The following is a 46,491-nucleotide window of genomic DNA, read 5'->3' as shown; positions in this document are numbered from 1 at the left end:
GTCGAGAGCAGGATGAAGATGAAATAAAGCAGCGGCGGCCAGAAGCCGAACACGACGTGCGGGTCCATGTGGAAGCTCAGCGCCGCGATGATGACGCCGGGCAGGCTGGTCTCGATCAAGGCATTGGCGAAGCGGGCGGGCCGCGGAAAGTCCTTGTCCCGGGCAAGGCGCCAGCGAAGGAACGTCAGTGCCGCCAGCTCGTAGAGCAGGAAAGGGCCGATGCCGACCAGCGGCAGCCAGCCCGCGATGCCCTTGCGGAACATGCGCTGGTTGAGCTCGGGGAACAGGTTGGCGGCGATCAGGGTCACCGCCAGCAGGATCGCCAGAATGATGGCCAGCGCGCGCATGCGCTGCAGCTCGCTGCGCAGGATCTCGCGCCGAAGCGCGTCGTCATAGGAGTCGGTCACAGCCATGGACATCTCAGGGGCCACGCTAGCCAGCCGGCGCGGCCTCCACAACGGCGGGCGGGAGTGCTAGGAACGGGACCATGCCGATAAGGGAGACCGTCCGCGAACTGCAGGGCAAGGCCGCCAATCTGGCGCTGCGCATGCCGATCTCCTGGGTCAACATCCTGGCCGGGCCGCCGGTGACGCTCGACGGGCGCACGCTTGACGGCCGCAGCCAATGGTTCCTCCGGTTGCTGGCACGCAGCGGCCATCCGCCGATGCACAAGATGAGCGTGGCCGATGCACGCGCCGACATCGACGCCTTCCTGCCCCTGCTGAGCGGACGCCCCGCACCGGTCGGCGAGATCATCGATCGCACCATCGAGGGACCGGTCGGGCGGCTGCGCGTCAGGCTCTACCGGCCCGCCGGCGCGGTGGCGCGGCTGCTGCCGGCCATCCTCTATTTCCACGGTGGCGGCTGGGTGATCGGCAGCCTCGAGGCCTACGATCTCGTCTGCCGCTACCTCTGCGCGCGCACCGGCTGCGCCGTTGTCGCCGTCGACTACCGGCTGGCGCCGGAGCACAAGTTTCCGGCCGCCATCGACGATGCGGTCGCCGCCTTCCGCTGGCTGTCGGCGGGCGCCGTGGGCCTCGGCATCGACCCGGCACGCGTCATCGTGGCGGGCGATTCGGCGGGCGCCACGATCGCCACCGTGCTGGCCCGTCTGGTCCGCGGCGACGGCCGGCCGCCCTGCCTGCAATGGCTGTTCTATCCCGCCACTGATCTCGGCCTCGACAGCGGCTCCTACGATTCCTGCGGCGAACGCTTCATGATCGGCCGCGCCGACGTGGAATGGGTGCGCGGCCACTATCTCAACAGCCTCGACGAGGTGGCGGACCCGCGCGTCTCGCCGCTCCGCGCCGACGACCTCGCTGGCGTGGCCCCGGCGCTGATCTACACTGCGGGCTTCGATCCGCTGCGCGACGAGGGCAAGGCCTACGCCGACAAGTTGACCGCAGCCGGCGTGAAGACGATCTACCGTGAATTCGATTCTCTGATCCACGGCTTCATCGGCATGCGCGGTGCCATCCAGGCAGCGGCACGGGCGATGGACGACATGGTAGCCGGCCTGCGCCACGAGCTGGCCCAGCTCGGACGATGAGGGCTCGGACGATGAGACGGGAAAACGCCGAATGACCGACGATACTCCCCCTGACCTCGCTTCCACCGACCCGCGCGGCGAGCGCTCGGGACGGCGCGAGCAGAACAAGGCGGAGAACCGCACCGCCCTGCTCAAGGCCGCGCGCGCGGTGTTTGCCGAAATGGGCTCGGGGGCGGCCAGCGTGCGCGACATCGTGCGCCGCACCGATCTCGCCTCGGGCACCTTCTACAACTACTTCAAGGACAAGGACGAGATCTTCGAAGCCGTGGTCGGCGAGCTCACCGGTGAACTCCTGAAGCGTCATCGCGAAGGCCGCTCCAGGGCTCACACCGCCGAGGAGTTCTTCCGCAAGCACTATGCCGTCTATTTCGACTTCATCGTCGAGGATCCCGAGCTACTGGCGCTGGCGCAGAAGAATTTCACCGCCATCCGCACGCTGCTCGACAAACCCGACGTGCGGGCGCTGGCGCTGGCGCTGAACGAGGACATCCGCGCCGCCATCGCGCGCGGCGTGCTGCCCAACATCGACGTCTCCTATCTCGCGGCCTCCCTGGCCGGCGTGGCGTTCGAAGTCTCGATGGTGATGGTGGCACGCGATCCCGTCGATCCCGTCGGGGCGACGGAGTTCGCGACGCGGCTGATGCTGGGCGGGCTGGACCGGCTGCCCGTCAGGGATTCCGGAAAATCGGCTTGAACATCGCCGCGTCTTCCCAGGCGATCGCGGGATCGCTGCCGCTGTCCCACTGCTTCCACGCCATGTTTTCCTTGAGGCGAAACGGCGCGCGCATCGCCTCCAGGCTCTCATCCAGGCCGTGGAGGTCGGCCGCCTCGTAGATCGCGTGGTGGCGCGCCGGCGTGCGTCCGACGCTGCTGTAGCGCCGGCATCCGACCCAGCCCGGCACATCCGCGACGTTGCGTGGCAGATATTCGGTCTCGTACCAGTCATGGAAGGCCTGCTCGCGGCCGGGCCGCAATTCGACCGACACCATGAAGAACGGCCGGCTGCCGAAGATGCCGTCGAGGGGCGTGCGCGGATGCGCCCAGCGTTCGACGTAGAGACGCGGCGGCTCCGCCTCGACGATCTACCCGGCCCAGACGCCCATCGCGCCATCGGCGGTACGCTGCCGCAGGATCTCGATCAGGGCCTCGGCGTCGGCCCGTGCATCGCATTCGTGGATCGTGAAGAACTGCTTCCGGTAGTAGCGGAGCGAGCCCGTCACCTGGTGCTCCTGATAGCGCCAGGTGTCCCTCACCCCGCCGGCGTCGCCGAGGACGGCCGGCAGGAATTCATGATGGTAGAAGGCGCTGAAGGGAGTTTCCTGCTCGACATCGAGCCGGAAGGACTCCACGACCAAGGGGCGACCGGACATGCCGCGCCGTGCAGGCTCCGCGCTAGCCGCCCTGCGCGATCGGGTTGCGCAGCACGCCGATCTTCTCGATCTCGATCTCGCAGACATCGCCCGGCTTCAGCCACGGCTGCGGGTTGCGCGCCATGGCGACGCCCGACGGCGTGCCGGTAATGATGACATCGCCCGGATCGAGCGTCATGACCTTGCTGAGCTCGTGCACCAGGGTCGGCACGTCGAAGATCAGGTCGTCGGTGTTGCTGTCCTGCATGACCTCGCCGTTGACACGGGTCATGATCCGCAGAGGCGCGCCGCCCTTGGGCAGCTCGTCGGAGGTCACGATGTCGGGGCCGAAGCCGCCGGTGCCGTCGAAGTTCTTGCCGAGCGTGAACTGGCCACCCGACTTGCGCTGCCAGTCGCGGATCGAGCCGTCATTGAAGCAGGCATAGCCACCGATCACCGTGAGCGCCTTCTCCTTCGGCACGTTGCGGCACTTCTTGGCGATGATGACGGCAAGCTCGGCCTCCCAGTCGTACTGTTCGGAGTGGGTGGTCGACAGCATCTTGCCGTTGTGCGGCACCAGCGTGTTGTTGAAGCGCGTGAAGACGACCGGGTACTGCGGGATCGGGCTGCCGGTCTCCTCGGCGTGCTTGCGGTAGTTGAGGCCGATGCAGAGGATCTTGCCGGGGCTGGGGATCGGCGTCAGGTACTTCGCCGACTTCTCCGACACCGTGGCGCCGGCCTTGGGCTTGGCGCAGGCCTTGGCGACCGCGGCCTGGACCGCCTTGCCGCCGGCCAGAATCTCGACCACCGACTTCGGTCCACGCGGCATCTGCTTGCTGAGATCGACGATCTTGCCGTCGCCCATTTTTACGCCGACGGCGGCTTTTCCGCCGCTCATGATGGTGCACAGACGCATGGCATTTCCCCTTCGAATGTCGCCCGATTGTGGCCGGGGCGTAAACTCCTACCTCCAGCCCGGGTGGTCAAGCGCAGCGGTCAAGCGCGGCGCGATTTGCTAGGATGCGGCATGCGTTTCACGTTCTTCGTTCCGCTTTTGCTCGCCTCGGTTCTCCTCACGACGCCAGCCTCGGCCCAGTTCTTCGTGCCGCTCACGACACCCGACGGCCGCATCGCCTGCACCCAGGGCATGACCGGCATCGGCCGGCCCCCTGCCTGGCAGGCACTGGCCGATCCCGACGGCCCCAGCGGCTGGGTCGTGGCCGAGACCGCCGCCGACCCTGCCGATCTCCGGTTTCCGTTCTGCATCAACGAGCAGGCCGTCCTGCGCGACCTCGACGCCACGCTCCGCTTCAAGCCGGTGTCGGGTGTCCGCGCGCGCGTGGCCGGCTTCATCTTCAGGGCGCAGAGCGCCAACGACTACTACGTCGTCCGCGCCAGTGCGCTCGAGGGTTCGGTGCGGCTCTACCGCATGGAGAAGGGCAAGCGGCGGCAGGTCGGCGGCAAGGAGGTCCCGGTCGAGAGCGGCACCTGGCATTCGCTCCGCGTGGTCGCGGTCAACGACCGCTTCGAGGTGATGCTGGACGGCACTTCCCTGTTCAGCGCCACCGACCGCACGCTGATCCAGGCCGGCCCCATGGGCGTGTGGAGCCAGGCCGACAGCCTGACGTACTACGGCTCACTGCTGGTCAATCCGCCGGCGCGCTAGCGCCGCGCCTCAATCAGCGCCCGGGCGAGTTCGACGAAGCCGGCGCCCGAGCGCGCCGCAGTCACCCAGCGCGGCTGGTGGTCGAGGCGGCCGGTGAAGTCGCCCACGTTGGCCATGCCGACGGCATTGGGAAAGTAGCCGAACATCGGCGAATCGTTGGGCGAATCGCCCGCGAACACATAGTGCTGCCGCTGCGCATCGAGATCGACGCCGTACAGCTCGCGCATCATCAACTTGCTGGTGGTGAGCTTGTCGTAGTCGCCGAACCAGCCGTTGACGTGGATCGAGCTCACCTTGGCATGGGCGCCCTGGCGCTCGAAGATCGCCACGATGCGCTGGATGTCGGCCGGTGCGAGCGGCGTCACGTCCTCGCGGAAATCGACGGCGAGGTCGGCGACGCGATAGGGCTGGTCCGAGGCGATCCCCGCACCGGGGACCTCGCGCAGCACCTGGGCGCGGATCAACTCCAGACGGCGGCGGCCTTCCGCCCGCTCGGCCTCGGACTGGATGAAGCGCGTCCGAAGCTTTCCCTCGGACGGCTCGTGCCACATCCAGAAGGCGCCATTCTCGCCCACCACCGCATCGACCGGCCAGAAACGGGCGATATGGTCGCACCAGCCGGCCGGCCGGCCGGTCACCGGAATGACCAGGAATCCCGCCTCTTTCAGCGCCTCGAGGGCGGCATAGGCGGCAGCGGTGAGCCGGCCCTCGGTGGAAACGGTCTCATCGATGTCGGTCAGGACGCCCCGGATCGAGGCAAGAGCGGCACGGGGACATTCGTTCAAAGGCTTCATGGTGGGACACTTCTTAACATGGCAATCTGGACCGTTCGGGACTAAAAGCCGGGCCATGCGATACCAGGTTGCCACGGTAAATTCAGAGCAATAGCAGACGACCATGCGCCTCGAGCCACTCACCGCCGTAAGTCCCATCGATGGCCGCTATCGCGCGACCTCCCAAGCGCTTGCTGAATATTTCAGCGAATATGCGCTCATGAGAATGCGCGTTACCGTCGAGTGTGAATATCTCGCGGCGCTTTCGGAGACAAAGGGCGTCGGCATGCGGCCGCTTACGTCCAGCGAGAAGGCGATGCTTCGGGCGCTGCCGCACATTGATATCGACGATGCGCAGATCATCCAGAAGATCGAGCGTGAGGGCTATGACGGTATCCCTGCAACGAATCACGACGTGAAGGCGGTCGAATATTTCATCAAGCTCAAGCTCAGAGGCTCGAGCCTTACGGACGTGCTCGAGTGGGTGCACTTCGCTCTCACGTCTGAGGACGTCAACAGCACCGCCCATGCCCTCGCGCTTCGCGGGGCGCTTGAAGAAGTCATGCTTCCGGCGCTCGAGAAGATGAAAAGCGAGATCGTCAGCCTTGCCCGGGCGCATGCCGATACTGCCATGCTCGCGCGCACCCATGGCCAGAGCGCGACGCCCACGACCTTCGGCAAGGAGATGAACGTCTTCGCGAGGCGGCTCGAAAAGCAGGTCGAGGCGCTGAAGAATCGCTCCGTCTTCATGAAATGGGGAGGACCTTCAGGCAACTACAACGCCCAGATGGTGGCGCTGCCGAAGATCGATTGGCTGGACTTTGCGCGTTCTTTTGCGGAAAGCCTGAATGCGGACGGCGCCGGCAAGGCGCATGTCGTACGCCTCGAGCTCAATGAAGTGACGACCCAGATAGAGCCGCACGACACGTTCGCCGAGATGTTCGACAATCTGCGCCGCATCAACACGATCCTCCTCGATCTGTCGCAGGACATGTGGCGGTACATCTCGGACGGGTGGGTCACGCAGAAGCCGAAAGAAGGCGAGGTCGGCTCGTCGGCCATGCCTCACAAGGTGAATCCGATCGATTTCGAGAATGCGGAGGGCAACTTCGGCGTCGCCAATGCGCTCTTCGAACATCTCTCGAGAAAGTTGCCGATTTCGCGCCTGCAGCGCGATCTCTCGGATTCTACCGTGGCACGCACCTTCGGCACCGCCTTCGCACACTCGCTGATCGGCTATCGCGCGCTCGGGCGCGGCTTCGGCAAGGTCAGCGTGAATCAGGCGGCGCTTCGCGATGCGCTCCTGGCGCATCCGGAAGTGCTCGCCGAAGCGATACAGACGGTGCTGCGCGTCGCCGACGTGGAGATGCCGTATGAGAAGCTGAAAGCGCTCACCCGCGGCAAGCAGGTAACGATGGAGGATCTCGCCGCCTTCGTTGACGGCCTTGATATAAGCCCCGAGATGAAGGTGCGGCTCAGGGCGCTTCGTCCCGAGAACTACACGGGCCTCGCCGGCGTGCTTGCCAGGAAGTGACGGCCCTTGGCTGTCATCCCGGCATTGCGCCGGATTTCTCCGGCTCCCCAAGATCCTTCGCTGCGGTCAGGATGACAGCGAAGCCAACGCGCGTTCGGCAGACGCCTAATTCGTCTCCGTCATGACCTGCTTCTTGGCATCCTCGATCAGCCGCTCGGCCTGCTTGCGGATGGTGTGTTCCTCGGTCGGCTTGCCCGCCGCGGCGAGGTCCTTCACCAGCTTGGCCATGACATCGGAATCGCCGGGCTTCTCGAAGTCGGCCAGGACCACTTCCTTGGCATAGGCCTCGGCATCGGCGCCACTCTTGCCCATCAGGCCGGCGGCCCACAGGCCCAAAAGCTTGTTCCGGCGGGCGTTGACCTTGAACTGGAGTTCCTGGTCCTTTTCGAACTTCTTTTCGAAGGATTTCTCGCGATCGTTGAACGTGGTCATGGCCGCTCCGGGTTGGGCTGGTCGCGCCGGTATATAGCGACGACGACGCGGTCTTTCCACCCCGTGTTGGCGGTGGCAAAGTCCCGCGCCCCATGGAGGATGCCAAGAGATGTCGCTGGAAAAGCTGAAGGACTGGGTCGGCCGCACCCAGGCCATGGAGGATCTCGCCGCCCCCTTCCCCGTGCGCGCGCTGGCCGCCACCTTCGACGAGAAGGATCCCGACCCGCGAAACGGCGATCCCCTGCCGCCGCTCTGGCATTGGCTCTATTTCCTGGACGCCGCGCCGCAGTCCAAGATCGGTTCCGACGGCCACGCCGAACGGGGCGATTTCCTGCCGCCGGTTCCCCTGCCGCGGCGCATGTGGGCGGGCAGCCGGTTCAGCTTCGACGGCGAGCCGGTGCGCGTCGGCGAGACGATCGGCAGGCTGTCGGAGATCAAGTCGGTCGAACCCAAGAGCGGATCGACCGGCGCGATGGTCTTCGTCACGGTGAAGCACACGATCTCCGGACCGCGGGGCGTATCGTTCGTCGAGGAGCACGACATCGTCTACCGCGAGGCGGCCAGGCCCGGCGAACAGCCGAAGGCCCCCAGGCCGGCGCCAGCCGACGCCACGTGGACCAGGAAAATCGTGCCCGACCCGGTCCTGCTGTTCCGCTTCTCCGCGCTCACCTTCAACGGCCATCGCATCCACTACGACCAGCCCTACGTCACCGGCACCGAGGGCTATCCCGGGCTGATTGTCCACGGGCCGCTCCTCGGCATGCTGCAGATCGAACTGGCGCGCCGGGCCCACCCGGGTAGAGTCGTGAAGAATTTCGAGTTCCGGGCGCTCTCGCCGGTGTTCTCGGGTCCTGCCTTCTCGGTGCAGGCCCGCCGCGAAGCCGACGGTTCGGTGACGACCTGGATCGCCGACCCCAACGGCGGCCTGGCACAGCAGGGAAAGGCGGCATTCCGATGAACGAGCGTCTCCACCATCGCGGCTGCGGCTGCCTGCAGGCGCTCTCCCGTCGCGGCGTCATGGGGCTGGGGTTGGGTGCCGCCGCCGCGGCGGCCGCGTCGCCGGTCCTGGCCGCGGACGACGCTGTCTATGAAGCGATGCTGATGAAGTGCATCGACCCGCGCTTCACGACCTTCACCTGGTCCTTCATGGCCAGCGCCGGCCTGCAGAACGACTACAGCCAGTTCAACATCGCCGGCGGGCCGATCGCCGCCGTGGCGCCGGCGTTCGCCGACTGGCGCAAGGCCTGGTGGGACAACCTCGACATCTCCGTCAAGCTGCACAGCATCAAGGGCGTGGTCGGCATCGTTCACCGCGACTGCGGCGCCGCGGCGGTGGCTTACGGCGACCGGATCAAGACCGACCGGGTGTTCGAGACCGCCAGGCTCACCGAGGCGCTCCGGGCCTTCCGGACGGAGGTCGGACAGCGCTACCCCCGGCTCCGCGTCGACATCGGAATCATGGGCCTGAACGGCGCCGTCACTGCCGTGACCTGACGCAAAGCTTGCGGAACCTTCCTTCGTGCCCGACTCATCCCTCCCTGCTCCACGACTTGCCGGCGCCGCCCTCGAGCATCAGCTCGCCCTGCAGCGGTCCAGGCGGCCCGCCGACCCGCTGCTGTCGCTGGTGGTGCCGGTCTTCGACGAAGACGAATCGATCGATCTCTTCATCGACACGGTCGTGCCGATCCTCGAGCGCGACCGGTTGCGCTTCGAGATCGTGTTCGTGAACGACGGCTCGCGTGACGACACCCTCTCCCGCCTGCTCGGTCGCAGCACCGGCGACCGGCGCATCAGGGTCGTCAACCTGTCGCGCAACTTCGGCAAGGAGGCCGCCCTCACCGCCGGCATCGACCACGCCAAAGGCGATGTCCTGATCCCGATCGACATCGACCTGCAGGATCCGCCCGACCTGATCGCGGCGTTCCTGGCGCGCTGGCGCGAGGGCTACGACATCGTCTACGGCGTGCGCCGCACCCGCCATGCCGACACGGCGGCCAAGCGCATGTCGGCCGGCTGGTTCTACTGGGTGTTCAATTCGCTCTCGCCGGTGCGCATTCCGCCGAACGTCGGCGACTTCCGGCTGGTCGATCGCCGTGCCGTCGAGGTGCTGCGCCAGCTGCCGGAACGCAACCGCTTCATGAAGGGGTTGTTCGCCTGGGTCGGCTTCAACTCGATCGGCGTGCCCTACGAGCGGCCACAGCGCGCCGCCGGAACCACCAAGTTCAATTTCTGGCGGCTGTGGAACTTCGCGCTCGACGGCGTGGTGAGCTTTTCGACCGCACCGCTGCGCGCCTGGTTCTATGTCGGCGTGGTGATCGCGGCCGTGGCCGTTCTCTATGCCCTGTTCATCGTCACCCGCGTGCTGATCCTGGGCATCGACACGCCGGGCTACGCCTCGCTGCTGATCGCGGTCCTGCTGATGGGCGCCATCCAGCTGCTGTCGCTCGGCATCATCGGCGAATACCTCGGCAGGCTCTTCCTCGAGGTCAAGGGGCGGCCGATCTACGTCGTCGAGGGCGTCTACGGGGACGGGGCCGACGCACAGCGGGCCGACGCGCCGCCGAAGAACTGACGGCGGGCGATGGATCTCAAGGAAGAGGACATCCTCGGCGCCGACATCGGCCGGCACTGGTACTATCGCTCGAAGGCAGCGGCGCTCCGCCGAGCCGTGGCCGGGCTGCGGCCGCGGCGCCTGCTCGACGTCGGCGCCGGATCGGGCTTCTTCTCCCGCCACCTGCTGGCCGAGACGCCGGCGGAAAGCGCGCTCTGCGTCGACATCGGCTACCCCCGCGACCGCGACGACAGCGTCGCCGGCAAGCCGGTGCACTATCGCCGCGACACCGGCCGGACCGACTGCGACCTGGTGCTGATGATGGACGTGCTGGAGCATGTCGACGACGACCGTCGCCTCGTGCGCCACTATGCGTCGAAGGTGCCTTCAGGCGCGCATTTCCTGGTGACGGTGCCGGCCTTCGCCTTCCTGTGGAGCGGCCACGACGTCTTCCTCGAGCACAAGCGGCGCTATCGCCTGCCCGAGATCGAGGCGGCGCTCGGCGACGGAGGCCTTGAGATCGTGCGCGGCGCCTACTATTTCGGGCTGATCTTTCCGCTGGCGGTGGCAGTGCGGCTCGCCCGCCGCAACACGACCGAGCCCGGCAGCAGCCTCAAGAAGCACAGCGCCTTCACGAACGGCATCCTGACGGCAGCCTGCGCCGCCGAGCTGCCGCTGTTTCCCTACAACCGCCTGGCCGGCCTGTCGGCCTTCGTGCTGGCCAAAAAGCCCTAAAAAGGGCGCAGACGTAGCATTTCATTCTCCTCTCCCCCTAGCGGGGGAGAGGAACATGAAAGTCAGGAAGCGGCGGCGGCCACGTCTTTCGAGCCGATGCGGCGGCGCTTGGCGTTGATCTCGCGCAGGACCACCAGCATCTCCTCGGCGACGATGTCGCCCGGGATGCCGTCGCCCTCGGCCTCGAGCTCCTTCATGTCGACCCACACCGCGTAGAGTGGCGCGGTGCGCGAGGTGATGATGCCGGCGTGCAGCAGCGTCTTGATCAGCACGCGGAAGATGTTGGTGCTTTCCTTGAGCTGGTCGCGGCGGTCGTCGTCGGTGAAGGTCTCCTTCATCGCATCGCGCACCCACTGCCAGTCGAGCCCGTACTTGGCGTAGATCCCCTGCTTCTGCTCGGCGTTGATCAGGTTGAACAGCAGCATCTGGAAGATCTGCGCCGACCAGTCCTCGACCTTCTTGTGCTCGTCCGGACTCAGGTGCCGGATCGTCTTGGCCGCCCAGATGCGGCCAAAGCGGTGATGGAAGGCCTCGTCGCTCATCACCAGCTGGACCAGGCGGCGCAGGACGGGATCGTTGGTCTTGGCATTGAGCGTCGCGAACGAGCCCATGGCGATGCCCTCGATCAGCATCTGCATGCCGACGATCTTCTTGTAGACCTCCTGGGTGCCGACGAGGTCGTTCAGCACGGTGGCGATGGTCGGGCCGACCGGCAGCGGATCGCCCCAGCGCTTGGCGATGTAGCGGGTGAAGCCGGCGACGTGGCGCGCCTCCTCGCGCGCCTGGTTGGCGGCATATTCCTGGGCGCCCGGGTCGAGCAGGATGTGGCAGAGGCTGGCCGACAGCGACAGCGCCCCCTGCTCGCCATGCAGCAGGTTGGAGACAGACCAATGCATGACGTCGTTGGCGAGGCCGATCTTCTGCCGGTCGTCCAGCCGGTCGGCCACCGCACTCTTCAGCTCGACCACCATGTCCAGGGGCACGATCGGCGTCTTGGACATGTCGAACGGCAGGTCGTAGTCGATATAGCTCTTGTCGAACGGGTCCCAGAAATGGTCGTGGGTGGCCGAAATGATGCCGTCGAAGGCGTTGGTCCGACGGCCGTAGCGCGGCACCTCGAGCATTGCCGGGAAATCTTCCGGGGCGACGGTGTCGTAGGCCTTGTCGTAGGTGATTTGCTGGGCCATTTGAGGGCCTCCCATGAAGGGCTCAATATGACGGCTGCGTCACCTTTTTCAATGGATTTTTCCCCAGTACCGGCGCATGGGACTTCCGCCATATTCCGGCCGCCAACCATGCCGCCGATCGGCGGGCGATCCGCATCGTCCGTGCAGGAGTAAAGAATGTCCCGCCGCCGCCGAATCTACGAGGGCAAGGCCAAGACCTTGTTCGAGGGGCCCGAGCCCGGGACGATCGTCCAGTACTTCAAGGACGACGCCACCGCGTTCAACAACCAGAAGAAGGGCACGATCACCGGAAAGGGCGTGATCAACAACCGCATCTCCGAGTTCCTGATGACCAAGCTCGGCGAGATCGGCGTGCCCACCCATTTCATCCGCCGCCTCAACATGCGCGAGCAGCTGATCCGGCAGGTCGAGATCATCCCGCTCGAGATCGTGGTGCGCAATGTCGCCGCCGGCTCCTTCGCCAAGCGCTTCGGCGTCGAGGAGGGCACCCAGCTGCCGCGCTCGATCATGGAGTTCTTTCACAAGAACGACAAACTCGGCGATCCCATGGTCACCGAGGAGCACATCACGGCATTCGGCTGGGCGACGCCCCAGGACCTCGACGACATCGTGGCGCTGACACTCCGCGTCAACGACTTCCTGTTCGGCCTGTTCCTCGGCTGCGGCATCAAGCTGATCGATTTCAAGGTCGAGTTCGGCCGCCTCTACGAGGACGACATGGTCCGCATCGTGCTTGCCGACGAGATCAGCCCCGACTCGTGCCGGCTGTGGGATCTGCGCACCAACGAGAAGATGGACAAGGACCGCTTCCGCCGCGACCTCGGCAAGGTCGAGGAGGCCTACCAGGAAGTCGCGCGGCGGCTCGGCATCCTGATCGACCAGGGACCGGGCGACGTGCGCGGCCCCACGACACTCCAATAGCCACGCTGCAATGAAGAGGCGACATTGAAAGCCAGAGTTCACGTGACCTTGAAGAACGGCGTGCTCGACCCCCAGGGCAAGGCCATCGGACATTCGCTCAATCGCCTGGGTTTCCCCGAAGTGGGCGACGTCCGCCAGGGCAAGTACATCGAGCTCGAGATCGCCGAGACCGACAAGACCAAGGCCAAGGCGCGGCTCGAAGACATGTGCAAGAAGCTGCTCGCCAACACGGTGATCGAAAACTACTCGATCGAACTGGTCGGCTGATGAAGGCAGCGGTTCTCGTCTTCCCGGGCTCCAATCGCGAAGGCGATGTGGCCCAGGCGATCGAACTGGTCACCGGCCGCCGTCCCGCCATGGTGTGGCACGGCGACGGTGACTTCGAGAAGACCGACCTGATCGTGGTCCCCGGCGGCTTCTCCTACGGCGACTACCTGCGCTGCGGTGCGATGGCGGCGCAATCGCCGGTGATGGCCGAGGTCAAACGCCGCGCGGCGCAGGGCGTGCCGGTACTTGGCATCTGCAACGGCTTCCAGATCGTGACCGAAGCGGGCCTGCTGCCGGGTGTGCTGATGCGCAACGCCCATTTGAAATTCGTCTGCGCCGACGTCCACCTCAAGGTCGAGACCAGCCAGAGCCTGTTCACCAACCGCTACCAGGCCGGCCAGGTGATCAAGGTCCCGGTGGCGCATGCCGAGGGCAACTACTTCGCCGACGCCGAGACCCTGAAGCGGCTGGAGGATCGCGGCCAGATCGCCTTCCGCTACTGCGCGCCCGACGGCACGGTCGACGGCAGCGGCAATCCCAACGGCTCGATCAACAACATCGCCGGCATCTTCAACGAGACCAAGACGGTGATGGGCCTGATGCCGCATCCGGAAAACGCCACCGAGCCGATGTTCGGCGGTACCGACGGCAAGGCACTGTTCGAGGGCATGGTCGAGGCATTGTCATGAGCAAGTCCGGCACGAGCGCCGCGCCCGTCAAGCTGCCGAACGAACCCGTCATCACGCCGCAGATCGTGGCCGAGCATGGGCTGGCGCCGGACGAGTATCAGCGTGTCCTCGCCATCATGGGCCGCACGCCCACGATGGTGGAACTCGGCATCTTCTCGGCGATGTGGAGCGAGCACTGCTCGTACAAGTCTTCGAAGGTGTGGTTGAAGAAGCTGCCGACCAGCGCGCCCTGGGTGATCCAGGGGCCGGGCGAGAACGCCGGCGTGATCGACATCGGCGACGGCCAGGCCGCCATCTTCAAGATGGAGAGCCACAACCACCCGTCCTACATCGAACCTTATCAGGGCGCGGCGACGGGCGTCGGCGGCATCCTGCGCGACGTCTTCACCATGGGCGCGCGGCCGGTGGCCAACCTCAATGCGCTGCGCTTCGGCGATCCTTCGCATCCAAAAACACGGCACCTGGTGTCGGGCGTGGTCGCGGGCATCGGTGGCTATGGCAACTGCATGGGCATCCCGACCGTGGGCGGCGAGACCAACTTCCACGCCGCCTACAACGGCAACATCCTGGTCAACGCCATGACCGTGGGCATCGCGCCGACCGATCGCATTTTCTATGCGGCGGCCGCGGGCATCGGCAATCCGCTGGTCTATGTCGGCTCCAAGACCGGCCGCGACGGCATCCATGGCGCCACCATGTCGTCGACCGAGTTCAACGAGGACAGCGAGAGCAAGCGGCCGACGGTGCAGGTCGGCGATCCCTTCGTCGAAAAGCTGCTGCTCGAAGCCTGCCTGGAACTGATGGCGACCGATGCCATCGTGGCCATCCAGGACATGGGCGCGGCCGGCCTCACCTCGTCGTCGTTCGAGATGGCGGCCAAGGGCGGCCTCGGCGTGATCGTCGAGCTCGACAAGGTGCCGATGCGCGAGACCGGCATGAATCCCTACGAGCTCATGCTCTCCGAAAGCCAGGAGCGCATGCTGATCGTGCTAAAACCCGGCCGCGAGGAGCTGGCGCGCAAGATCTTCGAAAAGTGGGAGCTCGACTTCGCGGTGATCGGCCATCTCACCGACACCGAGCGCATGGTGCTTTCCTGGCACGGCGACATCGTGGGCAACATCCCGATCCCGCCGCTGGTCACCGAAGCGCCGATGTACGAACGGCCGTGGACGCTGACGCCGCTGCCGGCCGTGCTCGACGCCGCCAAGGTGCCGGCACCCAAGGATTACAAGGCCTCTCTGCTCACGCTGATGAGCTGCCCGGATCTCGCCAGCAAGGCGTGGATCTGGCACCAGTACGACCACCTCATCATGGGCAACACCGCCATCCGTCCGCAGGACGGCGACGCCGCCCTCGTCCGCGTGCCGGGCGGACACAAGGGCCTCGCCATGACGTCCGACTGCACGCCGCGCTATGTGCAGGCCCATCCCGAGACCGGCGGCCGCCAGGCCGTGGCCGAGGCGTGGCGCAACATCACCGCCGTGGGCGCGCGGCCGCTTGCCGTCACCGACAACATGAATTTCGGCAACCCGACCAAGCCCGAGATCATGGGCCAGTTCGCCGGCGCCATCATGGGCATGGTCGAAGCCTGCACGGTGCTCGACTTCCCCGTCGTGTCGGGCAACGTCTCGCTCTACAACGAGACCGAGGGCCGGCCGATCCTGCCGACGCCCACCATCGGCGCGGTCGGCGTGATCGAGGACATCGCCAAGGCGGTCGGTTCGCGCCTGACCAAGGCCGGCCTCGCCCTGGTGCTGATCGGCGAGACCAGGGGCTGGCTCGGCCAGTCGCTCTACCTGCGCGAACTCTGCGGCCGCGAGGAGGGAGCGCCGCCGCCGGTCGATCTTGCCGTCGAGCGCCGCAACGGCGATTTCGTGCGCGGCCAGATCGTGGGCGGGCGCATCGCCGCCTGCCACGACCTTTCCGACGGCGGCCTGCTGGTGGGCCTGGCCGAGATGTGCCTGGCCGGCGGCACGGGCGTCACCATGAAGTTGCCGGCCGGCGCCGGTGCACCGCACGGCTTCCTCTACGGTGAAGACCAGGGCCGCTACCTGGCGGCTGCCGACGATGGCATTGCCCTTCTGGCGGCGGCGGCTGCCGCCGGCGTTCCGGCGAGCCTTCTGGGATATGCCGGCGGTCAGGCCCTCGTCGTCGAGGGGCTGGTCAATCTGCCGCTGGCCGAGCTGCGCGCCGTTCACGAGGCGTGGCTGCCGACCTACATGAACAGCGCCGCCTGACAGGAGAGCGCCATGCCGATGGAAGCCAACGACATCATCCGCCTGATCAAGGAAGGCATCCCCGATGCCGAGGTCGAGATTCAGGACCTGGCCGGCGACGGAGACCACTATGCGGCTACGGTTATTTCACCGGCCTTCACCGGCAAATCGAAGATCCAGCAGCATCAGATGGTCTATGGCGCGCTGGGCGGCCGGATGGGCGGCGTGCTGCATGCCCTCAAGTTGACCACCATGGCGCAAAGGCCCTGACCGCCCTATATTGCCTTCATATCCGCGTCCCCAGGGGCGCTTCCTTGGATCCCTCCAGGAGATCGACATGAGCGAACCCGAAGTGTTCGAGCGCATCCGCGACGAGATCGGCAAGAACGACGTACTGCTGTTCATGAAGGGCACGCCGGTGTTCCCGCAGTGCGGCTTCTCCGCCGCCACCGTCGATGCCCTGAGCCAGCTCGGCGTAAAATTCCACGGCATCAATATCCTGGTCGACCCGGACCTGCGCGAGGGCATCAAGGAATTCAGCCAGTGGCCGACAATTCCCCAGCTCTACGTGAAGGGCGAGTTCATCGGCGGCTGCGACATCGTCCGCGAGATGTTCGAGACCGGCGAGCTGGAGCAGCTGTTCAAGGACAAGGGCATCTCGCTGGCCAACGCGGCTTAGCGCGCTGCAAAGCAGCGCGTCGGCAGGCGGCAGCGCTTCGCAACGCGAAGCGCGAGAGCCTGCTGTGTGGAGGCTTGCAAGCAGTCTTCGATCAGTCTGAATTCATACCTTTTCTGAAACGTGCGGGCTCTCGCGCTTGATTACAAGCGCTGCCGCCCGCCGGCGCGTCTGAACGCGCCTTAGCCAAACGCATACGACGCCATCGAAAGATTCCCCAGCGTGAAGCTGCGGTGCAGCGCCCGTCCGCGGGCGCCTTCGCCCGCCGCGCCATAGGCCACATGCAGCGGCAGGAAGTGCTCATCCGTGGGGTGGGCATCGACGGCATTGGGCGCCCGGGCGCGATAGTCGGCGAGCGCCGCCTCGTCGCCCTTCTCCACGGTGTCCACCAGCCAGTCGTCGAATTCCCGCGCCCACGGTTCGGGTTCGGAGGCAGCCCCGCCGCGCACCAGGGCGCGCAGGTTGTGCGTGGCGCTGCCGCTGCCCATCACCAGGATGTCTTCTTCGCGTAAGGCACTCAGCTTGCGGCCGAGCGCAATGTGGTGCGCCGGGTCTTGCTCCGGCTGCACCGAAAGCTGGAAGATCGGGATGTCGGCCTCGGGCCAGCCCAGCATCGCCGGCACCCAGGCGCCGTGGTCCAGCCCCCGATGAGCGTCGTGCGCCGCCCCGGTGAGCCTGGCCACGCGCTCGGCCAGTTCCGGCGCACCGGGTGCGGCATAGCGCAGGCGATAGAGCGCATCGGGGAAGCCGTAGAAATCGTGGATGGTGTCGGGCCTGCGCGCCAGAGAGACGGCGGGCACGTCGGTGTCCCAATGGGCCGATACCGCCACGATCGCCTTGGGGCGCGGCAGCAGCTGGCCGAGCGAGGCCAGGAAGGTCCGCGCTGGCGACTCCTGCAGGATCAGCGTCGGTGCGCCGTGTGACACGAAGACAGTAGGCATCGACATCGCTTTATTCCTCACGCGGCTCGTGGCAGCCTGTGTGCAATCGGGATCCGGGACAAGGGAAGGACGATACTATGCACATGTTGCGGAGATGGGGTCAGATTGCGGCCTGCCTGTGGGTGATCCTGGCGGCGCCGGCCGCGATGGCCCAGACGACGCTCCGGATGGTGGCCCATTCCGACCTCAAGGTGCTGGACCCGATCTGGACCACCGCTTTCATCACCCGCAACCACGGCTACCTGGTCTACGACACGCTGTTCGCCAAGGACGCCCAGCTGCGCATCCAGCCGCAGATGGTCGACAAGCGGACCGTCTCGCCCGACAAGCTCACCTGGACCTTCACGCTGCGCGACGGCCTGGAATGGCACGACGGCCAGCCGGTGACGGCCGAGGACTGCGTCGCCTCGATCAAGCGCTGGGGCGCCCGCGACGCGCTCGGCCAGCAGCTGATGGCGGTCACCGCCGACGTCAAGCCGATCGACGCCAAGACCTTCACCATCGTGCTCAAGGAGCCGTTCGGCCTGCTGCTCGACGCGCTCGGCAAGCCCAGCTCGACCGTGCCCTTCATGATGCCCAAGCGGGTCGCCGAGACCGACCCGTTCAAGCAGATTTCCGACTACACCGGCTCCGGCCCTTTCATCTTCAAGAAGGAGGAGTGGAAGCCCGGCGAGAAGATCGTCTATGCCAAGAACACCAAGTACAAGCCGCGCCCCGAGCCGCCCTCGATGCTGGCCGGCGGCAAGGTCGCCAAGGTCGACCGCATCGAATGGCTGGCCATCGGCGACCCGATGACGGCGGTCAACGCCCTGGTCCAGGGCGAGATCGACATGATCGAGGTGCCGATCCCCGACCACTTCCCGCTGCTCAAGGCCGACAAGAACATCGCCCTGTTCGGCTGGAACCAGCTCGGCAGCCAGATCATCATGCGGCTGAACCACCTCCATCCGCCGTTCAACAATGTGAAGGCGCGCCAGGCCGCGATGCTGGCCATCGCCCAGGAGGACTTCCTGCGCGCCCAGGTGGGCGATCCCGAGATCTACAAGGTCTGCAACGCGCCGCTGGTCTGCGGCTCGCCGTTCGAGAAGAGCTACGGCGACCTCCTGATCAAGCCCAACCTCGAGAAGGCGCGCGAGCTCCTGAAGGAGAGCGGCTACGACGGCACGCCCATCGTCATGCTGCACCAGACCGACCTGCAATCGTCCAACCAGCTGCCGCCGGTCGGCAAGCAGGCGCTGGAGCGGGCCGGCTTCAAGGTCGACCTGCAGGCGATGGACTGGCAGACCGTGGTCGCCCGCCGCGCCCGCAAGGAGGCGCCGGACAAGGGTGGCTGGAACGTCTTCTACACCACCACCGTCACCGTCGATGCCGACAACCCGGCCGGCAACTCCTTCACCAGCGGCGGCTGCGACAAGGCGTGGTTCGGCTGGCCGTGCGATCCCGAGATGGAGAAGCTGCGCCAGGCCTTCGCCAAGGAGACCGACCCCGAGCGCCAGAAGGCGGTGGCGCTGGCCGTCTCCGACCGCGTCATGGAGCAGGCCGTCTACCTCGTGCTCGGCCAGTACAAGGCGTTCGGCGCCTACCGCAAGGACCGGCTGGAAGGCTGGATCCCGGCGCCGGTACCGATCCTCTGGAACATCAGCAAGAAGTGACAGCGAAGTTGTCATCCCGAACGAAGTGAGAGAACTTTCCAGTATCGGCAAAGATCCCTCGCCTTCGGTTCGGGATGACACCACGTCCCTTACGCAGCCTTCGCCAGCAGCTCTTCCTTCCACCGCCCGGCCGCCTCGGCGACACGGCGGCCCAGCGCCTCGAAGGTCCTGAAGTCGCTCGGGGCGATGCCTTCGACGCCCTGGTCGGCGTTGGACTGCGCCATGGCGCCGATCGAGGCGCCGAGGCGGTTGAGATCCTCGATCGAGCTCTTGGAGTGGTTAAAACCCGGCGCCAGGCCGAGGCCGACCCAGACCATGCCGTGCTGCATGGCGAGCGTCATGAGCTGGACCAGCGTGTTCTGCTTGTCGCCATTCCAGGACGCCGAGTTGGTGAAGCCGGAGGCGAGCTTGTTCTGCCACGCCCGCGCCATCCAGCGCTTCGACGTCCATTCCTCGAACCTGGCGAAGTCGGCCGAGACGCTGCCCATGTAGGTCGGGCTGCCGAAGACGATGGCGTCGGCGGCGTCGAGCTCGGCCTCGCGGGCCTCCGCTTCGGCGACCGGCACGAGGCTCACCTTAGTGCCCGAGACGGCCTGGGCACCGGCGGCAACGGCTTCGGCCAGGGCCTGGGTGTGGCCGAAGCCGGAGTGATAGACGATGGCAATGTTGCTCATGAGGTTCTCCAATCCTTTGATTTTGCTTGGAAAATGACCAAATCGTTTCCCAAGCGCAGTCGATTACACAAAGTGACTGGAAACATCTAAGGTGAGGACTATATATTTACCAGTAGGTACCGATTCGTAACCTGGAGACCACGCCGATGATCACGACTGCCGAACTCCGCAAGGAGAGCGTCTCCTGCCCGATGGACTTCATCCTGCGCATGCTGATGGGGCCGTGGACGACCTACATCCTCTACAACCTCAAGACCCACGGGCCGCAGCGCTTCGGCGAACTGAAGCGCCGCGTATCGGGCGTCTCGGCCAAGATGCTGACGGAGCGGCTGCGCACGCTCGAGGGCGCGGGACTGGTGCGGCGCGACTACGAGCCGACGATCCCGCCCAAGGTCACCTATTCGTTGACCAAGCGCGGCCACGAACTCGACGACGTGATGGGCCGCCTGGCCGAGATCGGCATGCGCTGGGAAGTGGAAGACGCCGCGCTGCGCGCGGTGCGGGCGGCGGAACTGAAGGCGGCGGAATAGGTTCGAACCCGGCTCTCCCGCTACTTCCGACTATTTGACGACAAACCCCGTGGTCTTCTGAAAGCGGCGGCGGTTGGCATCCGTTAGGCCGTAATATGCCCCTGGAGTCAGACGCCGCACCGCAGCCGCGACCTTCTGAACATCACTCTTCCGTACACCTCGGACCCGCTCGATCCTGGCGTCGTCGGTACAGAGGATGATCAATTGCTCGGCTTCAATGTCGATGCCCAGAACGTTCGTGCGCAACGCCGTCGGGAAAGTCCACAGCACTCGGCCGGGCTGATCTCGCAGAAGCCGAAAGACGGCAGACTCCTCGATGGCGGAGCGGCGTTGCAGGAGAAGGCCGAGCTTGACCGCTATGACCAGCAGCGATCCGACCAGGACAGCGCCGAAAAGCCGCCCCCCTTGGCCCGCTCCGAGAAGGCCGGCATTCCACAGCCAAGCCGCACCGGTGATGGCGAGCAGCGCTCCCCCGAAAAGACTAGCGATCATAAGCCGGGCGCGACGCAGGCATCCGGCGACGATCGCCAAATCCTCCTCCCTGACGTCGCGCGTCTTCATTGGAAGAACACCACGGTCACCAGCACGAAAAGGGGAACCAGGATCGCGCATGACCACGCCATGTAACCGAAGAAGCTCGGCATGCGGATGCCGGACTCCTCGACCACGGCCTTGACCATGAAGTTTGGGGCGTTGCCGATGTAGGTGTTGGCGCCCATGAACACCGCGCCGCAGGAGATCGCCGCCAGGGTGCTGGCGAGCGCGCCCATCAGGACATTGGCATCGCCGCCCGCGAGATTGAAGAACACCAGATAGGTCGGTGCATTGTCGAGGAAGCTAGACAGGATGCCGGTGAGCCAGAAATACCAGATGTCGTTGGGCTGGCCGTCCGGATTGGTGACCAGCGCGACCAACGGCGCCATGGCGCCGTCCTTGCCGACCTTCAGGATGGCGATCGCCGGCGCGATGGTGATGAAGATGCCGGCGAACAGCTTGGCGACCTCGGCCATCGGGCCCCAGCTGAAGGAATTCTCGGACCGCAACCTGCTCGAGGTGAGCTTGAGCGAGAGCGCACAGATCGCCACCAGGCAGAGGTCGCGCGCCACGTGCTGCAGTTCGAGCGTGACGTGGAAAACGGTGAAGTGAACGCCCGGGTTCCAGGTGCCGCTCGCCAGCACCACGCCGACGATCGCCGCCAGCAGGATGATGTTGACGCCACCCTCGACCCGCACCGGCGATTCCGGCGTCGGATCGCGCTTGAGGTGACCTTCCTTGCGGTACCAGTAGCTGTCGATCGCATAGAAGAGGCCGAGCAGCACGATGGCGCAGAGCAGCATTTCGCCGAACAGGTTCGTGGTGGTCCAGAAGAAGCTGACACCCTTCAGGAAGCCGAGAAACAGCGGCGGATCACCGAGCGGTGTCAGCGCGCCGCCGATGTTCGACACCAGGAAGATGAAGAAGACGAAGACGTGGATCTTGTGCTTCCGGTCGTCGTTGGCCCGGATGACGGGCCGGATCAGCAGCATCGAGGCCCCGGTGGTGCCCATCCAGCCGGCCAGCACCGTGCCGACGGCGAGCAGGGCCGTGTTCATCGACGGCGAGCCGTGCATGTTACCCTTGATGTGGATGCCACCGGTCACAGTGAACAGCGCCAGCAGCAGCACGATGAAGGGAATGTAGTCGAGCAGCAGCAGATGGATGATCTCGTAGGCGGCGGTCGGCACGCCGTAAATCACCGCAAAGGGCACGATGACCATCAGGGCCCACGCCGCCGACACCTTGCCGAAATGGTGATGCCAGAACCGGGGCAGCGCGAGCGGCATGACTGCGATCGACAGCAGGATGCCGGCGAACGGCACGATCCACAGCAAACTGAGGCCACGTCCGTCGATCGCCGGCGCGTCAGGACCGGCGGCCAGCGCCGGCAGGGCGAACATCGCGGCGGCAAGAGCGAGGATCGTCAACAAGGTCTGTCGCTTCATTCGGCGTGCCTCTGCCATCCGTGTCGGGAGTCCGTGCTGAGGGAGACGTGACGCTATTTGGGCACGTTGAAGTGGCCGGCCACGAAGCTCAGGTCGACGAACGACTTGGCGTCGGCGTCCTTGGCGACCTGGCCCGAGGCCTGCCAGAAGGCGACCTGCTTGTAAATGTCGCCGACGTCGAGCCGGCCCTCGGGATCGATGAAGGGCAGGCCCTGCGCCACCCGCTCCGGCGGCTGCTTCAGCGCCACCGACAGCAGCGCGATCATCTCGTCGTAGTTCGGGCCCGGTACCAGTTTGCCGTTCTCGCGCTTGCCGAAGGCCTGGTTGTAGGCCGCGGCGCCGCGCCGGTAGCCCACCAGGAATTTCTCCACCAGCGGCCGGCGCTCGGCGATGGTCTTGGGCGAGGTGAAGACGGCGCCGAGTTGCCACGGCTCCTCGTCGCCGACATAGGCGATGATATGGCCGCCCGCCTCCGACTCGACCTGGCGGTATGTGGTGATGGGAAAGCTGGCGGCATCGACCTGGCCGCCCTTGAAGGCCGCCGCCATGTTGGGCAATGACTGCAGCGGCACCATGATGATGGTCTTGGCGTCGACGCCATATTTGCGCGCCAGGATCTCAATCGAATAGTGCATCGAGGACCCCGCCGTGGTCATGGCGACGCGCTTGCCGGCGAGGTCCTTGATCGAGCGCACGCCGGCGTCCCACGCCTGCTTCGTCACGGCGATGACGTTGAGCTGAAATCCCGGCCGCTCCGCGCTTTGCGCCGCGATCACCTTCAGCCCGCCCTTGGCCGCCAGATTGTAGAAACCGGCGGTGAAGGCCGTAGTCCCGAAATCGGCGTCGCCGGAGACGATGGCGAGCGGCACCTGGGCCGCGGCGGTGAAATCCTTGAGCGTGAGGTCGACCCCCGCTTCCCTGAACCAGCCCTTCTCCTGGGCGATGAAGACCGGCCCGGACGAGGACAGCCGCAGGAGCGCGATCGAGGCCTTGGTGAGCTCCTGCGCGCGGGCGGCAGGCGCCAGCGTTGCGGCCATGGCGCCGCCCAGCGCCACGCGGCGTGTCAGACGATGATTCAACAAACTTGCCTCCCATTCCCTCTTGTCCTCTCCCCCTTCAGGGGGAGAGGAGTACGAGTGGCAAGTATGGCGGCGCCCTACTTCTTCGTCACGCCCCAGAAGGTCGTGATCGGAGGTGGCACCGGGCGGGTGCCGACGTTGGCACGCACCGCACCGACACCGAACCATTCGCCCAGGGGCACATGGGTGACGATCTGGAGCGCATAGCGCTGCGCCTCCTCGGCGACCGCCTTCTTCTCGGCGTCGGTCGCGGCCTTGACGTACTTGTCGCGCAGCTTCTCCATGGCCTCGTCGCACGGCCAGCCGGCGCGGGCCTTGTCGCAGTTCGCGGCCAGGAAGGGCGTCATCAGCGGGTCGAGGATGTCGACCTGCGACCAGCTCGTGGAAAAGGCGTTCCAGCCGCCTTCCGACACCGGCACCTTCTTCTGCAGCCGCACGATCATGCTCTGCCAGTCGAGCGGCTGCAGATCGACCTTGAAGCCGGCCTTCTCGAGGGCCGCCTTGGCGACGGGACCGAGCTGCTTGATGACGCCGAGGTCGGTCGGATAGAGCAGCGTGACGGGCGTGCCGTCGTAGCCCGATGCCGCCAGCATCTCCTTGGCCTTGGCCGAATTGCCCTCGACCAGCCCTTCCATGCCGGCGTCGGTGGCGAGCGGCGTGTCGCAGGTGAACATCGCCTTGCAGGTCCGGTAGAAGCGGCTGTCGCCGATGTTGGCCTGCAGGAAATCGATCTGGTTCAGGGCCATGGCCGCGGCCTGGCGGACCTTGACGTTGTTGAAGGGCGGCAGCAGCCAGTTCATGCGGAACACGTACTGGTTGGAGGTCGTGTTCTTGATGATGCGGATGTTCTTGTTCTTCTCGAGCAGCGGCAGGTGATCAGAGCTCACCGACTCCAGCATGTCGATCTCGCCGTTCAGCAGCGCGTTCACCTGCGTCTCGGCGTCGGGAATCCACACCCATTCGACCCTGTCGAGGCCCACGACCTTGCCGCCCGCCAGGCCCGACATCGGCTCGGCGCGCGGCTTGTACTTGGCGAACTTGGTGTAGACCAGCTTCTCGCCCGGCTTCCATTCATCCTTCTTGAACACGAAGGGGCCGGAGCCGACATAGTCGTCGATCTGCTTGAACGGATCGGTCTCGGCGATGCGCTTGGGCATCATGAAGGGCACGACGACCGACGGTTTGCCGATCGCGTTGATAAGCTGGCCGAACTTTTCCTTGAGCACGATCTGGAAGGTCCTGGGATCGACGACCTTGTATTCCAGGATCGACTGCGCGAGCTTCTGGCCCATCGCGTCGCGCGCCGACCAGCGTTTCAGCGAGGCGACGCAATCCTCCGCCGTCACCGGCTGGCCGTCATGCCATTCCAGGCCGTCGCGCAGCTTGAAGGTCCAGGTCAATCCATCGTCGCTGGTCGTGAAACTGTCGACCATCTGCGGCTTCACCTGGAACTTCTCGTCCATGGCGAACAGCGTGTCGTAGAGCATGTAGCCGTGGTTGCGCGTGATGTAGGCGCCGCTCCAGATCGGATCGAGCACCTTCACGTCGGAATGCATGACGACTTTAAGCGTCTGCGCCGAGGCAGCGGACGACAGCGCAGCGGCGATGGCAGCGGCTGCAATTAACACAAAACGACGCATGGAATGGTCCCCCGACAAATGGAGGTCCAAACTCTAGGCCGCCCGGGGCGCGCCTGTCACCGGTCAGTCGAGCAGGTCCGAAATCAGCGTCGCCCGCCGGGACAGACAAGGCGGCGGTCGTATACTGGCAGCCGGTCAGGCTGGAGGTGGTCATGTCTATTGAATCCTGGGCATTGTTCGGGGCGATGGTACTGGGGCTTGTGCACCTCGCCGTCGCGTCGTTCGCCTTCAAGGCGCAGGTCGGGAACACCTATACCGTCGGCGCGCGCGACGAGGATCTTCGACCCGCCGGCGTTGCCGGACGTCTCGACCGGGCACAACGCAACTTCCTCGAAACCTTTGCGATCTTTGCCGCTGCCGTGCTGATGCTCGAGATCTTCCATCGAACGGGATGGTGGCTGAGCGAGGCCGGTGCAGTGATCTATCTCGGTGGGCGGGTGCTCTTCCTGCCCCTCTATGCAACCGGCGTCCGGTGGCTGCGGACGTTCAGCTGGAACATCGCATCCGCGGGACTGGTCATGGTCATGGCGGCAGTGGTCTGGCCAGCCTGAGGCCCATCCTGATGTCCTACCAGCGCCCCTGCCCGGATCAGTCGAGCATGCCGGTGACTTCCGGCAGCCACAGCGACAGGCTCGGGTAATAGAGGCAGAGGAACAGGCCGATGACCTGCAGGATGAGGAACGGATACATGCCGCGGTAGACGTCCGACATCGACACGCCGGGCGGCACAGTGCCCTTCATGTAGAAAAGCGTGGCCCCGAAGGGCGGCGACATGAAGGAGGTCTGCAGGTTCACCGCCACCAGGGTGGCGAACCACGGCATGAACCAGGCGTTGTTGCCGATGTGGCTGGAGAAATCCATCTTGGCCAGGATCGGGGCAAAAATCGGCAGCACGATCAGGCAGATCTCGATCCACTCGAACGGGAAGCCGAGCAGGAAGATCAGGATCATGACGAAGATCAGCATCTCCCACGGCGTGTCGACGCCGAGATGCAAGAGCGTGCTCAGCATCAGCTCGTCGCCGCCCAGTTCGCGGAAGATCAGGGAGAAGCCGGTGGCACCCAGCACCACCATGAAGACCAGGCCGTTGGCGCGGCACGAGTCGCGGATGGATTCCCTGATCATCTGCAGGCTGAAGCGGCCGTTCATCCAGGCGATCAGGATGGCGCCGGCGCAGCCGACGCCCGCGCTCTCGGTGGCCGTGGCGAAGCCGGCGAAGATCGAGCCCAGCACGACCACCATCAGGACGGTCATGGGCAGCATGCCGAAGGCCACGACCTTCCAGACCTCCCCCCAGGTCTGCGGCCCCGATTCCTTCGGCATCTTGGGCGCCCAGCTGGGCTTGGCGATGGCGACGCCCCAGATGTAGACGAGATAGAGACCCGACAGCAGGAAGCCCGGAATGGTCGCTGCCGCGAACAGTGCGCCCAGCGAGGTGTTGAGCATCTCGCCCATCACGACCAGCATGATCGAGGGCGGTATCAGGATGCCCAGCGTCCCCGCCGAACCGATGGTGCCGATCGCCAGGCGCTTGTCGTAGCCCGCCGCCAACATGGGCGGCAGCGAGATCAGCGACAACATGATGACCGACGCGCCGACCACGCCGATCGGCGCGGCCAGGATGGTGCCCATCACCATGACCGCGACGGCGAGCCCACCCGGCGTGCGGCGCAGCATGACCTGCGAGGCGTCGAGCATGTCCTTGGCGACGCCGCTTCGTTCGAGCAGCGCGCCCATGAAGATGAACATGGGCAGCGACACCAGCACGGGATCGACGGCGACGCCGCCCCACATGCGCAGCAGGATGTTGGTGAGCTTGACCAGCGGGAAATCGCCCAAACTCCAGGCGATCAGGCCGAAGGCGAGACCGGTGCCGCCCAGGACGAAGGCCACGGGATAGCCGCAGAAGATGACGGCGAACATCGTCACGAACATGACGAGCGCCAGGTTTTCGCTGAGCCAAGCGATCATGAGGGCACGCCGCGAAACATCATGTCGGATCGACGAAGCGTTCGATGTTAAGGTCGGCAGGGCGGCCCGCCACCCCGCCGGAAAGAAAGACGATCAGCCGCAAGATCACGGCAACGATGGCGGCGACCAGCATCCACAGGCCGAGCACGAAGAAGGCCTTGATGATCCAGCGGTGCGACAGGCCGATCACGGCCTCGGAACTCTCGCCGGTCATGTAGGAAGTGGCGACGAAACCCAGGCCGTACCAGGCGACGATGCCGGCGTAGGGCAATGCGAAGGCGAGGCAGCCCGCGATCTCGACCCACGCCCGCGTGCGCAGCGAACGATGGGCCGTCAGGGTATCGACGCGCGGATGGGCATTCAGGATGTAGCACTGGCCGAGCCACATCGAGAACAGAATGGTGTGCAGATGCCACTCGAGTTCCTGCAACCGGGTCGATCCCATGCCCGGGATCTGGAACCCCATCTTGCGGCTCATGATGTCGAAGCAGATGACGACCATCAGCACGACCATCAGCCAGCCCGACCAGTCGGCGATGGTACGCAACACCCGTTCGATGGTGTCGGCGACGCCCAGCAACGCTTGCATACTCAAAATCCCTTCGGCGCTTCCCCGACGCTTGGTTACCGGGTCAATCGAGGAATCCGAACTCGCGCGGCAGGTACAGGATGATCTCCGGCCAGATGATGCAGAAGGTGAGCGCCAGCATCTGCAATGCCACGAACGGGACGATGCCACGATAGATGTGCATCATCGTCACCGAGGGCGGCACGGTCGCTTTCATGTAGAACAGCGCGAAGCCGAAGGGTGGCGTCAGGAAGGCCGACTGCAAGTTGACCGACACCAGGATCACGAACCAGACCATGAAGTCCTTGTTCTCGGTGATGTGCGGCGTGAAATCGATGGCCTTCAGGATGGGCGCGAAGATCGGCAGCACGATCAGGCAGATTTCGAGCCAGTCGAAGAAGAAGCCCATGATGAAGACCAGCACCATCACGAAGACCAGGATTTCCCAGCCCGAGTCGATGCCGGCGGCCTTCAGCATCTCGGCCACCAGGTCGTCGCCCCCCAGCGCCCGGAAGACGAAGGAGAACAGCGTTGCGCCGAAGATGATGAAGAAGACCAGGGCGTTGGTGAGCGCCGAACTCTCGATGACCTCCCTCAGCATCTTCATGCTGAGGCGCTTGTTCCACCACGCCAGCGCCAGTGCGCCGGCACAGCCGGTGCCGCCTGCCTCGGTCGGCGTCGCCCAGCCGCCGAAGATCGAGCCCAGCACGACGAAGATCAGGAAGGCCGGCGGCAGGAAGCTGCGAAAAATCATTTGCATCAACTCGGCGGAACCCTGGGGCCCGACGTCGGTCGCCAGCGGCGGCGCGAGATCCGGCCGCACGGCGGCGAGGATGCCGACATAAACGAGGTAGATGCCCGACAGTACCAGGCCCGGAATGATCGCCGCGGTGAACAGCGTGCCGACCGAGAGCGTCATGAGATCGCCCATGATGACCAGCATGATACTGGGCGGAATCAGGATTCCCAGTGTCCCCGCCGACGCGATCGTGCCGACCGACAGTTCCTTGGAGTAGCCCATCGCCAGCATGGTCGGGAGCGCGATCAGGGTCAGCATGATCACCGAGGCGCCGACGATTCCGGTCGTCGCCGCCATGATCGTGCCCATCAGGGTCACCGACATGGCGAGTCCGCCGGGAATCCGCCGGGTGAGCACCTGCAGGGCCTTGAGGAGTTCGTCCGCGACGCCGGATTTTTCCAGGATCGTTCCCATGAAGACGAACATGGGCACCGCGATCAGGACCTGGTTCTGCACGGCCTGGCCCCAGATGCGCGGGATCAGGCTGCCGAACTGGGCCGGCCGGAAGACGTCGAACATCATTCCGAGGACGCCGAAGGCGAGTGCCACGCCGCCGAGGACGAAGGCCACCGGATAGCCCACGAACATGATGAACGTGAGCACCAGGAACATGAGGATGGAGAGATGGTCGCCGACCCATTCCATGGCGCGCCTCCTATTGGCCGACCACGGGCGTCGAGGCGCGCGCGGCGAGGTCGGGAGGACCGAAGATCATGACCAGCTTGCGGAACATGACCGAGATGACCGCCACGTCGAGCAGCAGCAGGCCGAGGAACAGGCAGGACTTGATGATCCATCGCCACTCCAGCCCGTTCGGCGCGTCGGATCGCTCGTTCTGCAGGAACGACACTTCGGCGAAGAAGAAGGCGTAGTAGGTGGCCACCAGGCAATAGGGGATGGCGAAGAAGAGGATGCCGAAGATCTCCAGCTTGGCCTTCTGGCGCGGCGTCCTGTGGCCGGTGAACACGTCGATGCGGACATGGACGTCACGGGTATAGGCGTAACCCAGCCAGAACAGGAACAGCGCACCATGAAGGTGCCACTCGAGCTCCTGGATCGGCGTCGAGCCAAAGCCGGGAATCTGGAAGCCGAGCTTGCGGGTCAGCACGTCCCAGCAAATGACCACCACCAGGACGAGGAACAACCAACCGAACGCATGCGCGACTCGCTGCAACGTGCGATCGATCACGTCACTCACATTCAACATTGCCTGCATTACGCGAACTCCCCCCCCAAGAAGAAGCGGCCGCCCCGAGGAGCGGCCGCGTACGCCTTTTCGTCGGCTACTTGAGGTAGCCGCGCTCCTTCCAGAGCGAGTAATCCGCACGGTACTTGCTGAGCGAGTCCCAGGCCTTCTTGAATTCCGGGCTCTTGGCAGCCTGCTCCGCCGCGACCTTGTCCCATTCCTTCTGGAAGGCGGCGAGGAATTCGGGGCTCCAGGTCATCAGCTTGACGCCCTTGCCCTCGATCTCCTTCAGGGCAGGTCCCTGAACCGTTTCGCCGACGCTGATGCCCTTGAGCACGGTCTGGTCGCAGGCCGCCTCGACCTGGGCCTTCTGCGTCGCCGACAGCGAATCCCACTTGGTCTTGTTGATGATCATGTCACCGAACGTCGCCTGCTGATGCCAGCCCGGGAAGTAGTAGAACTTCGCCACCTGGTGGAAGCCGAGGCTCAGGTCCATCACCGGCATCGAGAACTCGGTGGCGTCGATGGTGCCGAGCTGCAGCGCCTGGAAGATTTCACCGGCCTGCAGGAGCTGGGTCGAGACACCGAGATTCTGCATGACGTTGGCGCCAAGACCGAAGAAGCGCATCTTGAGGCCCTTGAGGTCCTCGAGAGTCTTGATCTCCTTGCGGAACCAGCCCGAGGCCTCGGGCGGGATCAGATGGCAGATCACTGAATGGATGTTGTACTTGGCGTAGAGCGCCTGCAGCAATTTCTCGCCGCCGCCCTCCTTCATCCAGCCGAGGTATTCGCCGAGGCCCGGGCCGAACGGCACGGTCGAGTACACGGCGAAGGCGATGTCCTTGCCGGTCCAGAAGCCCGGCGTCGCCCAGGCGGCGTCGAGCGCACCCGACGAGACCGCGTCGAACGCCTGTCCCGGCGGCACCAGGGCACCCGGCTCGAAGAACTTCATGTCGATGCTGCCGCCCGACAATTTGTTGACCTGGTCGACCGTGTATTTGGCGTTCGGTCCCAGCAGGGCCAGCGTCGACGCGAAGTTCGACTGCATCTGGATGCGGACCTTCTTGTCCTGGGCGACGGCCGTGCCTGCGCCCAGGGCCACCGCCGCAGCAGCCGCGATTACTCCCAACTTACCAATCACGCGCATGTTTTTTCCTCCCGTAGGTCCAAGCCACGGCGAAAGACAGTCGACTTCGTTGGTCTAGTCCTTCGCTCCCTGATCCGACGGCCGTTGATCGACCTGCCGGTTGCCGCCCCGATTCCGGATGCAACAAAGTTGTCTGACAACGAAATTGCCGGCCGGCGCCCGGAATGTCAAACAACTATCAGTCGAGGCGGTACACGCGGCTCGCGGTGCCCGAAAACAGGGCAGTCTTCTCGGAAGCCGAGGCGCCCGATGCCAGACGCTTGAAGGCATTCCACAGCACGCCGTAGCCGGATGTGATCTTGTCGACCGGGAAATTGCTTTCGAACATGCAGCGATTTGCACCGAACAGTTCGATGCAGGTCTCGACCCAGGGCTTGAAGGCCTCGGCCAGCATCTGCGAGCTGGGCGGCGCCGGGCGCTGATAGAAATCGAACCAGCCCATGGCCATGCCGAGGCCGCCGACCTTTACGACGATGTTCTGGCGCTTCGCGAGTTCGATCATCGATTTCTGCCAGGCGGCCCTCACCTCGTCATGGCGGCCGGCGTATCCGGCGTAGCCCAAGGGCCCGCCGACATGGTCGAGAATGACGGTCGTGCCGGGAAAGGCATCGGCGAGCTCGGCGATCTCGGCCAGCTGCGGATGATAGAGCCAGGCATCGAAGGTGAGGTTGCGCCTGGCCAGCTCGGCGAAGCCCGCGCGCCAGGTCTTGTCGCGTGTCAGCTCCGGCGTCGGATCGGTCCGGGAGTTGCGGATGCCGGGATCCGCGTCCCAGCCGGTCTGATGGCGGATGCCCTTGAAGCGGCCGTTGCCGGCGGCGATCTGGGCATCGAACACGGCGCCCGCCCTGCCGCCCAGGCGCAGGTCGACATGGCCGACAATGCCGGCGCAGGCGCGCAGATTGCCGTAGAGGCCGCTCGCACTCATGGCGGCGACGCCATTGGCGAACTCGGTCTCGCCGGTGCAGCGCAACTCGGCCGGGCCGCCCTTGCGGTACATCGAGTGGCAATCGACGAAGACGGTGGCGACGATGTTGTGGCCGGTCCGGGTGTCGGCAAGCAGGTCGTGGAACAGGTAGTCGTTGCCGGCGCGCTGCCACAAATGATGGTGCGGATCGACGATGGGCAAGTCGGGTTCGAGGGCGGGTTCGCTCACCTTGGCGACCCAGGCCGCGTCGGGAGTCATCACGTTGCCGAGCTGCGGTGCTTGTTCAGTCATTGCGGCCTCTACAATACGGGCGTTTCCCCGATCATAGAGACATGGGCGGCGATGACTTTCCAGCCTGCATCGGGGAAGCGCACCCAGGTCTGCATCTGCCGGCCGGTCATCTCCCGGCCGCGCACCTTGTAGACCAACGTGACGGTGGCGATGCCGCGGCCCACGGTCACGATATCGAGGCGCAGGCGCTTCTCCTTGGTGCCGGGGCCCGGCACGCGCGCCACGCGATGGGCGTGGATGCGGTCAAAGCCGTAGCCGTGCTCGTGGTTCGCCAGACGGATGGCGTACGGGCTGTTCCAGAAGGTGGTGTCGAGCACCTCGACGTTCTTGTCGATCAGGGCCTGCTCGTAGCGCTCGAAGAGCTGACGGACTTCCTCGACAACTTCGGGAATGTTGGGCGTGCGATCGCTCACGCCGTCTTGTCCAGAGCCCGGGCCACGGCGACCAGCGTGGCGTCGCTGCCGCGCGGTCCGATGATCGAGAGCCCGATCGGCAGGCCATCGACCGTCGCACCTGGAATGTTGACCTGCGGATGGCCGGCGAGGCCGCCCTGTGCGCAGAGGCAGGTGATGCGGTCGCGCAACGGATCGAGCACGGAGAGCGGTTGGCCGCAGAGCGGCGCCGGGAACGGCGTGGTCGGCAGGCAGAGGATGGTGCCGGCCGGCAGCAGGTACTTCATGCGGCTGCGCGCTTCCTGACGCATCAGGTTGGCCCACACGCGCTCGCTCTCGGGGATCATCGAGCCCATCACCAGCGCCTTGGCGACCGAGAAGGCGAAGCGTGGATTGCCCTTGTCGAGCCAGTCCTTGAACGTGGCATAGGCCTCGACGGGCTGCAGGCTGCGCTGCGCCCGCGCCCACACCGAGAGGCCCTGCGGCGCCATGATCTCCTCGCGGCTGTCGCCGATGAGCGCGCCGAGGCGCTTCACCGTCGGCTGCAGGGCTTCGGCGACGTTGGCATCGGCAAAACCGAAGGTGTCCACCGCCACGATCAGTTTGGTCGGCAGCGCTGTTGGAATCGCCTCGCTCAACAATGCCGACGACACCCTGGCGAAGGTCGCGGCGTCGCGGGCGAACCAGCCCGTGGTGTCAGAGGTCGGTGCCTGGGGCAGCATGCCGGTGACGTCGATCCGTCCGTGCGTCGGGCGGATGCCGTAGAGGCCGCAGAAGCTCGCGGGCACCCGCACCGAGCCGCCGGTATCGGTGCCGAGCGCAGTATCGCAGATCCCTGCCGCGACCGCGGCCGCCGAGCCGGACGAGGAGCCGCCCGGCACACGGCCCGGTGCCCGGACGTTGACCGGCGTGCCGTCGAAGGCGTTCTCGCCCAGGATGCCGAGCGAGACTTCGTCGGTGATGGTCTTGCCGATCAGCGTCGCGCCGGCATCGAGCAGGGTCTGCACCGCCCACGCGTTCTTCTTCGGGATGGGCCGGCCGGTCGGCCAGTCGTGGTTGCCGCCACCCGTCACGACGCCCGCGACGTCGAACAGATCCTTGGCGGCGAAGGTGAGACCGCCGAGCGGCCCGCCGGCGCGTCCCTCGATGCGGACACGCGGGCCCGGCACGAACGCGCCGATATCGTCGGTCATGGAAGCTGCTCTCTTGTCGGAAGGGGAACTATTCGGCCGGCGCGGCAGGCACCCGGCCCCTGGTGCGCCAGCGCCTGGCCCAGCCCGGGCTGAAGCGCATGCCGGTCAGGCGGTCGAACCAGATATAGACCACCGGCGTGATGAACAGCGTGAGCAGCTGCGACACCAGCAGGCCGCCAACCACCGTGATGCCGAGCGGCTGGCGCAGTTCGGCGCCGGCACCGCTGCCGAGGGCGATCGGCAGTGCACCGAGCAGCGCGCACACGGTGGTCATCATGATCGGACGGAAGCGCAGCTGTGCGGCCTCGACGATGGCGACCTCGGCCGACGCGCCCTGCGAGCGCCGTTCGATGGCGAAGTCGACCATCATGATGGCGTTCTTCTTGACGATGCCGATCAGCATGACGACGCCGATCATGGCGATGACGCTGAGGTCCATGCCGAACAGCATCAGCGTCGCCAGCGCGCCGATGCCTGCCGACGGCAGGCCGGACAGGATGGTGAGCGGGTGGATGAAGTTCTCATAGAGAATGCCGAGGATGATGTAGATCACCAGCACGGCGGCAAACAGCAGCAGCCCCTGGTTGGCGACCGCCTGCTGGAAGACCTGGGCGCTGCCCTCGAAGCTGGTGGCGACGCTGGCCGGCAGGCCGACTTCGGCCGCCGCCGCCTGGATGTCGGCGACCGCCTGGCCGAGCGCAATGCCCGGCGCCAGATTGAACGAGACGATCACCGAGGGAAGCTGGGCGATGTGGTTGACGGTGAGTGCCGTCGGCTTGTCGATGCGCTTGGCCAGCGTATCGAGCGGCACCAGACTGCCGTTGGGCGTGCGCACCTGCAGGCGGCGCAGGATGTCGCTGGCATCGGCGTACTTCGGATCGGCCTCGAGGATGACCTGATAGGTGTCGTCGGAGGCGTAGATCGTCGACACCTGACGCGAGCCGAAAGCCGAATAGAGCAGCAGCCGAATCTGATCGACCGAGATGCCGAGCCGGGAAGCGATGTCGCGGTCGATCTCGATCAGCGCCGAGCGGGCGCGGACCTGCAGGTCGGTGTTGACGTCGAGGATGCTGGGGATGCGACGCATCGCGGCTTCCATCCGCGGCGCGTATTCACGCAGGAGCGCGAGATCGCTCGAGCGCATGCCGAACTGGTACTGCGCCCGCGTCTGGGTCGTGCCGATGTTGATCGACTGCACCGCCTGGAAAAAGATGTTGATGCCGGGCACCGTGGCCGTGGCGCGGCGCAAGCGGGCGATCACCTGCTGGGCGCTGTCCTTCCGTTCGGGCTTGTCGCGCAGCATGATGAACATGCGCCCCGACGTGACCGTTGCCGCGGCGTTGCCGCCACCGACCGTCGACACGACCGAAGCGACATCGGGATCGCGCCGGATGACCTCGGCCAGAGCCGTCTGGCGCGCGACCATGGCGTCGAACGAGGCATCGTCGGGGCCGACCGTCGAACCGGTGATCTGGCCGATATCCTCGGACGGAAAGAAGCCCTTGGGCACCGCCTGGAACAGGATCGCGGTCACAACGAAGGTGCCGAGCGTGAAGGCAAGGACGATGCGCGGCATTCTGACGGTGCGCTTCAGCGCCCAGGCGTAACCGTCGGTGACCTTCTTGAAACTCCACTCGAAGAGCCTGAGCAGGAAGTTGTGCTTCTCGTGGTGGTCGATCGGCTTCAGCATGCGCGAGCACAGCATCGGCGTCAGCGTCAGCGACACCAGGCCGGAGATCAGGATCGCCATGCTGATGACGAGGCCGAATTCGTTGAACATGCGGCCGACCACGCCGCCCATGAACAGCACCGGAATGAACACGGCGACCAGCGACAGCGTCATCGAAATGATGGTGAAGCCGACCTCCTTGGAGCCCTTGAAGGCGGCCTCCATCGGTTTCTCGCCGGCCTCGATGTGGCGCACGATGTTCTCGAGCATGACGATGGCGTCGTCGACGACGAAGCCGACCGCCAGCGTCAATGCCAGTAGCGAGATGTTGTCGATCGAGTGGCCGAGAACGTACATGCCGGCGAAGGTGCCGATGATCGAGATCGGCAGCGCGACCGCTGGAATGAGGGTGGCCCTGAAGCTGCGCAGGAAGAAATAGATCGCGATGATCACCAGGACGGCGGCGAGGACGAGCGTGAATTCGACATCTTCGACGGCGTCGCGGATCGACTTGGAGCGGTCGGCAAGCAACCGGACTTCGACGCCCGGCGGCAGCTCGGCCTGGATTTGCGGCAGGATCGCCTTGACCCGGTCGACGACCTCGACGGTGTTGGCGTCGGGCTGCCGGTAGACGCCCATGATGATGGCGCGCGTGCCATCGAGCCAGCTCGCGACCTTGTCGTTCTCGACGCTGTCGACGGCGGTGGCGACGTCGGACAGGCGCACCGGTGCACCGTTCTGCCAGCTCACGATCACCGGCATGTAGTCGGCCGCCTTGTTGATCGGTCCGGTGGCGTCGAGGATGGCGTTCTGTTTCTGGTCGGCGATCGAGCCGACCGGCTTGCTCGAGTTGGCGTTGACGACGGCGTTCTGCAGCTCCTGCATGGTGAGGCCGCGGACCGCCAGCTGGTCGAGATCGGCCCGCACGCGCACGGCGAACTTCTGCGAACCGAAGATCAGGACCTGGGCGACGCCGGGCAGGGTCGAGACGCGCGGCAGGATCGCCCGGTTGGCGAAGGCGTCGATGTCCGACAGCCGCACCTGGGAGGAGCGCAGTGCCAGGAACATCACCGCCCAGTCGGCCGGATTGACCTTGCGGAAGCTGGGCGGCGTCGTCATTTCCGGCGGCAGCCGCCGCATCGCCGAGGAGATCGCCGACTGCACGTCGAGCGCGGCGCCGTCGATGCTCCGGTTGAGGTCGAACTGCAGGACGATCGATGTGTTGCCGAGCGAAGAGGTCGAGGTCATCGTCGTCACGCCGGCGATGGTCGAGAACTGGCGCTCCAGGATCGATGCCACCGACGCCGCCATCGTCTCGGGGCTGGCCCCGGGAAGCTGGGCCGTCACCTGGATGGTCGGAAATTCGACGCGCGGGATCGCGGCGACGGGGAGCTGCTTGTAGGCGAACATGCCGGCGATGACGAACGACGCCATGACCAGGATGGTCATCACCGGCCGGCGGATACAGAGTTCTGACAGATTCATATCCGGTCTCCGTGCCGATCAGCCGCGCGGCGGCGCCGGGGGCTTGGCCACCTCGGCCGGCGGCGGGCGCACGGCGACCGCAGCACCGTTGACCAGCCGAAGCTGGCCGTCGACCACGACGGACTCACCATCGGCGAGGCCCTTGCCGATCACCGACTCGCCGCTCTGGGTACGGCTGACGACAACCTGCCGGACCTCCGCGACCCCATCCTTGACGACGAACACGTAGGCCCCCAGCGGCGAAAGCTGGACGGCTGCCGACGGAACCGCGACCGCCTCCGGCTCAATGCCGAGGATGACCTCGACCCTGACGAACTGGCCGGGCCAGAGAAGCTCGTTGGCATTGGCGATACGCGCCTTGGCGGTCACCGTGCCGGTGTTGGGATCGACGGTGTTTTCGATGAACGCCATCGCGCCGGATTGCTTCTTGGCCTCGCCGACGATCGCGGTGACCTTGACCGGGCCCTTGGCCATGGCGGCGCGCAGGTCGGGCAAGAGCACCTGCGGGATCGCGAAGGAGACGAAGATCGGGTCGACCTGGTTGATGGTTGCCAGCGTGCTGGCGAGCGAATTGTCGCCGACCCGGACGACCGCACCCGCCTTGCTCGCAATCGAGCCGATTCGGCCCGACACCGGTGCACGGATCTCGGTGTAGGTGAGCAGCGTCGTGACGCTCGCCTTGGCCGCCTCGTCGGCCTCGAGTTGGGCTTCGGCCGCCTTGACCGATGTGTGAGCGTTGTCACGCTGCACCACGGTGCCGGCGTTCTTCGACAGCAGATCCTCATAACGCTGATGGTCGCGCCGGGCCTGGACGAGCTGCGCCTGGTCCTTGCGGATCTGGGCCTCGATCTGGCCGAGCTGGGCCTTGAGCGTGCGGGAATCGAGTTCGAACAGCAGGTCGCCTTCCTTGACCAGCGCGCCCTCCTCGACATGGACCTTCATGATCTGGCTGTCGATGCGCGGCTTGATCTGGATGGAGGCGATCGCCTGCACGGTGCCGACCGCATCGACGATGACCGGCATCGGCTTCTGGGCGATCTTGGCGACCACGACCGGGACCGGCCCACCGGGATTGGCACGGCCACGCCGGCCCTGCGGTTGCGCCATGCCGGCCGGGCTGCTGGCCTGGGCCTGCTCGGCGGCTTTCGCCGATGTGCCAAACCCCAGGCGCTGGGCCACGTCATTGCGATAAACATAGGCAGTCCCGCAGACTACGACCGCGACCGTAGCCAAGACCACCAGACGGACCATCCGCATACCCGTAGTCTCCAAACCCCAAGCCCCACGGAATTATAGGCCCAGCTTCCCCCCGCCGGACAGTCACAACCGTGGCAAGACCGAGGATTCCACGCAAAAAACCCGCCACAAAGGGCGGGTTTTCACAGTGTTTGGCGGTAAAGCCCCGTTAGCGGCTGTAGTACTCGACGACCAGCGACGGCTCCATCTGGACCGGATAGGGCACGTCGGCCAGCTTCGGGCCGCGGACGTAGGTGCCCTTCATGGCCTGATGGTCGGCCGTGACATACTCCGGCACGTCGCGCTCGGCGGTCTGCGTGGCCTCGATGACGCGGGCCATTTCCTTGGCCTTCGAGGTCAGCTCGATCACGTCGTTGTCCTTCACCAGGTACGACGCGATGTTGACGCGGCGGCCGTTCACCTTGACGTGGCCATGGCTCACGAGCTGGCGCGAGGCGAACACGGTGATGGCGAACTTCATGCGGTAGATGACCGCGTCCAGCCGGCGCTCGAGCAACTCGACCAGGTTCTCGCCGGTGTCACCCTTGCGGCGCACGGCCTCGAGATAATAGCGGCGGAGCTGACGCTCGCCGACCGAGCCGTAGTAGCCCTTGAGCCGCTGCTTCGCCATCAACTGCAGGCGATAGTCGGTCGGCTTGGTGCGACCCTGGCCATGCTGGCCGGGACCGTACTCGCGCTTGTTGATCGGGCTCTTGGGACGGCCCCACAGGTTGACCCTGAGGCGGCGGTCGATCTTGTACTTCGAATTCGCGCGCTTGCTCACGCAGCACTCCGTCGGTTTTGCGCCCCGCTTTGCGGTGACGCGCTGTTGTCCGGATAGGCCTTGATCCAGCATGTGCTGGGGCGGGATGCAGGCCCAAACGGCGCGCAACCACGTTCTCCGGAAGAAGGGCGGAACATACTGGCGAAAGCAGGCCAGTCAAGCACGCGTTCCTGCTGCAATATCAAAGGCTTAGATCTCAACCAGCACCACCTCATGCGTAACGTTGGCCGACTTCTTCACCATGGCCGTGGCCGAGCAGTACTTCTCGTCGGACAGGCTGACCGCCCGTTCGACCAGCGCCTTGTTCAATTTCCGGCCGCGGACCGTGTAGACGAGCTTCACCGAGGTAAAGACCTTGGGATGGTCGTCGGCCCGTTCGGCGACCAGCGACACCTCCACCCCTTCGATGTCCTGGCGCTGCTTCTTCAGCATCGAGACGACGTCGATGGCGGTGCAGCCGCCCATGCCCATCAGCACCACCTCCATCGGCCGCGCGGCGAGGTTGCGGCCGCCGACGTCGGGCGAGCCGTCCATGGTGATGGTGTGGCCGCTGCCCGCCTCGGCGACGAACAGCGCGCCGTCGACCCAGGAAATCTTGGCGGTGGTGGACATGGCTATTCCTCGTGCTTGTTCTTGGAGAGAAATTTGATGACGCCGTGGAAGGTGCGCGCCTCCTGCTCCGTCATCTCGGCGCGCTGCAGCAGCGCCTTGAGATTGAGCACCATCGAGGGCCGCATGTCCTTGTTGCGCAGAAAACCCGACTGGTCGAGCGCGCGCTCGAGATGGTCGAACAGGTTCTGCAGCTCCTCCTTGGTCGCGGGCCGCGTCGCGTGCTCGGCCATGCGCGAGACCGGCGTGGTGTCGCCGGCGGTCGCCCATTCGTAGGCGACCAGCAGCACGGCCTGGGCGATGTTGAGCGAGGAGAATTGCGGATTGAGCGGGATCGAGAGCGCGGTGTCGGCATGGACCATGTCGTCGTTCTCGAGTCCGGTGCGCTCGGGTCCGAACAGGATTCCGACGCGCTCGCCCTGCCCGAGCCAGCCGCGCATCTCGAGGGCAGCACGCCTGGGCGTCAGGATGCGCTGGCTGAGTTCGCGGTTGCGCGCCGTGGTCGCGACCACCCGTTCGAGGTCGGCCACCGCGGCCTGCACCGTGTCGAAGACCTCGGCCCCCTCCAGCACGACGTCGGCGCCCGAGGCAGCGCGCTGCGCCCTGTCGTTCGGCCAGCCGTCGCGCGGGCTCACCAGGCGCAGGGTCGAGAGGCCGCAATTCAGCATCGCGCGCGCCGCCATGCCGATGTTCTCGCCCAGCTGCGGCCGCACCAGGATGATCACGGGCGCGGTGATGGCGGTCGCGCGGCCCTTCGAAGCTCGTCCCATGCCGCCGTATAACGTGGTTAGCGCGTTACGATAAGGGCCGGGCGCCGCATCAGGAACAGCAGCGGGATGAGGACCAGCGAACAGATCATCATGACCCGGAAATCGTTGAGATAGCCGATCAGCGCTGCCTGACGGTTGATCTCGGCGTCCCAGACGGCAAGCAGCGCCGGGTCGGCGCCCGGCAGGCCGCGGCCGAGCGGCCAGCCGGGATGGAAAGGCGTGAACTTCTCGACGATGTCGGCGCGGTTCTGCTGCGTGTTGCTGGCCAGCATCGACACCAGCACGGCGATGCCGACGCTGGCACCGAGATTGCGCAGCAGTGCGTTGATCGCGGCGCCCTCGGTGCGCAGCCGGGCCGGCAGGGTGGCGAAGGTGAGCACGGTGAGCGGCGGGAACACCAGACCGAGCCCGAAGCCCAGCAGCACGCCGTTCCAGACAATGTGGCTCTCGCTGACGTTCAGGTTGAACAGCGTCATGTCCCACAAGGACAGTGCGCAAAGCCCGAAACCGAGGGCGATCAGCAGGCGCGAATCGATGCGCCCGATCAGGCGCGACACCAGCATCATCGACACCATCATACCGGCGCCGCGCGGCGCCAGCACGACGCCGGTGGTGAAGACCGGATAGCCCATGAGCTGTTGCAGGAAGGGCGGCATCAGGGTCGCCGAGACGATCAGCACGAGACCGGCGAGTGCCGTGAAGATGAGGCCGACCGAGAGGTTGCGGTCGCGAAACAGGTCGCGCGACAGGAACGGCTGGCGGTCTGTCATCATGTGGATCAGGAACATCGCGAAGGCCACGCCCGCCACCAGCGTCTCGCCGATGATCTCGACCGAGTCGTACCAGTCGAGCATGTGGCCGCGATCGAGCATGAGCTGGAACGAGCCGATGGCCACGGCCAGCAGCGTGAAGCCCAGCAGGTCGAAGCGCCGGGGCCGGTCGTGGACGCTGTCGCGCACCAGCGCGAGGATGCCGAGCGTGCAGAGGATGCCGACCGGCAGGTTGACGTAGAACACCCAGCGCCAGGTGAATTCGTCGGTCAGCCAGCCGCCCAGCGACGGGCCGGCGATCGGGCCCAGCATGGTGCCGACGCCCCACATCGCCATCGCCTTGCCCTGCTCCTCGCGCGGATAGGTGTCCATCATGATGGCCTGCGACACCGGCACCAGTGCCGCTCCGAAGCCGCCCTGCAGGGCGCGGAACAGCACGAGCTGGTCGAGCGACTGCGCCGCGCCGCACAGCATCGAAACGATCGTGAAGCCGACCACGCAGGTCGCGAGCGTGCGGCGGAGGCCAAAGCGCATGGCGCAGAAGCCGGCGAGCGGCGTCATGATGGCGGACGCCACGATGTAGGACGTGACCACCCACGAGACCTGCTCCTGGGTGGCCGACAGCGAACCCTGGATCGACGGTAGCGCCACGTTGGCGATGGTGCCGTCGAGCGCATGCATGATGGTGGCGGCCATCACCGTGAAGGTGATCAGGCGGCGGCGGCGCAGCAACGCCGGATCGGTGGCCGGCGCCATTGCCTCAGGGCTTGGCGGTGGCCGAGGCGCTCGACAGGCCGAGCGACCTGCCGAGCGCGGCCAGGAGCCCGCCCAGCGAGCGGCTGTGACCGGTATCGATCTCGACCGTCGTGCTCATGCCGACCCGAAGCGGCGGGTCGCCGTCGCGGCAGGTGACGGCGATCCTGACCGGAATGCGCTGGACCACCTTCACCCAGTTGCCACTGGCGTTCTGCGGCGGCAGCACGGCAAACTCCGCGCCGGTCGCCTGCGAGATGCTCGCCACCGTGCCGGTGCACTCGGCATCGGGATAGGTGTCGACGTGGATCGCGGCCTTCTGGCCCGGCCGCACGCGCGTGAGCTCGGTCTCCTTGAAGTTGGCCTCGATCCAGAGGTCGGTGTCGGCGACGACGATCATCACCGGCACGCCGGCAGTGGCGTAGCTGCCCGGCACCGGCCGCTTGGCGACGATGCCGTCGAGCGGCGCCTCGATGGTGGTACGGCGAAGCTGCAGCAGCGCCTCGTCGCGCGCCGCCATCATCTGCCTGACCTTGGGATGATCGTCGGTGCGGATCCTGCGATCACCGGCCAGCGCCGCCTCGATGCGGGTCAGGTCCTCCTGCGCCGCCGAGATACGCTGGCGCGCCACGTCGAGCGCGAGGCGCGCCTCCTCGAGCTTCTGGGTCGAGGCGATCTTCTTCTCGGCCAGCCCCGCCTGGCGCTCGAACTCCGCCTCGGCATAGGTCTGCTGGCTGAGCGCGGCCTTGATCTCCTCGCGTTTGACGCGCCATTGCGCGCGCAGGCCGCGGATCTCGGCGCGCGCCGACTCGATCTCGGCCTCGAGCCTGACGAGCGACAGGCGATAGGACTGGTCGTCGAGCTTGAACAGGAGCTGGCCGCGCGAGACCGCCTGGTTCTCCTTCACCGGCACCTCGACGATGATGCCGCTGAGTTCGGTGGCGATCTGGGCGCGGTCGCCCTTCACATAGGCATTGTCGGTCGTGATGGTGCGCCCCGACGACAGCCAGACGAACAGCGTCACGGCGAGGACGAACAGCGGCAGCAACCACATGACGGCACGGGCAAGGACGCGTCCAGCCACGCGCGGCCGCCGCGTTACGGCCGCCGCGATGGGCGGGTTCTGGGTGTCCAGATGCTCTCCGTCTCGCACGCCAGATATGGTCTGCCCCGCCCTATCGCAGGTCAACTGGCGCACGGGGCATGGCTGCTAGGCGGGCGCCGCCGGGAGTCTTGCTATGCCGGCTGCGCCGGCCAAACTTCTATGCCGGCTGCGCCGGCCGGGCACCGTCGCGGAACAGCTTGTAGGTGATGGCGTCGTAGAGGGCGTTGTACGAGGCGTCGACGATGTTGGGCGACACGCCGATGGTGCTCCAGCGCCGCCCCTTTGCATCGGCACTCTCGATCATGACGCGGGTGGTGGCGGCTGTACCGCCGGCCGAGTCGAGGATCCTCACCTTGAAGTCGACCAGCCGCATGTCCTCGAGTTCGGGATAGATCGGCAGCAATGCCTTCCGCAGCGCAGCATCGAGGGCGTTCACGGGGCCGTTGCCCTCGCCCACTTCCATCGCCCGCCGGCCGGCGATGTCGAGCTTCACCGTGGCCTCGGAGAGGGCGACCAGCACGCCGCGGGCATTGACCCGCCGCTCGGCCAGCACGCGGAAGCTCTGCAGGGCGAAGTAGTCGGGCACGGTATGCAGCTCGTGGCGCGCCAAAAGTTCGAACGAGGCGTCGGCGCCGTCATAGGCATAGCCCTCGGCCTCGCGCTCCTTGACGATCTCGAGCAGCCGGGCGACGCCCGGATCCTTCGGATCGACCTCGAGCCCGATCTGGCGGAAGCGCGCCATGATGTTGGAGCGGCCGGCCTGGTCGCTGACCACGATGATGCGCTGGTTGCCGACGAGTTCCGGGTCGATGTGCTCGTAGGTCCTGGGATCCTTCTCGACCGCCGAGACATGCAGGCCGCCCTTGTGCGCGAAGGCGCGGGTGCCGACGTAGGCCGCACTTCGGTTGGGCGTGACGTTCAACCGGTCGTCGAGCAGGCGCGACAGATGCGTCAGCCGCTGCAGCGCGCCCTCTTTCAGCCCAGTGTCGAAGCCCATCTTGAGCACGAGGTTGGGAATGAGGGCGATCATGTTGGCGTTGCCGCAGCGTTCGCCGAGGCCATTGATGGTGCCCTGGACCTGGCGCACGCCGGCGCGCACGGCCGCCAGCGTGTTGGCGACAGCGTTCTCGGTGTCGTTGTGGGTGTGGATGCCGAGGCGCTCGCCGGGAATCTTCTTCACGACTTCGCCGACGATGCGTTCGATCTCGTGCGGCAGTGTCCCGCCGTTGGTGTCGCACAGCACCAGCCAGCGGGCGCCCGCCTTCTCTGCTGCGGCGAGGCAGGCCATCGCATAGTCGGGGTTGGCCTTGAAACCGTCGAAGAAATGCTCGGCGTCGAACATCACCTCTTCCATGCGCGTCTTCGCATAGGCCAGCGAATCGCCGATCATCCCGAGGTACTCGCCGCGATCGACTTCCAGCGCCACGTCGACATGGAAATCCCAGGTCTTGCCGACCATGCAGACGTTGCGCGCCTTGGTCGCCAGGATGGCGGCGAGGCCGGGATCGTTGGCGGCGCTGCGGCCGGCGCGCCGCGTCATGCCGAAGGCCGTGAACTTGGCGTTCTTGAATTCCGGCGGATCGGCGAAGAAGCGATCGTCGGTCGGGTTGGCGCCCGGCCAGCCGCCCTCGATGTAGTCGATGCCGAGCAGGTCGAGCTCGCGCGCGATCGTGACCTTGTCGGCCACGGTGAAATCCACGCCCTGGGTCTGGGCCCCGTCTCGCAGGGTGGTGTCGAAGAGATAGATGCGGTTGGACTGGCTCATGCGGGCCGCATCATAGTGGGCGAAAGAAGCGGGAGATACGCCTTATGACCACGGCCACGACCATCACCGAGCTGCGCACGACCCTTCTGGAGGTGCCCTGGCACGGCAAGCCGCCGGCGGCCGGGCTGAAGATCGAGACCAAGCGCGACATCTTCGTGCTCGAGATCGAGACCCAGGGCGGGCTCGTCGGCATGAGCTACCTGATGCCGCTGCGCGGCGGGCTCCATACCCTCGACGCCTGCATGAAGGAGCTCATTGCGCCCCATGTGATCGGCCGCGATGCGACGGAAATCGAGGCGATCTGGCAGGCGCTCTACAAGAGCAACTTCTGGCTGGGCCGCATGGGTGTCACGGTGTTCGCGCAGAGCGCCGTCGACATGGCGCTGTGGGACATCGTCGGCAAGCGTGCCGGCCTGCCCCTGTTCAGGCTTTGGGGCGCCGCCCGTACCGAGATCCCGGCCTACGGCTCCGGCGTGTTCCGCGGCCTCGGCCGCGACGGCATGATCGCCCGCGCCAAGGAGTTCACCGCGCAGGGCCTGAAGGCGATCAAGATGCAGGTCGCGCACATCAGGCCGTGGCGCGAGGACGTCGAGAACGTGAAGGCGATGCGCGAGGCGATGGGCGGCGGCATCGAGATCATGATCGACGTCAACATGGGCTGGGACGCCGACACCGCCATCCAGGCCGGCCACCGCATCGACGAGTTCGACCCCTACTGGCTGGAGGAGCCGGTGGTGGCCGAGGACTTCGCCGGCTACCGGCGCATCGCGGCCGCCTTGAAGACCCGCATCGTCGGCGGCGAGAGCCATTATGGCCGCAACGACCTCCGGCCCTTCTTCGAGCACCCGAGCACGCCGATCCTGCAGCCCGACCCGATGCGCGGCGGCTACAGCGAACTGCGCAAGATCGCGGCGGCAGCCGAACCCTGGGGCATCCGCATCGCTCCGCATCTCTTCCACGAGACGATGGTCCATGTGATGGCCTCGATCCCCAACGCCAACTATCTCGAATACATGACCTGGAACGACGACCTCTGGATCGAACCGGTGCTGCCGTCGAAGACCGGCATGATGTCGCCGCCCGAACGGCCGGGCCACGGCCTCGCCTTCCGGCCCGAGATCCTGAAGGACTTCAGGATCGGCGGGCAGCGGATCAAGGGCTGAAGCCGCCCGCTTCGAGTCCGGTGGAGGGCGGACAGAAAGGAAACTCACTTCGTGCTCCGCGCTGTCGCGCTGGACAAGGCCCAAGCCCTTCTGCCGTCTGATCTTTTCCGATCCTATCGGAGTCGCGAGATGTCCGCCGGAAGCGGACATTCCGGAGATCGACTTTCCTCTTTTTTCGTTGATATTCTGCGCGACTGGAACGCAGGCAAAGGAAGGGGTCCGGCCGATCATCGGCCGGATTTATAGGATAAAAAATCCTATCTCGTCAAGAGGCGACCGGTCTGGCCCGCTCGACGGTCCGCATGCGCTTGCGGATGAAGTTGATGAAAGTGCGCGCCGCCGGCGGCAGCGTGCGCTCGCGCTTGTAGGCAACACCCATCTCGGCGACCGGCGGCCTGCTCCGCCACGGCAGATCGAGAAGCGCCAGACGACCGGCGGCTATTTCGTCCTCGATCTGGCTCAGATGGCCGAGGCTGATGGCGTCGGTGCCAGACACGATCTCCATGCCGAGGCGAAACGACGAGACGGCGATCGACGGCAGGATATCGCCCGTCACCGGATCCACGGTGAAGCCGGAATCGATATCCTCGACCAGCGCGACTTTCTCGCGCGACATGCTGGAGAAGACGAAGGGATAGGGCCGCACATCCTCCGGCCGCAGCGCCTTCTTCTTCAGCAGCGGGTGGCCGGCACGGCAGTAATAGACCCCTTCCAGCTTGCCGAGCGGCTCGACGCGCAGCGACGGCACGCCGCGCAAGGCGATGATGTCGAGGACGGCAAAATCGACCCGATCCGTCATCAGCATCGAGAGCGCCGCCGTCCATTCGCGTTCCAGCAGCTCCAGGCGAACCGAGGGGCTGGCCTTGA

At 65.8% G+C, this 46,491-nt stretch carries 47 protein-coding genes and 1 pseudogene; 18 read left to right on the top strand and 30 right to left on the bottom strand.

Annotation, left to right across the window (positions count from 1 at the left end; genetic code table 11):
* Positions 1–413, bottom strand: a pseudogene (locus tag EPO55_RS16945) (hypothetical protein); the annotation flags it as partial.
* Between the two features lie 74 nt (positions 414–487).
* Here EPO55_RS16945 and EPO55_RS16940 point away from each other — a divergent pair.
* A complete protein-coding gene (locus EPO55_RS16940; RefSeq protein WP_296338204.1) occupies positions 488–1,549 on the top strand; it encodes an alpha/beta hydrolase fold domain-containing protein in 1,062 nt (353 codons plus the stop codon).
* Between the two features lie 31 nt (positions 1,550–1,580).
* On the top strand, positions 1,581–2,243 hold the full coding sequence (locus EPO55_RS16935) for a TetR/AcrR family transcriptional regulator (RefSeq protein WP_296338202.1): 663 nt from the start codon (positions 1,581–1,583) through the stop codon (positions 2,241–2,243).
* Here EPO55_RS16935 and EPO55_RS16930 read toward each other — a convergent pair.
* The 3 genes from EPO55_RS16930 to EPO55_RS16920 form a co-directional block, all read right to left on the bottom strand.
* Entirely contained in the window at positions 2,218–2,538 is a 321-nt protein-coding gene (locus EPO55_RS16930; protein WP_296338201.1) for a hypothetical protein, read from the bottom strand. The genes EPO55_RS16935 and EPO55_RS16930 overlap by 26 nt on opposite strands.
* 93 nt (positions 2,539–2,631) lie before the next feature.
* The gene (locus EPO55_RS16925; RefSeq protein ID WP_296338200.1) at positions 2,632–2,919 is read right to left on the bottom strand and encodes a hypothetical protein; all 288 of its coding nucleotides are present in this window, start codon (positions 2,917–2,919) and stop codon (positions 2,632–2,634) included.
* A 22-nt stretch (positions 2,920–2,941) separates the two neighbouring features.
* Entirely contained in the window at positions 2,942–3,814 is an 873-nt protein-coding gene (locus EPO55_RS16920) for a fumarylacetoacetate hydrolase family protein (protein WP_296338199.1), read from the bottom strand.
* A gap of 111 nt (positions 3,815–3,925) precedes the next feature.
* On the opposite strand from EPO55_RS16920, the gene EPO55_RS16915 reads away from it, so the two are divergent.
* The gene (locus EPO55_RS16915; protein WP_296338198.1) at positions 3,926–4,564 is read left to right on the top strand and encodes a hypothetical protein; all 639 of its coding nucleotides are present in this window, start codon (positions 3,926–3,928) and stop codon (positions 4,562–4,564) included.
* Here EPO55_RS16915 and EPO55_RS16910 read toward each other — a convergent pair.
* Positions 4,561–5,358, bottom strand: a complete 798-nt coding sequence (locus EPO55_RS16910) for an HAD-IIB family hydrolase (RefSeq protein WP_296338197.1) — start codon at positions 5,356–5,358, stop codon at positions 4,561–4,563. The two genes, EPO55_RS16915 and EPO55_RS16910, sit on opposite strands and share 4 nt — an antisense overlap.
* A 103-nt stretch (positions 5,359–5,461) precedes the next feature.
* Between EPO55_RS16910 and purB the strand changes: the two genes are divergently transcribed.
* Entirely contained in the window at positions 5,462–6,871 is a 1,410-nt protein-coding gene (gene purB / locus EPO55_RS16905; RefSeq protein ID WP_296338196.1) for an adenylosuccinate lyase, read from the top strand.
* A 105-nt stretch (positions 6,872–6,976) separates the two neighbouring features.
* Here the strand turns inward: purB and EPO55_RS16900 are convergent, their stop codons facing one another.
* Positions 6,977–7,303, bottom strand: a complete 327-nt coding sequence (locus tag EPO55_RS16900; RefSeq protein ID WP_296338194.1) for a DUF1476 domain-containing protein — start codon at positions 7,301–7,303, stop codon at positions 6,977–6,979.
* Positions 7,304–7,412: 109 nt separating this feature from the next.
* On the opposite strand from EPO55_RS16900, the gene EPO55_RS16895 reads away from it, so the two are divergent.
* The 4 genes from EPO55_RS16895 to EPO55_RS16880 are packed head-to-tail and all read left to right on the top strand — an operon-like array spanning position 7,413 to position 10,589.
* On the top strand, positions 7,413–8,261 hold the full coding sequence (locus tag EPO55_RS16895) for a MaoC family dehydratase N-terminal domain-containing protein (protein ID WP_296338193.1): 849 nt from the start codon (positions 7,413–7,415) through the stop codon (positions 8,259–8,261).
* The gene (locus EPO55_RS16890) at positions 8,258–8,797 is read left to right on the top strand and encodes a hypothetical protein (RefSeq protein WP_296338192.1); all 540 of its coding nucleotides are present in this window, start codon (positions 8,258–8,260) and stop codon (positions 8,795–8,797) included. The genes EPO55_RS16895 and EPO55_RS16890 overlap by 4 nt, the downstream gene beginning before the upstream one ends.
* Positions 8,798–8,822: 25 nt before the next feature.
* Positions 8,823–9,875: a glycosyltransferase family 2 protein gene (locus EPO55_RS16885; protein WP_296338191.1), complete on the top strand. Its 1,053-nt coding sequence runs from the start codon at positions 8,823–8,825 to the stop codon at positions 9,873–9,875.
* Positions 9,876–9,884: 9 nt separating this feature from the next.
* The gene (locus EPO55_RS16880; RefSeq protein WP_296338190.1) at positions 9,885–10,589 is read left to right on the top strand and encodes a methyltransferase domain-containing protein; all 705 of its coding nucleotides are present in this window, start codon (positions 9,885–9,887) and stop codon (positions 10,587–10,589) included.
* Between the two features lie 62 nt (positions 10,590–10,651).
* Here EPO55_RS16880 and EPO55_RS16875 read toward each other — a convergent pair whose 3' ends face one another.
* The gene (locus EPO55_RS16875; protein ID WP_296338189.1) at positions 10,652–11,776 is read right to left on the bottom strand and encodes a ferritin-like domain-containing protein; all 1,125 of its coding nucleotides are present in this window, start codon (positions 11,774–11,776) and stop codon (positions 10,652–10,654) included.
* Positions 11,777–11,932: 156 nt separating this feature from the next.
* On the opposite strand from EPO55_RS16875, the gene purC reads away from it, so the two are divergent.
* The 6 genes from purC (at position 11,933) to grxD (ending at position 16,548) form a co-directional block, all read left to right on the top strand.
* Positions 11,933–12,697, top strand: a complete 765-nt coding sequence (gene purC / locus EPO55_RS16870) for a phosphoribosylaminoimidazolesuccinocarboxamide synthase (protein WP_296338188.1) — start codon at positions 11,933–11,935, stop codon at positions 12,695–12,697.
* Positions 12,698–12,721: 24 nt separating this feature from the next.
* Positions 12,722–12,964 carry a phosphoribosylformylglycinamidine synthase subunit PurS gene (gene purS, locus EPO55_RS16865; RefSeq protein ID WP_296338187.1) on the top strand — a complete coding sequence of 81 codons (243 nt, stop codon included), beginning with the start codon at positions 12,722–12,724 and terminating at the stop codon, positions 12,962–12,964.
* Positions 12,964–13,653, top strand: a complete 690-nt coding sequence (purQ, locus tag EPO55_RS16860) for a phosphoribosylformylglycinamidine synthase subunit PurQ (protein ID WP_296338186.1) — start codon at positions 12,964–12,966, stop codon at positions 13,651–13,653. The genes purS and purQ overlap by 1 nt, the downstream gene beginning before the upstream one ends.
* Positions 13,650–15,890, top strand: coding sequence for a phosphoribosylformylglycinamidine synthase subunit PurL (gene purL / locus EPO55_RS16855; RefSeq protein ID WP_296338185.1), 2,241 nt, complete (start codon positions 13,650–13,652; stop codon positions 15,888–15,890). Before purQ ends, purL begins: the two co-directional genes overlap by 4 nt.
* A gap of 12 nt (positions 15,891–15,902) precedes the next feature.
* On the top strand, positions 15,903–16,139 hold the full coding sequence (locus EPO55_RS16850) for a BolA family transcriptional regulator (protein ID WP_296338184.1): 237 nt from the start codon (positions 15,903–15,905) through the stop codon (positions 16,137–16,139).
* Between the two features lie 67 nt (positions 16,140–16,206).
* Positions 16,207–16,548 carry a Grx4 family monothiol glutaredoxin gene (grxD, locus tag EPO55_RS16845; protein ID WP_296338183.1) on the top strand — a complete coding sequence of 114 codons (342 nt, stop codon included), beginning with the start codon at positions 16,207–16,209 and terminating at the stop codon, positions 16,546–16,548.
* Between the two features lie 179 nt (positions 16,549–16,727).
* Here grxD and EPO55_RS16840 read toward each other — a convergent pair whose 3' ends face one another.
* Complete coding sequence (locus EPO55_RS16840; protein WP_296338182.1) at positions 16,728–17,492, bottom strand: class III extradiol ring-cleavage dioxygenase; 765 nt, start codon at positions 17,490–17,492, stop codon at positions 16,728–16,730.
* 77 nt (positions 17,493–17,569) lie between these two features.
* On the opposite strand from EPO55_RS16840, the gene EPO55_RS16835 reads away from it, so the two are divergent.
* Positions 17,570–19,138, top strand: coding sequence for an ABC transporter substrate-binding protein (locus tag EPO55_RS16835; protein WP_296338180.1), 1,569 nt, complete (start codon positions 17,570–17,572; stop codon positions 19,136–19,138).
* An 89-nt stretch (positions 19,139–19,227) separates the two neighbouring features.
* Here EPO55_RS16835 and EPO55_RS16830 read toward each other — a convergent pair whose 3' ends face one another.
* Positions 19,228–19,812 carry a flavodoxin family protein gene (locus tag EPO55_RS16830; protein ID WP_296338178.1) on the bottom strand — a complete coding sequence of 195 codons (585 nt, stop codon included), beginning with the start codon at positions 19,810–19,812 and terminating at the stop codon, positions 19,228–19,230.
* A 146-nt stretch (positions 19,813–19,958) separates the two neighbouring features.
* On the opposite strand from EPO55_RS16830, the gene EPO55_RS16825 reads away from it, so the two are divergent.
* Positions 19,959–20,342 (top strand): helix-turn-helix domain-containing protein, encoded by a 384-nt coding sequence (locus EPO55_RS16825; RefSeq protein ID WP_296338177.1) that lies wholly within the window; start codon positions 19,959–19,961, stop codon positions 20,340–20,342.
* Between the two features lie 30 nt (positions 20,343–20,372).
* Here the strand turns inward: EPO55_RS16825 and EPO55_RS16820 are convergent, their stop codons facing one another.
* The 4 genes from EPO55_RS16820 to EPO55_RS16805 form a co-directional block, all read right to left on the bottom strand.
* Positions 20,373–20,903, bottom strand: coding sequence for a hypothetical protein (locus EPO55_RS16820; protein WP_296338176.1), 531 nt, complete (start codon positions 20,901–20,903; stop codon positions 20,373–20,375).
* On the bottom strand, positions 20,900–22,324 hold the full coding sequence (locus tag EPO55_RS16815; protein ID WP_296338175.1) for a sodium:proton antiporter: 1,425 nt from the start codon (positions 22,322–22,324) through the stop codon (positions 20,900–20,902). The genes EPO55_RS16820 and EPO55_RS16815 overlap by 4 nt, the downstream gene beginning before the upstream one ends.
* 53 nt (positions 22,325–22,377) lie before the next feature.
* Positions 22,378–23,403, bottom strand: coding sequence for an ABC transporter substrate-binding protein (locus EPO55_RS16810; protein ID WP_296338174.1), 1,026 nt, complete (start codon positions 23,401–23,403; stop codon positions 22,378–22,380).
* Positions 23,404–23,480: 77 nt separating this feature from the next.
* Complete coding sequence (locus EPO55_RS16805) at positions 23,481–25,043, bottom strand: ABC transporter substrate-binding protein (protein ID WP_296338173.1); 1,563 nt, start codon at positions 25,041–25,043, stop codon at positions 23,481–23,483.
* A gap of 152 nt (positions 25,044–25,195) precedes the next feature.
* Between EPO55_RS16805 and EPO55_RS16800 the strand changes: the two genes are divergently transcribed.
* Positions 25,196–25,594: an MAPEG family protein gene (locus EPO55_RS16800; protein WP_296338172.1), complete on the top strand. Its 399-nt coding sequence runs from the start codon at positions 25,196–25,198 to the stop codon at positions 25,592–25,594.
* A 37-nt stretch (positions 25,595–25,631) separates the two neighbouring features.
* Here EPO55_RS16800 and EPO55_RS16795 read toward each other — a convergent pair whose 3' ends face one another.
* The 16 genes from EPO55_RS16795 to cimA all read right to left on the bottom strand — a co-directional run bounded on the left by EPO55_RS16795 (position 25,632) and on the right by cimA (position 44,461).
* Positions 25,632–27,014 (bottom strand): TRAP transporter large permease subunit, encoded by a 1,383-nt coding sequence (locus EPO55_RS16795; protein ID WP_296338171.1) that lies wholly within the window; start codon positions 27,012–27,014, stop codon positions 25,632–25,634.
* Positions 27,015–27,033: 19 nt separating this feature from the next.
* Entirely contained in the window at positions 27,034–27,603 is a 570-nt protein-coding gene (locus EPO55_RS16790; RefSeq protein WP_296338170.1) for a TRAP transporter small permease subunit, read from the bottom strand.
* A gap of 43 nt (positions 27,604–27,646) precedes the next feature.
* Entirely contained in the window at positions 27,647–29,026 is a 1,380-nt protein-coding gene (locus EPO55_RS16785) for a TRAP transporter large permease subunit (RefSeq protein WP_296338169.1), read from the bottom strand.
* Between the two features lie 10 nt (positions 29,027–29,036).
* Positions 29,037–29,597 carry a TRAP transporter small permease subunit gene (locus EPO55_RS16780; RefSeq protein ID WP_296338168.1) on the bottom strand — a complete coding sequence of 187 codons (561 nt, stop codon included), beginning with the start codon at positions 29,595–29,597 and terminating at the stop codon, positions 29,037–29,039.
* A gap of 67 nt (positions 29,598–29,664) precedes the next feature.
* Positions 29,665–30,714: a TRAP transporter substrate-binding protein gene (locus EPO55_RS16775; RefSeq protein WP_296338167.1), complete on the bottom strand. Its 1,050-nt coding sequence runs from the start codon at positions 30,712–30,714 to the stop codon at positions 29,665–29,667.
* Positions 30,715–30,892: 178 nt separating this feature from the next.
* Positions 30,893–31,930, bottom strand: coding sequence for an amidohydrolase family protein (locus EPO55_RS16770; protein WP_296338165.1), 1,038 nt, complete (start codon positions 31,928–31,930; stop codon positions 30,893–30,895).
* An 8-nt stretch (positions 31,931–31,938) separates the two neighbouring features.
* Positions 31,939–32,343, bottom strand: coding sequence for an AtzH-like domain-containing protein (locus EPO55_RS16765; RefSeq protein WP_296338164.1), 405 nt, complete (start codon positions 32,341–32,343; stop codon positions 31,939–31,941).
* The gene (locus tag EPO55_RS16760; RefSeq protein ID WP_296338163.1) at positions 32,340–33,515 is read right to left on the bottom strand and encodes an amidase; all 1,176 of its coding nucleotides are present in this window, start codon (positions 33,513–33,515) and stop codon (positions 32,340–32,342) included. Before EPO55_RS16760 ends, EPO55_RS16765 begins: the two co-directional genes overlap by 4 nt.
* A 28-nt stretch (positions 33,516–33,543) precedes the next feature.
* Positions 33,544–36,669 (bottom strand): efflux RND transporter permease subunit, encoded by a 3,126-nt coding sequence (locus tag EPO55_RS16755; RefSeq protein WP_296338162.1) that lies wholly within the window; start codon positions 36,667–36,669, stop codon positions 33,544–33,546.
* An 18-nt stretch (positions 36,670–36,687) separates the two neighbouring features.
* Positions 36,688–37,926 carry an efflux RND transporter periplasmic adaptor subunit gene (locus tag EPO55_RS16750; protein WP_296338161.1) on the bottom strand — a complete coding sequence of 413 codons (1,239 nt, stop codon included), beginning with the start codon at positions 37,924–37,926 and terminating at the stop codon, positions 36,688–36,690.
* Between the two features lie 148 nt (positions 37,927–38,074).
* A complete protein-coding gene (gene rpsD, locus EPO55_RS16745) occupies positions 38,075–38,689 on the bottom strand; it encodes a 30S ribosomal protein S4 (RefSeq protein WP_296338160.1) in 615 nt (204 codons plus the stop codon).
* A 189-nt stretch (positions 38,690–38,878) separates the two neighbouring features.
* Complete coding sequence (locus tag EPO55_RS16740) at positions 38,879–39,301, bottom strand: OsmC family protein (RefSeq protein WP_296338159.1); 423 nt, start codon at positions 39,299–39,301, stop codon at positions 38,879–38,881.
* A 2-nt stretch (positions 39,302–39,303) separates the two neighbouring features.
* Positions 39,304–40,068: an RNA methyltransferase gene (locus tag EPO55_RS16735; RefSeq protein ID WP_296338158.1), complete on the bottom strand. Its 765-nt coding sequence runs from the start codon at positions 40,066–40,068 to the stop codon at positions 39,304–39,306.
* 17 nt (positions 40,069–40,085) lie between these two features.
* Entirely contained in the window at positions 40,086–41,594 is a 1,509-nt protein-coding gene (locus tag EPO55_RS16730) for a DHA2 family efflux MFS transporter permease subunit (protein WP_296338156.1), read from the bottom strand.
* 4 nt (positions 41,595–41,598) lie between these two features.
* Positions 41,599–42,675 carry an HlyD family secretion protein gene (locus EPO55_RS16725; RefSeq protein ID WP_296338154.1) on the bottom strand — a complete coding sequence of 359 codons (1,077 nt, stop codon included), beginning with the start codon at positions 42,673–42,675 and terminating at the stop codon, positions 41,599–41,601.
* A gap of 178 nt (positions 42,676–42,853) precedes the next feature.
* Positions 42,854–44,461 (bottom strand): citramalate synthase, encoded by a 1,608-nt coding sequence (cimA, locus tag EPO55_RS16720; RefSeq protein WP_296338152.1) that lies wholly within the window; start codon positions 44,459–44,461, stop codon positions 42,854–42,856.
* A 44-nt stretch (positions 44,462–44,505) separates the two neighbouring features.
* Here cimA and EPO55_RS16715 point away from each other — a divergent pair, with 44 nt between their 5' ends.
* Complete coding sequence (locus tag EPO55_RS16715) at positions 44,506–45,624, top strand: mandelate racemase/muconate lactonizing enzyme family protein (RefSeq protein ID WP_296338151.1); 1,119 nt, start codon at positions 44,506–44,508, stop codon at positions 45,622–45,624.
* A 265-nt stretch (positions 45,625–45,889) separates the two neighbouring features.
* On the opposite strand, the gene EPO55_RS16710 is transcribed toward EPO55_RS16715, so the two are convergent.
* Positions 45,890–46,491, bottom strand: a 602-nt coding sequence (locus EPO55_RS16710; protein WP_296338150.1) for a substrate-binding domain-containing protein, incomplete at its 5' end; no start/stop codon positions are given.

Source organism: Reyranella sp., from assembly GCF_004296935.1.
Classification (GTDB): domain Bacteria; phylum Pseudomonadota; class Alphaproteobacteria; order Reyranellales; family Reyranellaceae; genus Reyranella.
The sequence above is the reverse complement of the archived record's forward strand: the minus strand, read 5'-3'. Positions and strand labels throughout refer to the sequence as shown.

What these genes read in the sequence shown, in the direction of transcription:
- EPO55_RS16940 (WP_296338204.1), top strand. Translation starts at nt 488, where the DNA reads ATGCCGATAAGGGAGACCGTCCGCGAACTGCAGGGCAAGGCCGCCAAT.
- EPO55_RS16935 (WP_296338202.1), top strand. Translation starts at nt 1,581, where the DNA reads ATGACCGACGATACTCCCCCTGACCTCGCTTCCACCGACCCGCGCGGC.
- EPO55_RS16930 (WP_296338201.1), bottom strand. Translation starts at nt 2,538, where the DNA reads ATGGTGTCGGTCGAATTGCGGCCCGGCCGCGAGCAGGCCTTCCATGAC.
- EPO55_RS16925 (WP_296338200.1), bottom strand. Translation starts at nt 2,919, where the DNA reads ATGTCCGGTCGCCCCTTGGTCGTGGAGTCCTTCCGGCTCGATGTCGAG.
- EPO55_RS16920 (WP_296338199.1), bottom strand. Translation starts at nt 3,814, where the DNA reads ATGCGTCTGTGCACCATCATGAGCGGCGGAAAAGCCGCCGTCGGCGTA.
- EPO55_RS16915 (WP_296338198.1), top strand. Translation starts at nt 3,926, where the DNA reads ATGCGTTTCACGTTCTTCGTTCCGCTTTTGCTCGCCTCGGTTCTCCTC.
- EPO55_RS16910 (WP_296338197.1), bottom strand. Translation starts at nt 5,358, where the DNA reads ATGAAGCCTTTGAACGAATGTCCCCGTGCCGCTCTTGCCTCGATCCGG.
- purB (WP_296338196.1), top strand. Translation starts at nt 5,462, where the DNA reads ATGCGCCTCGAGCCACTCACCGCCGTAAGTCCCATCGATGGCCGCTAT.
- EPO55_RS16900 (WP_296338194.1), bottom strand. Translation starts at nt 7,303, where the DNA reads ATGACCACGTTCAACGATCGCGAGAAATCCTTCGAAAAGAAGTTCGAA.
- EPO55_RS16895 (WP_296338193.1), top strand. Translation starts at nt 7,413, where the DNA reads ATGTCGCTGGAAAAGCTGAAGGACTGGGTCGGCCGCACCCAGGCCATG.
- EPO55_RS16890 (WP_296338192.1), top strand. Translation starts at nt 8,258, where the DNA reads ATGAACGAGCGTCTCCACCATCGCGGCTGCGGCTGCCTGCAGGCGCTC.
- EPO55_RS16880 (WP_296338190.1), top strand. Translation starts at nt 9,885, where the DNA reads ATGGATCTCAAGGAAGAGGACATCCTCGGCGCCGACATCGGCCGGCAC.
- EPO55_RS16875 (WP_296338189.1), bottom strand. Translation starts at nt 11,776, where the DNA reads ATGGCCCAGCAAATCACCTACGACAAGGCCTACGACACCGTCGCCCCG.
- purC (WP_296338188.1), top strand. Translation starts at nt 11,933, where the DNA reads ATGTCCCGCCGCCGCCGAATCTACGAGGGCAAGGCCAAGACCTTGTTC.
- purQ (WP_296338186.1), top strand. Translation starts at nt 12,964, where the DNA reads ATGAAGGCAGCGGTTCTCGTCTTCCCGGGCTCCAATCGCGAAGGCGAT.
- purL (WP_296338185.1), top strand. Translation starts at nt 13,650, where the DNA reads ATGAGCAAGTCCGGCACGAGCGCCGCGCCCGTCAAGCTGCCGAACGAA.
- EPO55_RS16850 (WP_296338184.1), top strand. Translation starts at nt 15,903, where the DNA reads ATGCCGATGGAAGCCAACGACATCATCCGCCTGATCAAGGAAGGCATC.
- grxD (WP_296338183.1), top strand. Translation starts at nt 16,207, where the DNA reads ATGAGCGAACCCGAAGTGTTCGAGCGCATCCGCGACGAGATCGGCAAG.
- EPO55_RS16840 (WP_296338182.1), bottom strand. Translation starts at nt 17,492, where the DNA reads ATGTCGATGCCTACTGTCTTCGTGTCACACGGCGCACCGACGCTGATC.
- EPO55_RS16835 (WP_296338180.1), top strand. Translation starts at nt 17,570, where the DNA reads ATGTTGCGGAGATGGGGTCAGATTGCGGCCTGCCTGTGGGTGATCCTG.
- EPO55_RS16830 (WP_296338178.1), bottom strand. Translation starts at nt 19,812, where the DNA reads ATGAGCAACATTGCCATCGTCTATCACTCCGGCTTCGGCCACACCCAG.
- EPO55_RS16825 (WP_296338177.1), top strand. Translation starts at nt 19,959, where the DNA reads ATGATCACGACTGCCGAACTCCGCAAGGAGAGCGTCTCCTGCCCGATG.
- EPO55_RS16820 (WP_296338176.1), bottom strand. Translation starts at nt 20,903, where the DNA reads ATGAAGACGCGCGACGTCAGGGAGGAGGATTTGGCGATCGTCGCCGGA.
- EPO55_RS16815 (WP_296338175.1), bottom strand. Translation starts at nt 22,324, where the DNA reads ATGAAGCGACAGACCTTGTTGACGATCCTCGCTCTTGCCGCCGCGATG.
- EPO55_RS16805 (WP_296338173.1), bottom strand. Translation starts at nt 25,043, where the DNA reads ATGCGTCGTTTTGTGTTAATTGCAGCCGCTGCCATCGCCGCTGCGCTG.
- EPO55_RS16800 (WP_296338172.1), top strand. Translation starts at nt 25,196, where the DNA reads ATGTCTATTGAATCCTGGGCATTGTTCGGGGCGATGGTACTGGGGCTT.
- EPO55_RS16795 (WP_296338171.1), bottom strand. Translation starts at nt 27,014, where the DNA reads ATGATCGCTTGGCTCAGCGAAAACCTGGCGCTCGTCATGTTCGTGACG.
- EPO55_RS16790 (WP_296338170.1), bottom strand. Translation starts at nt 27,603, where the DNA reads ATGCAAGCGTTGCTGGGCGTCGCCGACACCATCGAACGGGTGTTGCGT.
- EPO55_RS16785 (WP_296338169.1), bottom strand. Translation starts at nt 29,026, where the DNA reads ATGGAATGGGTCGGCGACCATCTCTCCATCCTCATGTTCCTGGTGCTC.
- EPO55_RS16780 (WP_296338168.1), bottom strand. Translation starts at nt 29,597, where the DNA reads ATGCAGGCAATGTTGAATGTGAGTGACGTGATCGATCGCACGTTGCAG.
- EPO55_RS16775 (WP_296338167.1), bottom strand. Translation starts at nt 30,714, where the DNA reads ATGCGCGTGATTGGTAAGTTGGGAGTAATCGCGGCTGCTGCGGCGGTG.
- EPO55_RS16770 (WP_296338165.1), bottom strand. Translation starts at nt 31,930, where the DNA reads ATGACTGAACAAGCACCGCAGCTCGGCAACGTGATGACTCCCGACGCG.
- EPO55_RS16760 (WP_296338163.1), bottom strand. Translation starts at nt 33,515, where the DNA reads ATGACCGACGATATCGGCGCGTTCGTGCCGGGCCCGCGTGTCCGCATC.
- EPO55_RS16755 (WP_296338162.1), bottom strand. Translation starts at nt 36,669, where the DNA reads ATGAATCTGTCAGAACTCTGTATCCGCCGGCCGGTGATGACCATCCTG.
- EPO55_RS16750 (WP_296338161.1), bottom strand. Translation starts at nt 37,926, where the DNA reads ATGCGGATGGTCCGTCTGGTGGTCTTGGCTACGGTCGCGGTCGTAGTC.
- EPO55_RS16740 (WP_296338159.1), bottom strand. Translation starts at nt 39,301, where the DNA reads ATGTCCACCACCGCCAAGATTTCCTGGGTCGACGGCGCGCTGTTCGTC.
- EPO55_RS16735 (WP_296338158.1), bottom strand. Translation starts at nt 40,068, where the DNA reads ATGGGACGAGCTTCGAAGGGCCGCGCGACCGCCATCACCGCGCCCGTG.
- EPO55_RS16730 (WP_296338156.1), bottom strand. Translation starts at nt 41,594, where the DNA reads ATGGCGCCGGCCACCGATCCGGCGTTGCTGCGCCGCCGCCGCCTGATC.
- cimA (WP_296338152.1), bottom strand. Translation starts at nt 44,461, where the DNA reads ATGAGCCAGTCCAACCGCATCTATCTCTTCGACACCACCCTGCGAGAC.
- EPO55_RS16715 (WP_296338151.1), top strand. Translation starts at nt 44,506, where the DNA reads ATGACCACGGCCACGACCATCACCGAGCTGCGCACGACCCTTCTGGAG.